Annotated in this window: 34 protein-coding genes and 1 other RNA gene (1 of these 35 only partly in view); 13 read left to right on the top strand and 22 right to left on the bottom strand. The window is 60.6% G+C overall.

The window, feature by feature from the left end; genetic code table 11:
* Positions 1-897: the 5' portion of a xanthine dehydrogenase small subunit gene (gene xdhA / locus HCU66_RS14900; protein WP_205889196.1), read on the bottom strand. The gene continues 558 nt to the left of window position 1, outside the view; 897 of the gene's 1455 nt are visible here — the first part of the coding sequence; the start codon lies at positions 895-897; its stop codon lies beyond the left edge, outside the window.
* 266 nt (positions 898-1163) lie between these two features.
* Between xdhA and HCU66_RS14905 the strand changes: the two genes are divergently transcribed.
* The 6 genes from HCU66_RS14905 to ffs all read left to right on the top strand — a co-directional run bounded on the left by HCU66_RS14905 (position 1164) and on the right by ffs (position 10606).
* The gene (locus tag HCU66_RS14905) at positions 1164-1823 is read left to right on the top strand and encodes a GntR family transcriptional regulator (protein WP_205889197.1); all 660 of its coding nucleotides are present in this window, start codon (positions 1164-1166) and stop codon (positions 1821-1823) included.
* A gap of 2 nt (positions 1824-1825) precedes the next feature.
* Complete coding sequence (gene smc, locus HCU66_RS14910; protein WP_205889198.1) at positions 1826-5314, top strand: chromosome segregation protein SMC; 3489 nt, start codon at positions 1826-1828, stop codon at positions 5312-5314.
* A 235-nt stretch (positions 5315-5549) separates the two neighbouring features.
* On the top strand, positions 5550-6401 hold the full coding sequence (zipA, locus tag HCU66_RS14915; RefSeq protein ID WP_205889199.1) for a cell division protein ZipA: 852 nt from the start codon (positions 5550-5552) through the stop codon (positions 6399-6401).
* Between the two features lie 105 nt (positions 6402-6506).
* The gene (gene ligA / locus HCU66_RS14920; protein WP_205889200.1) at positions 6507-8864 is read left to right on the top strand and encodes an NAD-dependent DNA ligase LigA; all 2358 of its coding nucleotides are present in this window, start codon (positions 6507-6509) and stop codon (positions 8862-8864) included.
* 204 nt (positions 8865-9068) lie between these two features.
* Positions 9069-10232 (top strand): zinc-binding metallopeptidase family protein, encoded by a 1164-nt coding sequence (locus HCU66_RS14925; RefSeq protein WP_205889201.1) that lies wholly within the window; start codon positions 9069-9071, stop codon positions 10230-10232.
* A gap of 277 nt (positions 10233-10509) precedes the next feature.
* Positions 10510-10606: signal recognition particle sRNA small type (gene ffs / locus HCU66_RS14930), an RNA gene on the top strand.
* A gap of 183 nt (positions 10607-10789) precedes the next feature.
* Here ffs and HCU66_RS14935 read toward each other — a convergent pair.
* Entirely contained in the window at positions 10790-11104 is a 315-nt protein-coding gene (locus HCU66_RS14935; protein ID WP_205889202.1) for a helix-turn-helix domain-containing protein, read from the bottom strand.
* Between the two features lie 410 nt (positions 11105-11514).
* Between HCU66_RS14935 and HCU66_RS14940 the strand changes: the two genes are divergently transcribed.
* Complete coding sequence (locus tag HCU66_RS14940) at positions 11515-13215, top strand: putative bifunctional diguanylate cyclase/phosphodiesterase (RefSeq protein ID WP_205889203.1); 1701 nt, start codon at positions 11515-11517, stop codon at positions 13213-13215.
* Positions 13216-13245: 30 nt separating this feature from the next.
* On the opposite strand, the gene HCU66_RS14945 is transcribed toward HCU66_RS14940, so the two are convergent.
* Positions 13246-13989 (bottom strand): substrate-binding periplasmic protein, encoded by a 744-nt coding sequence (locus tag HCU66_RS14945; protein WP_205889204.1) that lies wholly within the window; start codon positions 13987-13989, stop codon positions 13246-13248.
* Between the two features lie 144 nt (positions 13990-14133).
* Here HCU66_RS14945 and dnaX point away from each other — a divergent pair, with 144 nt between their 5' ends.
* From dnaX to recR, 3 genes are all read left to right on the top strand, one after another.
* Positions 14134-16209 carry a DNA polymerase III subunit gamma/tau gene (dnaX, locus tag HCU66_RS14950; RefSeq protein ID WP_205889205.1) on the top strand — a complete coding sequence of 692 codons (2076 nt, stop codon included), beginning with the start codon at positions 14134-14136 and terminating at the stop codon, positions 16207-16209.
* Positions 16210-16276: 67 nt separating this feature from the next.
* Entirely contained in the window at positions 16277-16615 is a 339-nt protein-coding gene (locus tag HCU66_RS14955; RefSeq protein ID WP_007933349.1) for a YbaB/EbfC family nucleoid-associated protein, read from the top strand.
* Positions 16616-16889: 274 nt separating this feature from the next.
* The gene (gene recR / locus HCU66_RS14960; protein ID WP_205889206.1) at positions 16890-17492 is read left to right on the top strand and encodes a recombination mediator RecR; all 603 of its coding nucleotides are present in this window, start codon (positions 16890-16892) and stop codon (positions 17490-17492) included.
* Positions 17493-17522: 30 nt separating this feature from the next.
* Here recR and HCU66_RS14965 read toward each other — a convergent pair whose 3' ends face one another.
* The 18 genes from HCU66_RS14965 to ccoN (HCU66_RS15050) all read right to left on the bottom strand — a co-directional run bounded on the left by HCU66_RS14965 (position 17523) and on the right by ccoN (HCU66_RS15050) (position 34032).
* Positions 17523-18071 (bottom strand): adenine phosphoribosyltransferase, encoded by a 549-nt coding sequence (locus tag HCU66_RS14965; protein ID WP_205889207.1) that lies wholly within the window; start codon positions 18069-18071, stop codon positions 17523-17525.
* Positions 18072-18150: 79 nt separating this feature from the next.
* Positions 18151-18885 carry a fumarate/nitrate reduction transcriptional regulator Fnr gene (fnr, locus tag HCU66_RS14970; RefSeq protein WP_205889208.1) on the bottom strand — a complete coding sequence of 245 codons (735 nt, stop codon included), beginning with the start codon at positions 18883-18885 and terminating at the stop codon, positions 18151-18153.
* Positions 18886-18970: 85 nt separating this feature from the next.
* Positions 18971-20353, bottom strand: a complete 1383-nt coding sequence (gene hemN, locus HCU66_RS14975) for an oxygen-independent coproporphyrinogen III oxidase (RefSeq protein ID WP_205889209.1) — start codon at positions 20351-20353, stop codon at positions 18971-18973.
* Positions 20354-20603: 250 nt separating this feature from the next.
* The gene (locus tag HCU66_RS14980) at positions 20604-21287 is read right to left on the bottom strand and encodes a sulfite exporter TauE/SafE family protein (RefSeq protein WP_205889210.1); all 684 of its coding nucleotides are present in this window, start codon (positions 21285-21287) and stop codon (positions 20604-20606) included.
* Positions 21280-21498 carry a cbb3-type cytochrome oxidase assembly protein CcoS gene (gene ccoS, locus HCU66_RS14985; RefSeq protein WP_205889211.1) on the bottom strand — a complete coding sequence of 73 codons (219 nt, stop codon included), beginning with the start codon at positions 21496-21498 and terminating at the stop codon, positions 21280-21282. Before ccoS ends, HCU66_RS14980 begins: the two co-directional genes overlap by 8 nt.
* A gap of 22 nt (positions 21499-21520) precedes the next feature.
* Positions 21521-23971 (bottom strand): heavy metal translocating P-type ATPase, encoded by a 2451-nt coding sequence (locus tag HCU66_RS14990; RefSeq protein WP_205889212.1) that lies wholly within the window; start codon positions 23969-23971, stop codon positions 21521-21523.
* A 119-nt stretch (positions 23972-24090) separates the two neighbouring features.
* Entirely contained in the window at positions 24091-24630 is a 540-nt protein-coding gene (locus HCU66_RS14995; protein WP_205889213.1) for a FixH family protein, read from the bottom strand.
* An 11-nt stretch (positions 24631-24641) separates the two neighbouring features.
* Complete coding sequence (gene ccoG / locus HCU66_RS15000; protein WP_205889214.1) at positions 24642-26057, bottom strand: cytochrome c oxidase accessory protein CcoG; 1416 nt, start codon at positions 26055-26057, stop codon at positions 24642-24644.
* 205 nt (positions 26058-26262) lie between these two features.
* Positions 26263-26673: a type II toxin-antitoxin system VapC family toxin gene (locus HCU66_RS15005; protein WP_205889215.1), complete on the bottom strand. Its 411-nt coding sequence runs from the start codon at positions 26671-26673 to the stop codon at positions 26263-26265.
* Positions 26673-26927: a type II toxin-antitoxin system Phd/YefM family antitoxin gene (locus HCU66_RS15010; RefSeq protein ID WP_205889225.1), complete on the bottom strand. Its 255-nt coding sequence runs from the start codon at positions 26925-26927 to the stop codon at positions 26673-26675. Before HCU66_RS15010 ends, HCU66_RS15005 begins: the two co-directional genes overlap by 1 nt.
* A 186-nt stretch (positions 26928-27113) precedes the next feature.
* Entirely contained in the window at positions 27114-28097 is a 984-nt protein-coding gene (ccoP, locus tag HCU66_RS15015; protein ID WP_205889216.1) for a cytochrome-c oxidase, cbb3-type subunit III, read from the bottom strand.
* A complete protein-coding gene (locus tag HCU66_RS15020) occupies positions 28094-28279 on the bottom strand; it encodes a CcoQ/FixQ family Cbb3-type cytochrome c oxidase assembly chaperone (RefSeq protein WP_003175465.1) in 186 nt (61 codons plus the stop codon). The genes ccoP (HCU66_RS15015) and HCU66_RS15020 overlap by 4 nt, the downstream gene beginning before the upstream one ends.
* Before the next feature lie 5 nt (positions 28280-28284).
* Positions 28285-28893 (bottom strand): cytochrome-c oxidase, cbb3-type subunit II, encoded by a 609-nt coding sequence (ccoO, locus tag HCU66_RS15025; protein WP_009042961.1) that lies wholly within the window; start codon positions 28891-28893, stop codon positions 28285-28287.
* Positions 28893-30335 (bottom strand): cytochrome-c oxidase, cbb3-type subunit I, encoded by a 1443-nt coding sequence (ccoN, locus tag HCU66_RS15030; RefSeq protein WP_205889217.1) that lies wholly within the window; start codon positions 30333-30335, stop codon positions 28893-28895. The genes ccoO (HCU66_RS15025) and ccoN (HCU66_RS15030) overlap by 1 nt, the downstream gene beginning before the upstream one ends.
* A gap of 484 nt (positions 30336-30819) precedes the next feature.
* Positions 30820-31773 carry a cytochrome-c oxidase, cbb3-type subunit III gene (gene ccoP / locus HCU66_RS15035; protein ID WP_205889218.1) on the bottom strand — a complete coding sequence of 318 codons (954 nt, stop codon included), beginning with the start codon at positions 31771-31773 and terminating at the stop codon, positions 30820-30822.
* Complete coding sequence (locus tag HCU66_RS15040) at positions 31770-31985, bottom strand: cbb3-type cytochrome oxidase subunit 3 (RefSeq protein ID WP_241015502.1); 216 nt, start codon at positions 31983-31985, stop codon at positions 31770-31772. The genes ccoP (HCU66_RS15035) and HCU66_RS15040 overlap by 4 nt, the downstream gene beginning before the upstream one ends.
* 3 nt (positions 31986-31988) lie before the next feature.
* The gene (ccoO, locus tag HCU66_RS15045; RefSeq protein ID WP_205889219.1) at positions 31989-32597 is read right to left on the bottom strand and encodes a cytochrome-c oxidase, cbb3-type subunit II; all 609 of its coding nucleotides are present in this window, start codon (positions 32595-32597) and stop codon (positions 31989-31991) included.
* A gap of 10 nt (positions 32598-32607) precedes the next feature.
* Positions 32608-34032 carry a cytochrome-c oxidase, cbb3-type subunit I gene (ccoN, locus tag HCU66_RS15050; RefSeq protein ID WP_205889220.1) on the bottom strand — a complete coding sequence of 475 codons (1425 nt, stop codon included), beginning with the start codon at positions 34030-34032 and terminating at the stop codon, positions 32608-32610.
* Between the two features lie 98 nt (positions 34033-34130).
* Here ccoN (HCU66_RS15050) and HCU66_RS15055 point away from each other — a divergent pair, with 98 nt between their 5' ends.
* Complete coding sequence (locus HCU66_RS15055; RefSeq protein WP_241015503.1) at positions 34131-34811, top strand: alpha/beta family hydrolase; 681 nt, start codon at positions 34131-34133, stop codon at positions 34809-34811.
* Between the two features lie 121 nt (positions 34812-34932).
* On the opposite strand, the gene HCU66_RS15060 is transcribed toward HCU66_RS15055, so the two are convergent.
* Entirely contained in the window at positions 34933-36498 is a 1566-nt protein-coding gene (locus tag HCU66_RS15060; RefSeq protein ID WP_205889221.1) for a methyl-accepting chemotaxis protein, read from the bottom strand.
* A 324-nt stretch (positions 36499-36822) separates the two neighbouring features.
* Between HCU66_RS15060 and HCU66_RS15065 the strand changes: the two genes are divergently transcribed.
* Positions 36823-44385, top strand: a complete 7563-nt coding sequence (locus HCU66_RS15065; protein WP_205889222.1) for a type I polyketide synthase — start codon at positions 36823-36825, stop codon at positions 44383-44385.
* A 2-nt stretch (positions 44386-44387) separates the two neighbouring features.
* On the top strand, positions 44388-45737 hold the full coding sequence (locus tag HCU66_RS15070; protein WP_205889223.1) for an aminotransferase class I/II-fold pyridoxal phosphate-dependent enzyme: 1350 nt from the start codon (positions 44388-44390) through the stop codon (positions 45735-45737).
* Positions 45738-45803: the final 66 nt, after the last annotated feature.

Consider the following 45803-nt stretch of genomic DNA (forward strand, 5'->3'; position numbering starts at 1 on the left):
GGTGCCCTGGTTGCGAATCTGCAAGGAGGCGAAGCGCTGCAGCAATTCGCCGAAGTCCGGGTACTCGGCCTTCAGGGCGTCGTAGCAGTCGGAGAGGGCGGTGGCGGCGCCGATTTCCAGACGATCGTCGAAGCGTTCGATGCGTTTCATTTCGGCGACGTTGCCGACGTAGATCATCACCGGCAAGGTGCGGTGGAACTGCGTGACTTCCAGCGCCAGGTCGGTGCCGCCGGCCAACAGGCGCGCCTGTGGATAAGCATCATAGAGGTCGGCCAGATCGGCCACGGTCAACGGCACCAGGCAGCGCTTGTCGCCACTGTTGAGTTCGCCGATGTCGGTGGGGGCGATGGCTTTCAGGCGAGCGATGGTGTCGGCCTCGCGGGCATCGAACTGGTCCGGTTGCTTGGCGCAGCAGGATTGCTCGGCGGCGGCCAGAATCGGCCGATAACCGGTGCAACGGCAGAGGTTGCCGGCCAGGGCTTCATGGGCCTTGTGGGCGTCCGGTTGATCGCTGTTCTTTTGCAGGGCGAACAGCGACATGACAAAGCCCGGCGTGCAGAAACCGCACTGCGAGCCATGGCACTCGACCATGGCTTTCTGCACGCTGTGCAGCTGGCCTTGGTGCTTGAGGTCTTCGACGCTGATCAATTGCTTGCCGTGCAGCGACGATACAAAGGTCAGGCACGAGTTGAGGCTGCGATAGCGAATGTGTTCGCGGCCATCGTCGTCCGTCTGCAGCTCGCCGACCACCACGGTGCAGGCGCCACAGTCACCGCTGGCGCAGCCTTCTTTGGTGCCGGGTTTGCCCACATGTTCGCGCAAGTAATTGAGCACGGTCAGGTTCGGGTCCAGGGCGTGCTCGCTACGGAGTTCCTGGTTTAATAAAAACTGGATCACGGATGGCCTCGTAAACTCATTATTGTTGTTAACCGACATGAGCCGAATTTATCAGGTCTGACTTTTCGGTCAATGATTTTCTGACTTAAGGGTCAGGAAATAGCATTTTGTCGATCAACGACTCGTTCCTTCATTATTGACCCTCACGGGTTAGCCTGCTTTTTGCTGGAATCGTGCCAAAAACCGCCGGGTGGGCACTCCGCCATGACCCCTCAATTGCGCTACACTGCGCCGCTTGTGCAGATCGAAGAGTTTGAAGGACAACCATGACGTTCAAGGCGCCGGACAGCCTCGCCGAGCAAATCGCTCACCACCTCGCCGAACGTATCATTCGCGGCGAAATGAAGCCGGGGGAGCGCATCCAGGAACAGAAGGTCACGCTGGCCCTCAATGTCAGCCGCGGTTCAGTCCGTGAAGCCTTGCTGATCCTCGAGCGCCGCCACTTGATCGCGATTTTGCCGCGACGGGGCGCCCACGTGACCGAACTGACCGCGCACAAGGTGCGCAGCCTGTGCGCGCTGATGAGCGAGCTGTACATCCTGCTCGGCAACGCCGTGGCCAACGGCTGGCAAACCCAGGCCGACATGGCGCCGTTCGTGGAGATCCAGCAGCGCTTGACCGCCAGCTACGAGCGCCAGGACATCCGCACCTTCGTCGACGACAGCTTCAGTGTGATGCGTGCCGCGTATCCGTTCGCCAACAATCCGTACTTGCAGGAAACCGTCGAGAATCTGCAGCCAGCCATGAGCCGCGCGTATTTCCTCGCGCTGGATCAGCGCAAGGCCTCGATGAGCGAGTTCCTGGAGCTGTTCGAACGCCTGCTGGCCGCGGTGCTGGCCCGTGATTTTGCGCAGATCCGCGTGGTGCTGACGGCGTATGCCCAGCGCAGTTGCGATCTGGTGGTTTCTGCCTTGACGGTCGCTTAAGCGTGCGGCTCAAGTGCATCAAACTGGCGGGGTTCAAATCCTTCGTCGACCCGACCACGGTGAACTTCCCCAGTAACATGGCGGCAGTGGTCGGGCCCAATGGTTGCGGCAAGTCGAACATCATCGATGCCGTGCGTTGGGTGATGGGCGAGAGCTCGGCCAAGAACTTGCGCGGCGAGTCGATGACCGACGTCATCTTCAACGGCTCCACCAGCCGCAAACCGGTGAGTCAGGCGAGCATCGAGCTGGTGTTCGATAACTCCGACGGTACTTTGATCGGCGAATATGCCGCCTACGCGGAAATCTCCATTCGCCGCAAAGTGACGCGCGACAGTCAGAACAGTTATTTCCTCAACGGCGCCAAATGCCGCCGTCGTGACATCACCGATATCTTCCTCGGCACCGGTCTCGGCCCGCGCAGCTATTCGATCATCGAGCAGGGGATGATTTCCAAGCTGATCGAAGCCAAGCCCGAAGACCTGCGTAACTTTATCGAAGAAGCGGCGGGCATCTCCAAGTACAAGGAGCGTCGGCGCGAGACCGAAAACCGCATCCGCCGCACCCACGAAAACCTGGCCCGCCTGACCGACCTGCGCGAAGAGCTCGAGCGTCAGCTTGAACGCTTGCACCGCCAGGCCGAGGCCGCCAAGAAGTATCAGGAATACAAGGGCGAAGAACGTCAGCTCAAGGCCCAACTGTCGGCTCTGCGCTGGCAGGCACTGAACGAGCAGGTCGGCCAGCGTGAGTCGATCATCGGCACCCAGGAAATCACCTTCGAAGCCCTGGTGGCCGAGCAACGCAATGCCGACGCGGCCATCGAGCGCCTGCGCGACGGTCATCACGATCTGTCCGAACGCTTCAATCTGGTGCAGGGGCGCTTCTATTCGGTCGGCGGTGACATCGCCCGGGTCGAGCAGAGCATCCAGCACGGTCAGCAGCGTTTGCGTCAGTTGCAGGACGACTTGAAAGAAGCCGAACGCGCGCGCCAGGAAACCGAATCGCACTTGGGCCACGACCGTACCTTGCTGCTGACCCTGGGCGAAGAGCTGGACATGCTCACCCCCGAGCAGGAAGTCACCAGCGCCGCCGCCGAAGAAGCCGCCGCCGCGCTGGAAGAGTCCGAAATCACCATGCACGGCTGGCAGGAGCAGTGGGACACCTTCAACCTCACCGCCGCCGAGCCCCGTCGCCAGGCTGAAGTTCAGCAGTCGCGGATCCAGCAGCTGGAAACCAGCCTGGAACGCCTGTCCGATCGCCAGAAGCGTCTGGCCGAAGAGCGCGCGTTGCTTTCGGCAGACCCGGAAGACGCGGCGATCATGGAACTCAGCGAGCAATTGGCCGCGTCCGAGGCCACGCTCGAAGACTTGCAGGCCAGCGAAGAAGCGCAAGTCGAACGCCTTGAGCAACTGCGTCAGCAACTGCAACAAGCGCTTTCGGCGCAGCAGCAGGCCCAAGGTGATTTGCAGCGCCTCAACGGTCGGCTGGCGTCTTTGGAAGCCTTGCAGCAAGCCGCCCTCGATCCGGGCACCGGCACCGCCGAATGGCTGCGCGAACAGCATCTGGCGGATCGTCCGCGCCTGGCCGAAGGCCTGAAAGTTGAAGCGGGTTGGGAGCTGGCGGTGGAAACCGTGCTCGGCGCCGACCTGCAAGCGGTGCTGGTGGACGACTTCGGTGATTTCGATCTGGCCGGGTTTGCCCAAGGCGATTTGCGTCTGCTCAGCCCGGCCAGCGATGGCGTGCGCATGCCGGGCAGTTTGCTCGACAAGGTCGAGGCACAGATCGATCTGTCGCCGTGGCTGGGGCAGGTCAAACCGGTCGACAGCCTTGAACAGGCGTTGGCCTTGCGCGGTCAATTGGCTGCCGGCCAAAGCCTGATCAGCCGCGACGGTTACTGGGTCGGTCGACACTTTTTGCGCGTGCGTCGGGCCAGCGAAGCGCAAAGCGGCGTACTCGCCCGGGGTCAGGAAATCCAGCGGTTGGGCCTAGAGCGCGAAGAGCGCGAGGCCACGGTCGAAACCCTGGAAACCGAACTTCAGAATCTCAGGGCGCAACAGCGTCAGCAGGAAAACGGCCGCGAACATTTGCGCCGTTTGCTGCAAGACGAAGCGCGTCAGCAGGGCGAATTGAAAGCCCAGCTGTCCGCCGGCAAAGCCAAGGTCGAGCAGTTGACTCTGCGCCGCACCCGTCTTGACGAAGAACTTACCGAGCTGAGCGAACAGCGCGCCCTGGAACACGAAAACATCGGCGAAGCGCGCCTGCAATTGCAGGAAGCCCTCGACAGCATGGCGCTGGACACCGAGCAGCGTGAGTTGCTGCTGGCCCAGCGCGACAGCTTGCGCGAACGCCTCGACCGGGTGCGCCAGGAAGCCCGGCAGCACAAGGACCATGCGCATCAATTGGCGGTGCGCCTCGGTTCGCTGAAGGCGCAACACGATTCCACTCGTCAGGCCCTTGAGCGGCTGGAAATGCAGTCAGAGCGCCTCACCGAGAAGCGCGAGCAGCTAAGCCTCAATCTCGAAGAGGGCGAAGCGCCGCTGGAAGAGCTGCGGCTGAAACTCGAAGAGTTGCTCGACAAACGCATGACCGTCGACGAAGAGCTCAAGACTGCACAAATCGCCATGGAAGACGCCGACCGCGAACTGCGCGACGCCGAGAAGCGCCGGACCCAGGCCGAGCAGCAATCCCAGTTGATTCGCAGCCAGCTCGAACAGCAGCGCATGGAATGGCAAGCGCTGACGGTGCGGCGCAAGACCTTGCAGGATCAATTGCTCGAAGACGGCTACGACCTCAATGGCGTGCTCGCCACCCTAGTGGCCGGGGCCAGCGAGAAAGACGCCGAAGAAGAACTCGAACGCATTGCCGCGCGGATTCAGCGCCTGGGCGCGATCAACCTCGCGGCCATCGACGAATACCAGCAACAATCCGAGCGTAAACGTTATCTGGATGCCCAGAACGACGATCTGGTGGAAGCACTGGACACCCTCGAGAACGTGATTCGCAAGATCGACAAGGAGACCAGAAACCGTTTCAAAGATACCTTTGATCAGATCAATGGCGGTTTACAGGCCCTTTTCCCAAAAGTTTTCGGTGGAGGCAGCGCCTATTTGGAACTGACGGGCGAAGATCTACTCGATACAGGGGTAACGATCATGGCGCGGCCGCCAGGAAAGAAGAACAGCACCATCCATTTGCTCTCCGGTGGCGAAAAAGCCCTGACTGCATTGGCCTTGGTATTTGCCATCTTCAAGTTGAATCCGGCGCCGTTCTGCATGCTCGATGAGGTTGACGCGCCATTGGATGACGCTAACGTTGGACGCTATGCACGACTGGTCAAAGAGATGTCGCAGACGGTGCAGTTCATCTACATCACCCACAACAAGATCGCCATGGAAATGGCTGATCAATTGATGGGGGTGACGATGCACGAACCGGGTTGCTCGCGTCTGGTGGCAGTGGATGTGGAGGAGGCGATGGCGATGGTGGACGCCTAGCAGCGAGCTACAAGCCTCAAGCTATAAGCTGCAAGCAAGGTTGGCTACGCTTGAAGCTTTGAGCTTGTGGCTTATAGCTGCTGTAAAGTCCCTTTGTTCGTGCTAGTTTAATGTCAATTTTTCGTATACGTGGCAAAAGGCCTGTCAGAACATAGAGTTGGCGCCACGTTTTAAAGCGGTTTACACCATGTAAACCCCTTATTTTTCAGCATTTTTTATAGAGGCACGGGATTACATGGAAATCGGTCTGCGCGAGTGGCTGATCGTCATCGGCATTATTGTCATTGCCGGTATTCTTTTCGATGGCTGGCGCCGCATGCGCGGCGGCAAGGGAAAACTGAAGTTCCGTCTTGATCGAAGTCTGTCCAACCTGCCGGACGAGGACACCAGCGCCGAGCTGTTGGGCCCGCCCCGGGTGCTGGACACTCAGAAAGAACCGCAACTGGACGAGCATGATCTGCCGTCGGTGAGCATGCCTGCCCGTGAGCCTCGCGAATCGGGTTCCAAGCGCGGCAAGCGTAGCCATGGCGAGCCGTCGCAAGGCGATATGAACCTCAGCCTGGACCTGGACGGCGGCCCGAGCTTCAGCAGCCGTGACAATGATTTCCCGGATGACGCCAAGTCCGCCCGCGTAGCCGAAAAAGATCAGCCACAAGCCGAAGAAGTGCTGGTGATCAGCGTGATCTGCCGCGACCCGGCCGGCTTCAAGGGCCCGGCGCTGTTGCAGAACATTCTGGAAAGCGGTCTGCGTTTCGGCGAGATGGACATTTTCCACCGCCACGAAAGCATGGCCGGTAACGGCGAAGTGCTGTTCTCCATGGCCAACGCGGTCAAGCCGGGCGTCTTCGATCTGGATGATATCGATCATTTCAGTACGCCGGCGGTGAGCTTCTTCCTTGGTCTGCCAGGCCCGCGTCATCCGAAGCAGGCCTTCGACGTGATGGTGGCGGCGGCGCGCAAGCTGTCCCAGGAGCTGAACGGCGAACTGAAAGACGACCAGCGCAGCGTGCTGACCGCTCAGACGATTGAGCACTACCGTCAGCGCATCGTCGAGTTCGAACGCCGTGCATTGACCCAGAAGCGCTGATCTGTAGGAGCCAGATTTGCCGTACCGCTGGCTCCTGCAATGATTTGTACAGCATCAACAGATTGAGCAGCCTCGGCTGCTCTTTTGCTTTATGAGAGAACACCCATGACTGCCGCCCAAACCCGCATTCTAGAGCTGCGCGCTGAGCTCGATCTGCACAACTATCGCTACCACGTGCTGGACGAGCCGAGCATTCCGGATGCCGAATACGATCGCTTGTTCCACGAACTCAAGGCCCTTGAAGCGGCCCATCCCGAGCTGATCACCAGCGACTCGCCGACCCAGCGTGTCGGCAGTGCGGCGCTGTCGGCGTTCACTCAGGTGCGTCACGAAGTGCCGATGCTCAGCCTGGGCAACGCCTTCGAAGAAACCGACATGCGCGAATTCGATCGCCGGGTGACGGAAGGTCTGGACCTGCCGGTCGGCGATCTGTTCGGTGGTGGCGCAGCGGTGGAGTACAGCTGCGAACCCAAACTCGATGGCCTGGCGGTCAGTCTGCTGTATCAGGACGGTATGCTGGTGCGCGGCGCTACTCGCGGCGATGGCACCACCGGCGAGGACATCAGCGTCAACGTGCGTACCGTGCGCAATATCCCTCTGAAGCTGCATGGCAGCGGCTGGCCGGCGACGCTGGAAGTGCGCGGCGAAGTGTTCATGTCCAAGGCCGGTTTCGAGCGGCTCAATGCCACGCAACTGGAAGTCGGCGGCAAGACCTTCGCCAACCCGCGTAACGCGGCGGCAGGCAGCTTGCGCCAGCTGGATTCGAAGATCACCGCCAACCGCCCGCTGGAATTCTGCTGCTACGGCATCGGCCAGATTTCCGCCGATATCGCTGACACGCACATTGGCATTTTGCTGCAGCTCAAAGCCTGGGGCATGCCGATCAGTCATGAACTGAAATCGGCCCATGGCATCGATGAATGCCTGGATTACTACCGCGACATCGGTTTACGCCGCAATACGCTGCCTTATGAAATCGATGGCGTGGTGTTCAAGGTCAACAGCATTGCCTCCCAGCGCGAGCTGGGTTTCCGCGCACGGGAGCCGCGCTGGGCGATTGCCCACAAATTCCCGGCGATGGAAGAGCTCACCGAGTTGCTTGATGTGGAGTTTCAGGTCGGCCGCACCGGTGCCGTGACGCCGGTGGCGCGCTTGAAACCGGTCAAGGTCGCCGGCGTTACCGTGGCCAATGCGACCTTGCACAACATGGATGAAGTTGCGCGGTTGGGCTTGATGATCGGCGATACGGTGATCATCCGTCGTGCTGGCGATGTGATTCCGCAAGTGGTGCAAGTGGTCATCGAGCGCCGTCCGGAGGATGCCCGGCCGGTGCAGATTCCCGAGCAGTGCCCGGTCTGCGGCTCCCATGTCGAACGCACGCAACTGGTCAAGCGCAGCAAGGGCCGTGAGACCATCAGCGAAGGTGCTGTGTATCGCTGCGTCGGCCGTCTGGCCTGTGGTGCGCAACTCAAGCAAGCGATCATTCACTTCGTTTCGCGCCGTGCCATGGACATCGAAGGGCTGGGCGAGAAGAGCGTCGAGCAGTTGGTGGACGAAGGTCTGGTGAGTTCGCCGGCCGACCTCTATGCCCTGACGTTCGAGCAGATCGTCGACCTCGAAGGCTTTGCCGAGCTCTCGAGCAAGAACCTGCTCGGTGCCATCGAAGACAGCAAGCGGCCGAGTCTGGCGCGGTTCATCTACGCCTTGGGCATTCCCGATGTCGGCGAAGAAACGGCCAAGGTACTCGCGCGTTCTCTGGGCTCGCTGGAGCGGGTTCAGCAGGCGTTGCCGCAAGTGCTCACGTACTTGCCGGATGTCGGGCTGGAAGTGGCCCACGAGATTCACAGCTTCTTCGAAGACGCGCATAACCGGCAGGTGATTGCCAATCTGTTGAAGCACGGCTTGCAGATTCAGGATCAGGGTGACTTGGGTGCCGAATTTGCTGCAAGCACCACGCTTGGCGGTTTTCTCGACAAGCTGAACATTCCTTCGGTCGGGCCGGGCGGGGCGCAGAAGCTCGCCGACAAATTCGGCTCGCTTGAAGCGGTGATGAATGCAGATTGGCTGGACATGCGTCAGGCACTGCCGGAGAAACAGGCGACCTCGGTTCGGGAGTTCTTTGCAGTGACGCAAAATCGTCAACTCGCCGAGGCCGCCGAAAAGCAGCTAAGCGATTTCGGCATGCATTGGCAGAGCGAGAAGAAAGTCGTGGAAGGTCTGCCGCTGGCCGGGCAGACCTGGGTGCTGACCGGTTCGCTGGAGTTGATGAGTCGTGATGTGGCCAAGGACAAGCTTGAAAGCCTCGGGGCCAAGGTGGCCGGTTCGGTGTCGGCCAAGACCCATTGCGTGGTCGCCGGTCCGGGCGCGGGTTCGAAATTGACCAAGGCCAATGAGCTGGGGTTGAAGGTGCTGGATGAAGAGGCGTTTGTGGCTCGTCTGAAGGAATACAACATCTCGATCTAACCCGGGACCTGTGGCGAGGGGGCTTGCCCCCGTTCGGCGGCGAAGCCGTCGCAAATCCTGCTTGCACGGTATGTCTGACAGATCGCGGTTGCTGGTTTTGGGGCCGCTACGCGACCCAACGGGGGCAAGCCCCCTCGCCACAATGTGGGAACGATCATGTCTGAGCAATGATCTAGTCTTGGCAGTCCCCAAAGAGAGATCGCCATGTACCACTTCTTCGAACAGCTCAGCTCACGTATCGCCGCGCCCTTCATGGGGGAGCGTTCGCGTAACAGCAAGGTCTGGCATTGTCGCTGCGGGCAGTCACTGTTCTTTCGCAACAGCCAGTGCCTGGCCTGTTCGGCGGCGCTGGGTTATCAGCCGCAGCAGAATCGCTTGTCGTCATTGCAGCCCGGCCCGCAAGCGGAGACCTGGGTGCTTGACGCCGATCCTGACGCCGGCGCATTCCGCCGCTGCACCCATCTCGATTCCCCGGCTGCGTGCAACTGGCTGCTGCCGGCCAATCATCACGATGCGCTGTGCGTCGCCTGTAGCCTGAATCGAACCATCCCCGATCTGTCGATCCCCGAAAACCATGAGCGCTGGCGCAAAGTGGAAACCGCCAAGCGTCGTCTGGTGGCGCAGTTGATCAGCCTGGGTTTACAGGTCATTCCCAAAACGGTGGACGAAGAGGCCGGCCTGGCCTTCGATTTCATCGGTACTGACCTCGAAGGCAAATCGCCAACCACCGGGCACGCCAACGGCCTGATCACCCTCGATATCAAAGAAGCCGACGATGCCCACCGTGAGCAGGTTCGCGTGCAGATGCACGAACCCTATCGCACGCTGCTCGGTCACTTTCGGCACGAGACAGGGCATTACTACTGGGACCGGCTGATCGCCAACAGTGCTTGGCTGGAGCCGTTCCGCGGCCTGTTCGGCGACGAGCGTGCCAGCTACGCCGAGGCCCTTGAGCGGCATTATCAGCAAGGCGCGCCGCTCGACTGGCAACAACATTACGTCAGCGCCTACGCCACCATGCATCCCTGGGAAGACTGGGCGGAAACCTGGGCTCACTACCTGCACATGATGGATGCAGTGGACACCGCCCTGGGTTTTGGCATGAGTGCGCGGGAAATGGATTTCGATTACCAGCCGTATGCGCCCGGCACGCTATTCGACCCGCAGCACCCCGGCGGTCCGGCGTTCCTGTCATTCGTCAATGCGTGGATCGAACTGGCCGGCATGCTCAATGAGTTGTCCCGCAGCATGGGCCAGCCGGATTTTTATCCGTTCGTGTTGCCGTCGGCGGTGATCGCCAAGTTGCACTTCATTCACCTGGTGATCCAGCAAGAGGGTGGCCGGGCGGATGAGGTGTTGGCGCAATAGGATCAAAAAAACGCAGCCTTGTAGCAGCTGCCAAAGGTTGCGTTCGGCTGCGCAGCAGTCGTAAACCCGGTGTTCGCGGTTTATCTGAAACCGGGTTGTCTGATTTCATGACTGCTTCGCAGCCGAACGCAGGCTGCTACAGGTCGCGATCTTTTCAAGGCCAGCGCATGTCCTTGAAGCGGCTCATATTTTTTAATCCATTCGAACGGTTGTAACTTCGTCTCAGATAGGTACAATGGCGCGGCTCGCCGTCAGGTGAGCATCGTTATGGTGACCCCATCGGTCCCCCCGCAACGATCAGCCGTGAACCCGGTCAGGCCTGGAAGGGAGCAGCCGCAGCGGTGACATTGTGTGCCGGGGTGTGGCTGGTGGGGTCGCCACCATAACGCAGCACGAATCCTCTATCGTGTATTTCTATCTACAAATACTGTCTTGTTTCTCTGCCATGGAGCTAATCCAGGGCGGTGTTTCGTCGTTTCCGAATTAACGGCGCGAATAAAGAAGGAGGCCGATCTGTCGCATTCGACAGGTCGGCCTCCTTTTTTCGTTTATTGGCATCAAGGCTTGGACAAGGCCTGGTCAACCGCTGCGATCAGCTTTCCCAGATCCTTCGGGGTGGCTTTGTGTATGACGCTGAACAGGTACGCCCGCTGTTCATCTTCGTCGCCCAGATCTGCGAAAAAGGCTTTCAGCTTCACACCCAGCACGTCGGCAAGCAGAAACAATGCTTCCACGCTGGGGGTATAGGTGCCGGTTTCGAAGCGGCTGATGGTTTTGGGGTCAAAACCGGTTTTTTCGCCGAGTTCAGCCTGAGTAAGCCCTGCGACCTTGCGGTGGCGTCGGATGGCTGGACCCAAACTTGAAATTTGCATCGCTCAATTCCCATTTAGAATCAAGAACTTAACGATAGTTTTTTGCATTAGGCAACCGCATGATCTATCACCTTGCTTTGCAAAATGTGATGCATTTCGTAGAATCTCCGCTTGGAAGGGGATTTTGATGATCTGCTTTCTGAAGTTTAGGCGATATGAAACAGCCAGTATTGCCTTCCTTTGCCGGGTATGCGAAGAGGCCGTTAGCGGCCTGAAATCCTTGCGAAATGTTTACCAGAGTCGGTGTTGCTACCTTGCCCGAGGCCTTTGAGCCTGGTTGGTCCGGGGAGGCCATAAAATGCTGTTCATGGAGTGATAACGTGTCTCTGCGCAGTACGTCTCAAAACATCTCTTCCGGGCATTCTGCGCTGGTCGAGCGGTACCTCCGCTAGCGACAGTGAGCCTCACTCATGGATGAGAAATACCGCAGGGCCGTGGATGCCGCCGCCATTTTTTCCGAGACCGACCTGAACGGGCGGATTACCTACGTCAACGATCAGTTCTGCGCCGTGTCCGGCTACAGTCGCGAGGAACTGCTGGGGCAGGATCATCGCCTGTTGAACTCCGGCCTGCACTCCGCCGATTTTTTTGCCGCCATGTGGCGCACCATTGCCCTGGGCGATATCTGGAAGGGCGAAATCTGTAATCGCGCCAAGGATGGCAGATTGTATTGGGTCGACAGCACCATGGTGCCGGTGCTCGACGATACCACCGGGCGCGTTGAACGATACCTGTCGATTCGTTTCGACATCAGCGAAAAACGCCAACTGCTGCAATCGCTGCAATGGCGGGTCGGGCATGACGTGCTGACCGGGCTGCCCAATCGTGCGTTCCTGTCGGATTTGCTGGATCAGGCGCTGGAGTTCTCCCGGCAGGAAAACATTCCGTTGGCAGTGTGCATGCTTGACCTCGACGGGTTCAAGGCGGTCAACGACGGCTACGGTCACGCCAGTGGTGATATGTTGCTGGTGGAAGTGGCCAAGCGTCTGCGCGACATCGTGCGCGGCGAAGACGTAGTGGCGCGGCTGGCCGGTGACGAGTTCGTGCTGGTGTTGCGTTATGTGCGGGATCTGCCGGAATTGCGCGCGGCGCTGAACCGCGTGTTGGGGGCGATCTCGGCGCCTTACACGCTGCACGGCAAGGATATCAAAGTGTTTGCCAGCATCGGCGTCACCCTGTTTCCCCATGACAACGAAGATGCCGAAACCCTGCTGCGTCATGCCGACCAGGCGATGTACGTGGCCAAACAGAGCGGACGAAACCGCTTTCATCTGTTCGATGTGTTCCGGGATAAGGAGGTCAAGGCCACTCACCAGACCGTCGAGCGGGTGCGTCAGGCGCTGGTCGCCGGTGAATTGCGCCTGCATTTTCAGCCCAAGGTGAACATGCGTCGTGGCGAAGTCGTTGGTTTCGAGGCGTTGTTGCGTTGGGAGCACCCGCAAAACGGCATGGTGCCACCTCGAGAGTTTTTGCCGCTGGTGGAGGAAACCGACCTTATCATCGATATCGGCGAATGGGTGATGGAGCAGGTTCTGTCGCAGTTGCACCGCTGGCAGCAAGCGGGGCAGGGCTGGCCGGTCAGTATCAATATCGCGGCGCGACATTTTCAGCGCGCCGATTTCGTCGACCGGCTCAGGCACGTGCTCGCTCGACATGCCCAGGTCTCGCCGCAGATGCTCGATCTGGAAATCGTCGAGTCGGTGGCCATCGAGAATATCCAGCATGTCAGTGCCTGTTTGCAGGCCTGTCAGGCATTGGGCGTGCAGTTTTCCCTGGGTGACTTTGGCACGGGTTACTCGTCTCTGAGTTACCTCAAGCGTCTGAAAACCCAGACCATCAAGATCGACAAGTCATTCGTGCGCGACATCCTGATTGATCGTGACGACCTGGCCTTGACCACGGCGGTGATTGGCCTGGCCCGGGCATTCGGTCGACAGGTGATCGCCGAGGGGCTGGAAAGCCTTGAGCACGGTGAGTTGCTGTTGCGGCTGGGGTGCGAAGTCGCTCAAGGCTATTTCATCGCTCGCCCCATGCCGTCCAATGAGGTGCCGAACTGGGTGGCGGGTTTTGTCGTCCCGTCGCAATGGCAGGCACTCGGCCAGACTGCCTGACTCGCTCCATGTAGCAGCTGCCGAAGGCTGCTACTGGTCCGGGTTGCCGGTATAGAGCCGGATGATGTCATTGATCTCCCCCGACGTTTTCATTTGCTGCAACGTGCGCAGAATGCGTTGCACGGGCACCTTGGGGTCGTTGCGCACGTAGCAGCCGATGGTTTGTTCGTGCACCAGCGCTACGCTTTGCAGTTGCTGGTCGGGCAGCAGGCGCTGGTTGAACCAGTCCAGGGTCCATTGATTGCTCACGGCGTATTGATAGCGTCCGGCCAGCAGTTTTTCCAGCACCTGTTCCTGATTGCGCGCGTCTTCACGCTGCAGCCGGTCGGCATCGAACAGCGGTTGCAGGGTCGGGTAGACATAGCCACGCACGGTACCGATCGCCTGTCGCGGCAGTTGTGTCGGGTTGACCGAAGTGGGTGAGTCTCGCCGGCCAATCAGCAAGTCGCGCTGGACCAGCAGCGGAACGCTCCAGATATAGTCCCCGGACAGGCTCGGCAACCAGGACGGTGAGACATGGCAGCGGATATCGACCTCGCCGTGGTCCATGGCGTTTTGCACCCGTGCCCGAGGCAGCACGTGAAATTCTGCTGGCACGCCGATCTGTGTCGCCAGGCTGACCATGAAGTCGTGCAGAATGCCCTGAGTCGGCCGGCCGCGCTCGATCTGCACCATCGGCATGGCCCAGCTGTCGGACACGACAAAGCGCAACGGCGCTTCGGCGGCCGCGACGCTCAGGCTGATTGATAGCAGTGCCCCCAAGGCAAAACGCATAAACACTCCGGTACGGCTCAAGCCCGAGCCGAAAAGCTCCTCTAATGTGCAGCTTAGCCAGAATAGACGAGCGCACCGGATGCAATTTTGGCCTTGCTCCGCTAGCATTAGCCGCTTCAGCTTCCTTCGTTGCGACGGTTTTCGATGAGTTATCAGGTTCTTGCACGTAAATGGCGTCCGCGCTCGTTCGGCGAAATGGTCGGCCAGACCCATGTGCTCAAGGCTCTGATCAATGCCTTGGACAGCCAGCGGCTGCACCACGCCTACCTGTTTACCGGCACCCGTGGGGTCGGCAAGACCACCATCGCGCGGATCATCGCCAAGTGCCTGAACTGTGAAACAGGTATCACGTCGACCCCCTGCGGCGAGTGTTCAGTGTGCCGCGAAATTGATGAGGGCCGCTTCGTCGACCTGATCGAGATCGACGCCGCAAGCCGGACCAAGGTCGAAGACACCCGCGAATTGCTCGATAACGTGCAGTACGCACCGAGTCGCGGGCGCTTCAAGGTCTACCTGATCGACGAAGTGCACATGCTCTCCAGCCATTCCTTCAATGCGCTGTTGAAAACCCTCGAAGAGCCGCCGCCCTACGTTAAGTTCATCCTGGCCACCACCGATCCGCAGAAACTTCCGGCAACGATTCTCTCGCGGTGCCTGCAGTTCTCCCTGAAGAACATGACCCCGGAGCGGGTGGTCGAGCATTTGTCCCACGTGCTGAGCATCGAGAACGTGCCGTTCGAAGACGACGCGCTGTGGCTGCTGGGGCGCGCCGCCGACGGTTCGATGCGCGATGCCATGAGCCTGACCGACCAGGCCATCGCCTTCGGTGAAGGCAAGGTCCTGGCCGCCGACGTGCGGGCGATGCTCGGTACCCTCGATCATGGCCAGGTCTACGATATCTTGCATGCGCTGATCGAAGGCGACGCCAAGGCGTTGCTCGAAGCGGTTCGTCATCTGGCCGAGCAAGGCCCGGACTGGAACGGCGTGCTCTCGGAAATTCTCAACGTGCTGCACCGTGTCGCCATCGCCCAGGCTCTGCCTGAAGGCGTCGACAACGGCCAGGGCGACCGTGATCGGGTGCTGGCACTGGCCCAGGCACTGCCGGCCGAAGACGTGCAGTTTTATTATCAGATGGGCCTGATCGGTCGCCGGGATTTGCCGCTGGCACCGGACCCGCGCGGCGGCTTCGAAATGGTCCTGCTGCGAATGCTCGCGTTCCGACCGGCAGACACCGAGGACGCTCCGAGGCAACCGCTAAAGCCAGTGGGGATCAGCCAGGCCACGGTTGATTCCGCAAACTCAGTGGCTGCCGCGCCGGTTATTGCACCGGCTCCAGTGGCGGCCGTTGCACCGGCTCCAGTGGCGCCTGTGGTTGCATCGGCCCCTGTCCCGGCCGCTGAGCCTGAGCCGGTCACGCCGGTGGTCGTGCCTGAGCCCGAGCCCGTAGCGATCGAGGAAGTCGTCGATCTGCCCTGGAACGACCCGATAGAGTCCCAAGTGGTCCAGCAGCCCGCCGTCGAGCCAGTGCTGGAGACGGCCGGCGAACAACCCGAATTGCCGCCGATGCCCATGCCGACGCCGGACAGCGTGGTGCCGGACGCTCCTGAATGGACCGCTGCGCCGATCCCGGAACCGTCCGTGGCCCAAGTCGATGCCGCCACCCCAGGCATGGACCCGGACGACGAACCGCCGCTGGACGAGGACTACATCGAGCCGGACATGGATTCGGCCTACAGCTACCTCGACGATCTGGCCAGCGAGCACACCGCCGAACCTGCGCCGGAGCCCGAGCCTGAACCGGCCGCGATGCCGGCCACCGGCCTGGCCCTGCAATGGCTGGAGCTGTTTCCGAAACTGCCGGTGTCCGGCATGACCGGCAGCATCGCCGCCAACTGCACGCTGATCGCCGTCGATGGCGACAACTGGCTGTTGCACCTGGACCCGGCCCACAGCGCCTTGTTCAACGCGACGCAACAACGTCGCCTCAACGATGCGCTGAACCAGCATTACGGGCGTACGCTGACCCTGAGCATCGAGTTGATCAAGCCCGAGCAGGAAACCCCGGCCCAGGCTGCGTCCCGGCGCCGGGCCGACCGTCAGCGCGAGGCCGAGGAGTCGATCCACGGCGATCCGTTCATCCAACAAATGATGCAGCAGTTCGGGGCGGTGGTCCGTCACGATACTATTGAACCTGTCGAAGCCCTGGTCAGTCAGGGCTAATAACTGAGGGCGCTTGGCCGTATTCGCCGGGCGCTGTTTTGATCCAAGTACTTTTGAGGTGATTCCCATGATGAAAGGTGGCATGGCCGGCCTGATGAAGCAGGCGCAGCAGATGCAGGAAAAAATGGCCAAGATGCAGGAAGAACTGGCCAACGCCGAAGTCACCGGTAAAGCCGGTGGCGATATGGTCACTGTGGTGATGACCGGTCGTCATGACGTCAAGCGCGTGACCATCGACCCAAGCCTGGTCGAAGGCCTGAGCGAAGACGACAAAGAGATGCTGGAGGCTGTATTCGCCGCCGCCGTCAACGATGCTGTACGCAAGATCGAAGCCAACAGCCAGGACAAAATGGGCAGCATGACCGCTGGCATGCAACTGCCGCCGGGTATGAAACTGCCATTCTGATTCGCCCGCGCGCGTTGGATGGATTACAAAAAAATGCCAGGCATCGCGCCTGGCATTTTTGTTTCTGTCTGCGGTTTACCCTGTGGCGAGGGGGCTTGCCCCCGTTCGGCTGCGCAGCAGTCGTAAATCAGTCAATACAGCTTTCGATGCTGGGCCCGCTTCGCGAGCCAACGGGGGCAAGCCCCCTCGCCACAGGGTAATTGATGCTGCTATTTGACGCTAAACAGAGGCGCGGGTATAAACCGCGTCTCGTTGTTATGTCGGACTTTTCCCCATGAGCTTCAGCCCTTTGATTCGCCAATTGATCGATGCCCTGCGAATTCTGCCGGGTGTGGGTCAGAAAACTGCCCAGCGCATGGCGTTGCAACTGCTTGAGCGTGATCGCAGCGGCGGCTCGCGACTGGCCCAGGCGCTGAGCCAGGCCATGGAAGGGGTGGGTCACTGTCGCTTGTGCCGCACGTTGACCGAAGACGATCTGTGCCCGCAATGCGCCGATCCGCGCCGTGACGACACCTTGCTGTGTGTGGTGGAAGGTCCGATGGATGTTTACGCGGTGGAGCAGACCGGTTTTCGCGGTCGCTACTTCGTGCTCAAGGGGCACTTGTCGCCCCTGGACGGGTTGGGGCCGGAAGCCATCGGCATTCCGCAACTGATGGCGCGGATCGAAGAGGCGGGCACGTTTACCGAAGTCATCCTCGCCACCAACCCGACGGTGGAAGGCGAGGCCACGGCGCATTACATCGCCCAGTTGCTCAGCAACAAAGGCCTGATCGCTTCGCGTATCGCCCACGGCGTGCCGTTGGGTGGCGAGCTGGAACTGGTGGACGGCGGGACATTGGCGCATTCGTTTGCCGGGCGTAAGCCTATTACTTTGTAGCGTCCGAACGGGCCCCTTCGCGGATGCCGCTTACTGATCGCTCAACGCAAACTGCGTCAGGCAAAACGTCGGAATCCCCATATCTTCCAGCCGCTGCGAACCACCCAGCTCCGGTAAGTCAATGATCGCCGCTGCTTCATGCACTCGCGCACCCATGCGCCGAATCAGGTTCGCCGCCGCGATCAGCGTGCCGCCGGTGGCGATCAGGTCATCGAACATCACCACCGAATCACCCTCGCACAGGCTGTCGGCATGGACTTCGAGGAAGGCTTCGCCGTATTCGGTCTGATACCCCTCGGCCAGCACGTCGGCCGGCAGTTTGCCCTGCTTGCGAAACAGCACCAGCGGTTTGTTCAATTGATAGGCCAGGATCGAGCCGATCAGAAAGCCACGGGCGTCCATGGCGCCGATGTGGGTGAAGTCGGCCTCGACGTAACGATGGGCAAAGCTGTCCATCACCAGGCGCAGGGCCGTGGGCGACTGGAACAGCGGAGTGATATCGCGAAAGATCACGCCCGGCTTGGGGAAGTCGATCACGGGGCGGATCAGGGATTTGATGTCGAAGGAGTCGAAGACCATCGTCGAAGTGTCCTGGCGGGTTGCAAACGTCGCAGTATAACGGCGGCTGAACCGTTTCGCTCAGCCGCCGTTGCCAGAATCAGCCCTCGATCGAACCGCCAGCCAGGGCGCAGAGCTGGATCGGGTCGAGGATTCGCACTTCCTTGCCCTCGGCGGCGATCAGTTCGTTTTGCTGGAAGCGGGTGAACACCCGGGACACGGTTTCTACCGCCAGGCCCAGGTAATTGCCGATTTCGTTGCGCGACATGCTTAACCGGAACTGGTTGGCCGAAAAGCCCCGGGCGCGGAAGCGGGCCGACAGGTTGACCAGGAAGGTCGCGATGCGCTCGTCGGCGGTTTTCTTCGACAGTAGCAACATCATTTGCTGATCGTCGCGAATCTCGCGGCTCATCACCCGCATCAACTGACGGCGCAGTTGGGGCAGTTGCAAGGCGAGTTCGTCGAGGCGTTCGAACGGGATTTCGCACACCGAGGTGGTTTCCAGGGCTTGTGCCGAGACCGGGTGCTTTTCGGTGTCCATGCCTGACAGACCGACCAGTTCACTTGGCAAATGGAAGCCGGTGAGCTGTTCTTCGCCGCCATCGCTCAGGCTGAAGGTCTTCAGGGCGCCGGAGCGTACTGCATAAACGGAATCGAACGTGTCGCCCTGGCGAAACAGGAACTCGCCTTTTTTCAGCGGGCGACCACGTTTGACTATTTCGTCCAGCGCATCCATGTCTTCCAGATTCAGAGAAAGTGGCAGGCAAAGAGGGGCCAGGCTGCAATCCTTGCAATGGGCCTGGTTATGAGCGCGCAGTTTTACTGGCTCGGACATTTCTTTAATCCTTGTGGGAAAACACACATAAGCCGTAAGGGTAACCCACGGAAGGACATTCGGGCCAGCCTGCGACGATTTAGCCCTAGATCACTCGTGAAAATCGTTGGCGATTGCTGTGTTCCAGGTACGCATCGAACACCATGCACACCGAACGCACCAGCAATCGGCCTGCCGGGAGTACGGTGATCCGCTCATTATCCAGTTCGATCAGCCCGTCCTTGGCCATGTCCTGCAGCTGTGGCCAGAGTTCGCCGAAGTAACCCCGGAAATCGATATTGAAGGCCTGCTCGATGTCCGCGAATTCCAGGCTGAAATGGCAGATCAGTTGCTGAATCACCGCCCTGCGCAACCGATCGTCGGCGTTGCACAGCAGGCCGCGGTTGGTGGCCAGTTGAGCGGACGCCAACGTGTTCTGATACTGGTTCAGGTCGCTACTGTTCTGACAATACAAGTCGCCGATCTGGCTGATGGCCGAGACCCCCAAACCGATCAGATCGCAATGACCGTGGGTGGTGTAGCCCTGGAAGTTGCGTTGTAGGGTCGATTCTTCCTGGGCAATCGCCAATTCATCGTCGGGCAGGGCGAAGTGGTCCATACCAATGTAGCGGTAACCGGCGGCCGTCAGCTGTTCGATGGTGCGCTGGAACATTTCCAGCTTCTGCGCCGGCGCCGGCAGATCGTTGGCGTTGATTCGCCGTTGCGGCATGAAGCGTTCCGGCAGATGGGCGTAGTTGAACACCGAAAGCCGGTCCGGTTGCAGGTTGATGACTTCGTCGACGGTGCGGGCGAAGTTCTCGGGCGTCTGCTTGGGCAGGCCGTAGATCAGATCAATGTTGATCGAGCGATATTGCAGCGTCCGGGCGGCGTCGATCACCGCTCGGGTTTCTTCCAGGCTTTGCAAGCGATTGACCGCCCGTTGCACCACCGGGTCGAGGTCTTGCAGGCCGATACTGACCCGGTTGAAGCCCAGTTCCCGAAGCAGGCCCATGGTCGACCAGTCGGCCTCGCGAGGATCGATTTCGATGCCGTAGTCGCCGGTATCGTCGTCCAGCAGGTTGAAATGCTTGCGCAGGCAAGTCATCAATTGCCGCAGTTCATCGTGGCTGAGAAAAGTCGGTGTGCCACCACCGAAATGCAGTTGCTCGACTTTTTGCGTCGGGTCGAGGTGGCAGGCAATCAGCTGGATTTCCTGTTCCAGGCGCTGCAAATAGGGCAGGGCGCGGCCACGGTCCTTGGTGATGACCTTGTTGCAGGCGCAGTAGTAGCAAATGTTCGCGCAGAACGGCACATGCACATACAGCGACAGCGGCCGCAGGGCCTTGCGGCTATCGCGCAGGGCGTGAAACAGGTCGAAGGTGCCGACCTGGCTGTCGAATTGCACAGCGGTCGGGTACGAGGTGTAGCGCGGTCCCGCCAGGTCGTAACGGCGGATCAGATCTGTGTCCCAACGAATGGCGTCGAGCATGCGGGCATTCCCCCGGATAGGCTGGCAGTGTGGGCGAGTCTAGGGGCTGCGGCGTTGGGGCATCTTGATTTGCATCAAGAGTGGTCGGATGTGCACCGCACTTTTGTAGCAGCTGCCGAAGGCTGCGTTCGAGGACGAAGTCCTCGCAAGAGCGGATACCCGGTATACCTGAAAAATTGAGGTGAATGGTTTACGACGGCTTCGCCGCCGAACGCAGCCTTCGGCAGCTGCTACAAGGGGGGGCGTTGATCTAATGCCCCATGAGCCAATGCTGATGCGGTCCCGGCAAGGTCCAGATGCCGAACAGCATCACCAGCAAACCGCCGGTCATGCGCACGCTGCGTTTGCGCAATAAGGCCGTGACCCGTTCGGCGGCCAGTCCCGTGGCGAGCAGCACCGGCCAGGTGCCCAGCCCGAAAGCCAGCATCAGCAATGCACTGTCCAGCGCATTACCCTGGCTCGCCGACCACAGCAATGTGCTGTAAACCAGCCCGCATGGCAGCCAGCCCCACAGCGCGCCGAGCAGCAGGGCGCGGGGCAGGTTCGATACCGGCAACAGTGTGTTGGCTACCGGCTGGATATGCCGCCACAGGCCCCGGCCGAGGCTTTCGATGCGGGTCAGGCCGCTCCACCAGCCGGCCAGGTACAAGCCCATGGCAATCAGCAGCAGCCCGGCGAGGATGCGCATGAACATTGCCGCCGGGCTATTGGCCACGGCCCAACCGGCCAGGCCGATCAGTAGGCCGGCAGCGGCGTAGCTGAGAATTCGCCCCAGGTTGTAGGCCAGCAACAATCGAAAGCGTCGGCTGCGTTGTTCCTGGGGAATTGCCAGGGTCAATGCGCCCATCAAACCGCCGCACATGCCCAGGCAATGCCCGCCGCCGAGCAGGCCGAGAATCACTGCGGACACTAGCAGTGGCGCCAACTCAAGCATGGGGCGGCGCCTTGTCGTCCGGTTTGGCCGGGTGGCTGCTGGCCTCGTCGACCGCTGCCTTGTGGCTCGGGTCCTGGTCGTCGAACAGGATGCTGTGGGCCGGGCCGTCGAGGTCGTCATACTGACCGCTGTCGACCGCCCAGAAGAAGATGTAGATAGCGATGGCCACGATCAGCAGCGCGGCCGGGATCATCACGTAGAGAGCTGGCATCTGGACTCCATGCCCGCGCGGCTCAGGCCGGCAGCGGGCGGGTTTCTGGCGTGGCGCTGGTGGATGGCGCGCTCGGCAGGCGAGTCAGGCGCAGGGCATTCAACACCACGGTCAACGAACTGATGGACATGCCGACCGCGGCCCATACCGGCGTGATCCAGCCGAGGGCGGCGAACGGCAACATGAGGCCATTGTACAGTGCTGCCCACAGCAAGTTCTCGATGATGACCCGACGGGTGCGCCGGGCCAGACTGAAGGCTTGCACCAGCGCGTCGAGGCGGTTCGACAGTAATACTGCGTCGGCGCTGGTCTTCGCCAGATCGGTGGCCGAACCCATCGCCACGCTGATGTCGGCGGCGGCCAGCACCGGCACGTCATTGACCCCGTCACCGAGCATCAACACCTTGCGACCTTCCTGGTGCAGCTGTTGCAGCACCTGCAATTTATCATCCGGACGCAAACCGCCACGGGCCTCGTCGATGCCCAATTCGGCAGCGACGCTGGCGACCATTGGCGAGCTGTCGCCGGACAGCAACAGCGTGCGCCAGCCCCGGGCCTTGCATGCCGCCAGCAGGGCGGGTGCGTCGGCGCGCAAGCGGTCGTCGAGGACGAACCATGCCAGCGGTCCCTGGCTGTCGCCGAGCAGCAGCCATTGACCGGGTTCATCGGGCATCAGCGGCACCTGGGTGCCACTGAGCTCGCAGACAAAACCCGGTTGGCCAATGCGCAGGCGTTGCGCGCCGACCAACCCTTCAAGCCCCAGGCCCGGCGTGCTGTGGACTTCTTCGGCGGCCAGCGGCGCACGGCCAAAAGCCCGGGCGATCGGGTGTTCGGAGCGGTTTTCCAGGGCGGCGGCGAGGCTCAGGCATTGATCGCTGGTGAGAGCCCCGAGAGGTCGGATCGAGCGCAACGCCAGGCGACCTTCGGTGAGGGTACCGGTCTTGTCGAAAATCACCGTGTCGATCTGATTAAGGCCTTCCAGTACATGGCCGCGCGTCAACAAAAGACCCAACTTATGCAGTGTGCCGGTAGCCGCAGTAAGGGCGGTTGGCGTGGCCAGGGACAAGGCGCAGGGGCACGTCGCAACCAGCATCGCCAGGACAATCCAGAACGCTCGCGACGAATCCAGTTCCCACCACAGCAGGCCGATGGCGGCCACTGCGATAAGCGACAACAGCAAAAACCATTGCGCGGCGCGGTCGGCGATTTCCGCCAGTCGCGGTTTCTCCGCCTGGGCGCGATCCAGCAGACGGACGATGGCCGACAGGCGCGTGTCCTGACCCAGCGCCAGGACTTCCACGGTCAGTGCACCTTCGACGTTCAAGGTGCCGGCGGTGACGGCATCGCCCGGGGTGCGTGGTTGGGGCAGGTATTCGCCGGTGAGCAGGGATTCGTCGATGCTCGACTGGCCGTCGAGGATCTTGCCATCGGCCGGCAGGATCGCGCCGGGATGCACCAGCACCTGATCGCCCACGCGCAACTCGCTGAGCAGGATCCGCTCGCTCTGGCCGTCGGCACTCAACCGCAGGCAGGAGGCGGGCAACAGATTGACCAGTTGCGCGGTCGCGGCGGCGGTGCGTTCCCGGGCGCGACGTTCCAGATAACGCCCGGCCAGCAGGAACAGCGCGAACATCCCCACCGCATCGAAATACAGTTCGCCGACTCCGGTGATCGAAGTCCAGATCCCGGCGAAATATGCACTGCCGATCGCCAGCGACACCGAGACGTCCATGGTCAGGTGGCGGGTGCGCAGGTCGCGCATCGCCCCTTTGAAGAACGGCGCGCAGCTGTAGAACACGATCGGCGTGGTCAGAAACAGCGCGACCCAGCGCAGGATGGTGTGCAGCTCGGGGCTGAGGTCGATGTTGAATTCCGGCCAGGTGGCCATGGTCGCCATCATCGCCTGGAACCACAGCAACCCGGCAACGCCGAGTTGGCGCAGGGCCAGGCGGTTTTCGCTGGCCAGTTGTTCGCTGGCGCGGTCGGCCTGGTACGGGTGGGCGGCGTAACCGATGTGGCGCAGTTCGCTGAGTACCTGGCTCAACGGCAATTGTGCGTCGGCCCAGCGCACGTGCAGGCGATGGTTGGACAGGTTCAGGCGTGCTTCGGCCACTGCCGGCAGGCTGCGAAGATGCTTTTCGATCAGCCAGCCGCAGGCGGCGCAACTGATGCCTTCCATCAATAGGGTGGTTTCGGCGAGTTCGCCTTCGTGGCGGACAAAGGGTTGCTGGACATCGGCGCGATCATAGAGCGCCAGCTCGTCCACCAGTTGCATCGGCAAGGTTTCGGGGTTGGCCGAGGCTTCGCTGCGATGCTGGTAATAACTTTCCAGCCCACCGGCCACGATGGCCTCGGCCACCGCCTGGCAACCCGGGCAGCAGAACTCGCGGGTATCCCCGAGGACGGCGGCGGTGAAGCGGCTGCCGGCCGGGACGGGCAGGGCGCAGTGGTAGCAGGGGGGGGGGGTGCTCATGAGGTTTTCACTAGTGCCGCTGAATCTCTGTCGTCGGGTAGGGCCTCTTCGCTGGCAAGCCAGCTCCTACAACGGTTCGCGTGATCCTGTAGGAGCTGGCTTGCCAGCGAAGCGCGACTTTATTTTTTCAGGTCTTCGGCGCCTTGCAGCGGCTCATCACCGAGCATCAGGTCCTTGGCATGGCTGACCTGTTCTTCCTCGAACATGCGCCAGATCCTGTCATCCTGCGCGCCCAGCAGTTCCACAAAGCGCCGGCCTTCGACCTTATCGCTCAACTGGCCAATGTAGCGGCCCTGTTCGGTTTCGCTGCGGGCCAGGGTGATCTTGCGATCTTTCTCCGGCTGGGTCGGCGAGATCAGGTTCAGCTCAAGGGTTTTGGGCTGGCTGTTGCCGCTCAGGCGCAGGTCGACTTCGCCGGTCACGTCATCCAGGTGTACGCTGGCGCGCAGCTGTAGGGTCTGGGCCAGCAGTTCACGGTCCAGGGAACGGTTGATACCTTTGCCGGCCTCGTAATAGTTGTCGTTGACCAGGTTGTCCGGGTTATTCACCGCGATGGTCACCATCGACAGGCTCAAGGTCACCGAGCAGGCCAGGATGGCGATGATGATCCACGGCCAAAGGTGCTTGTACCAGGGACTTGCGGCAGTTGCTGCGGGCATGATCACTTCTCTCAACGAATTTGTGGGCCGATGAATCGGCTCTTGGCTTCAACGTGGACGCTGGCGTCATCGGCATCCTTGAGGATGAATTTCACCTCGTTGGTGCTCGACGGCAGTTGTTCCGGTGCGCTGGACAACTCGACCGGCTGGCTGAAAATTTCCCCGGCGGCGACTTTAATCTCGCGCTGGCCTTGCAGCTTGAGGTCCGGCAGGCCGGTGGCCTCCAACACGTAGGTATGGTCGCGCTGGTCCTTGTTCATGATTTTCAGGCTGTAGACGTTTTCGATCCGGCCTTCGGCGTTCTCGCGGTACAGCACGCGGTCTTTACTGACATCGAAACCGACCAGCGAGCGCATGAAGAAAGCGGTCACCAGCAACGCAATCATCGCCAGCAACACCAGCGCGTAACCGATCAGGCGTGGGCGCAGTTTATGGGTTTTTTGCCCCGACAGGTTGTGCTCGGTGGTGTAGCTGATCAGGCCGCGCGGGTAATCCATCTTGTCCATGATGCTGTCGCAGGCGTCGATGCACGCGGCGCAGCCGATGCATTCGATTTGCAGGCCGTCGCGGATGTCGATGCCGGTCGGGCAGACCTGGACGCACATGGTGCAGTCGATGCAGTCGCCCAGGCCCTGAGCCTTGTAGTCGATGCCTTTCTTGCGCGGGCCACGGCTTTCGCCGCGACGCGGGTCGTAGGAGACGATCAGTGTGTCCTTGTCGAACATCACGCTCTGGAAGCGTGCGTAGGGGCACATGTAAATGCACACCTGCTCACGTAACCAGCCAGCATTGCCGTAGGTGGCGAGGGTGAAAAAACCGACCCAGAAATACGACCAGCCATCGGCTTCGCCGGTGAAGAAGTCGATCACCAGTTCTCGGATCGGCGAAAAGTAACCGACGAAGGTCATGCCGGTCACGAAGCCGATCAACAGCCACATCGTGTGTTTGCTGAATTTGCGCAGGAATTTGTTGGCGCTCATCGGCGCCTTGTCGAGCTTGATGCGCTGATTGCGGTCACCTTCGGTGACCTTCTCGCACCACATGAAGATCCAGGTCCAGACACTTTGCGGGCAGGTGTAGCCGCACCAGACCCGGCCGGCATACACGGTGATGAAGAACAGGCCGAAGGCACTGATGATCAGAATGCCCGAGAGCAGGATGAAATCCTGCGGCCAGAAGGTCGCGCCAAAAATAAAGAACTTACGCTCCGGCAGGTTCCACCAGACGGCCTGATGAGCGCCCCAGTTCAGCCACACCGTGCCGAAATACAGCAGAAACAGCACGGCACCGCCCGTCATCCGCAGGTTGCGGAACAGGCCGGTGAAGGCGCGGGTGTAGATCTTTTCTCGAGAGGCGTAGAGGTCGACGCTGTTGTTCGTGTTCTTGGCAGGTGGAGTGACGTCGTGTACCGGAATCTGATTGCTCATCATTGCATCCCACGGCAGTGGAAAAATGCCCCGGTCAGTACGTGCCGACCGCGGTCAAAAAGAGGTGTTGCAGTGGCGCAATGATACGCCTGTAGCTCTGGCACAAGGGTGCGACCTTTGGTCACGTTGGTGGAAATCAATTGACGGTGTAATGACTTGAATCAATTGACTTGTGAATTATGGACGATTACGCGAGTGTCGGTGCTCAGTCGGCCCATGGATTGATCAGGGCAACACCACTGGATTGAAAATCGCTGATGTTACGGGTGACCACCGTAAGGCCATGAACCAGCGCGGTCGCTGCGATCAGGGAATCGCTTTCGTTGGCGCGGTCCGGAACATGCAGGCTGGCACAGCGTAGTGCCACGGCGATATCGACCGGCAGGATTCTGGCATCGAAGGCTGGTATGACGTGGTGCTTCAGCCAACTGCGCAATACCTTCCCCTGGACGGGATCACGACGCTCCATTCGAAGCACTCCTGTCTCCAGTTCTTTCACGGTGATGGCCGAAATAAACAGGCGTGGCGCGATGACACTTTTGGCCCAGGCGACGACATTCGCGTCAGCCTGAGGTTTGCGCAGTTCAGAAATCACGTTGGTGTCGAGCAGAAACATCAGGACAGATCCACAGGTCGATGAATGATCACGGCACGCTCGGTTTCGAACTCGATGTCGGCTGCCTCTGGCATCACCAACAGATCGACGATGTTGGCGTTTATGCCAGTCAGTTTTTGGTACTCCTCAATGCTTAGCAGTACGTGAGCAGGCTTGCCACGGTCGGTGATGATAACCGGCCCATGACGAGTGGCTTTTTTGGCACTACTTGTGTCCTGGTTGAATTCACGGCTGGAAATGGTGGTGATGGCCATCATGGCTGACCCTCCTGAAAGTGCTTTGTAGAAACGTTACTACTCGGCAGGTCGTATCGCAATCTCATAGGGGGCCGGGTCGCTACCGCTGGTCGGTAGAGGGGGCGGACATGATTGTGTTGAAAACAAAACGGCCCCGCCAATTCTCATTGGCGGGGCCGCTTTTTGTAGCATCAAGCGTTAGCTTTACTGGGCGTTTGCCACCGGTGCTTTTTCACCGTGGGACAGGCTGTAAACATAAGCGGCCAGCAGGTGAACCTTGTCGTTGCCTTGCAGCTGTTCTTGCGCAGGCATCTGGCCCTGACGGCCGTAGCGGATGGTCTGCTGCAGTTGAGCGAAGCTCGAACCGTAGATGAACCCGGCCGGGTGGGTCAGGTCAGGTGCGCCCATCGCTGGGGTACCTTTGCCTGCCGGGCCGTGGCACGCCACGCAGTTGGCAGCGAAGAGCTTTTGACCGGCAACCGGGTCGGCCTTGGCGCCTTCCGGAAGCTTGCGGCCATGGAGGCTGGTCACCACGTAAGCGGCAACGTCTGCAACGCCTTGTTCGCCGATCACTTCGGCCCAGGCCGGCATCACGGCGTGACGACCGCCCATGATAGTGGTCTTGATGGTTGCCGCTTCACCGCCCCAGCGCCAGTCGGCGTCGGTCAGGTTAGGGAAGCCATAAGCGCCCTTGGCGTCGGAACCGTGGCAGACCGAGCAGTTGGAGGCGAACAGGCGGCCACCCATCTTCAGGGCTTGCGGGTCTTTGGCCACTTCTTCGATCGGCATGGAAGCGAACTTGGCGAAGATCGGGCCGAACTTGGCGTCCGACCTGGCCATTTCCTTTTCCCACTCGTGAACACCGGTCCAGCCGCTCTGGCCGTTGGCGAACGCGGTCTGCTTTTCATTATCCAGGTAGTTGTAACCTGGCAGCAGGCCTTTCCAGTTACCCAGGCCCGGGTACAGCACCAGGTAGCCGAGGGCGAAGATGATGGTGCCCACGAACAGCATGAACCACCATTTCGGCAGCGGGTTGTCGTACTCCTCGATCCCGTCGAAGGAGTGGCCGACCGTTTCTTCGGTGGCTTCGCTGCGCTGGCCCCTACGGGTGGACAGCAGCAGCCAGGTCAGGGCGAAGATGGTGCCGAGACTGAGGACTGTGACGTACAGACTCCAGAACGTAGTCATTCTTTGTTACTCCTAGAAGCTTGCTCGACGTGCTTGATGGCTTCGGGATCATCCGCAAAAGGCAGCAAGGTCGCGTCTTCAAACTCCGACTTGCGCTTGGGGCTGAACACCCACAACGCCAGACCGATGAAGGCCACCATCACAACAACGGTGCCCAGGCCACGAATCATCCCGATATCCATCTAAATCACCGTTTGCTTTTGATGATGGTGCCCAGGCCTTGCAGATAGGCCACCAGCGCGTCCATTTCGGTTTTGCCCTTCACAGCATCCTTGGCGCCGGCGATATCTTCGTCGGTGTAAGGGACGCCGAGCGTGCGCAAGACTTCCATTTTCTTGGCGGTGTCTTTGCCGTCGAGCTTGTTTTCCACGAGGAACGGGTAAGCCGGCATTTTCGACTCGGGCACTACGTTGCGCGGGTTGTACAGGTGCGCACGCTGCCAGTCATCGGAGTAACGACCGCCGACACGGGCCAGGTCCGGACCGGTACGCTTGGAACCCCACAGGAACGGGTGGTCCCAAACGCTTTCACCGGCGACCGAGTAGTGGCCGTAACGTTCGGTTTCAGCACGGAACGGACGGATCATCTGCGAGTGGCAGCCGACACAACCGTTGGCGATGTATACGTCGCGGCCTTCCAGTTCAAGGGCGGTGCGAGGCTTCATGCCCTCGACCGGCTTGTTGGTGACGTCCTGGAAAAACAGCGGAACGATTTGGGTCAGGCCGCCGATGCTGACGGCGATAACCATGAAGAAGGCCAGCAGGCCAATATTCTTCTCGACTGCTTCATGCTTCATCAGTGAGCTCCAACTACAGCAATCTTGGTAGCGGCTTCGGCTTCAACCGGGTTCGAGGCGCGAACGGTACGGAACACGTTGTAGGCCATCAGCAGCATGCCGCTGGCAAAGAACGCACCGCCCAGGGCGCGAACGATGAAACCGGGGTGGCTGGCTTGCAGCGCTTCGACGAACGAGTAGGTGAGGGTGCCGTCGTCGTTGATTGCACGCCACATCAGGCCCTGGGTGATGCCGTTGACCCACATCGAAGCGATGTACAGCACGGTACCGATGGTCGCGAGCCAGAAGTGCGCGTTGATCAGGCCGGTGCTGTGCATCTGCGCACGGCCGAACAGTTTCGGAATCATGTGGTAGATCGCGCCGATCGAGATCATCGCTACCCAGCCCAGGGCGCCGGCGTGTACGTGGCCGATGGTCCAGTCGGTGTAGTGCGACAGCGAGTTGACGGTCTTGATGGCCATCATCGGGCCTTCGAAGGTCGACATGCCGTAGAACGCCAGCGATACCACGAGGAAACGCAGGATCGGGTCGGTGCGCAGCTTATGCCAGGCGCCCGACAGGGTCATCATGCCGTTGATCATGCCGCCCCAGCTTGGCGCCAGCAGGATGATCGACATCGCCATGCCCAGGGACTGAGCCCAGTCCGGCAGTGCGGTGTAGTGCAGGTGGTGCGGACCGGCCCAGATGTACAGGGTGATCAACGCCCAGAAGTGCACGATCGACAGGCGATAGGAATAGATCGGACGCTCGGCCTGTTTCGGCACGAAGTAGTACATCATCCCCAGGAAACCGGTGGTCAGGAAGAAGCCCACGGCGTTGTGCCCGTACCACCACTGGATCATCGCGTCGGTCGCACCCGAGTAGGCGGAGTAGGACTTGAACAGGCTGACCGGCAGCGACATGTGGTTGACGATGTGCAGCATCGCGGTCACGACGATGAAGGCACCGTAGAACCAGTTACCGACATAGATGTGCTTGGTCTTGCGCTTAACGATGGTGCCGAAGAACACCAGACCGTAGGTGACCCAGACGATGGCCAGCAGAATAGCCAGGGGCCATTCCAGTTCCGCGTATTCCTTGGTGGTGGTGAAACCCATCGGCAAGGTAATGATCGCGCCGACGATCACCGCTTGCCATCCCCAGAAGGTGAAGGCCGCGAGGCTGTCGGAAATCAGTCGCGTTTGGCAGGTTCGCTGCACGACGTAATAGGAAGTGGCAAACAGTGCACATCCACCGAAGGCGAAAATCACCAGGTTGGTGTGCAACGGGCGCAGGCGTCCAAAGCTCGTCCATGCCAGACCGAAGTTCAACTCCGGCCAGACCAGTTGCGAGGCGATGAAGACACCAAGCCCCATGCCAAGGATCCCCCAGACCACCGTCATGATGGCGAACTGGCGGACTACCTTATAGTTATAAGCAGTCGGACTGATTGCTGTGCTCATTCTAAGGTTCCACGGTTTGGGTGTTTTATTAGGATTAAAAATCGGCCGCAAGTATGGAGAAAGCAGGGGGTCATTGCAACGCGCCATGACCTGGGTCAATGCTTTCAAAAGCTGATTCTGCGGCCTTTCCATGCGCCGTGTAAGGACAAAATTGCCCCCGGACAAAATGTCGCAGCGGATGAAAGAGGCGAGGGGGATCAGGTCGGTTGTAACGGGGTGTGTTCAAACACGAAGAACGGCTGATCGACGGCAATTGGCACGACAGCCGGTATCTACCAGCCTTTGCGGCCTGTCATCGAGCAGATTCGTCGAACACATCGGGTTGGGTCGACCTGGAACCGGCGCTGGCCAGTCCGCATCGCAGGGAAGCTTAGACCCGAATCGGATGAACCGAAAGGAGGACTAACGGAGGGTGCGACAATGCGTCGCAAAGGGGCAGGGAACTGCCGCATTCGCGAGAATGCGGCAGCAGAGCGGTCGAGAATTATTCGTTTTTGCCGTCAGCCTGCAAACGATCTGTATTCAGGCCATGGGACAGGCTGTACACATACGCAGCCAACAATTGCACCTTATCGTTGCCGAGCAGTTCATTCTGCGCCGGCATATGGCCCTGGCGACCATGACGAATCGTTTGTTCAAGCTGCGTCAGGCCTGTTCCATAGATAAATCCGGCCGGTTGCGTCAGATTCGGCGCCCCCATGGCTTCAGTGCCCTGGCCGTTTGCCCCATGACAGGCTACGCAGGTGGTGCTGAACAGTTGCTGTCCGGCTTGCACGTCGGCACCGCTGCCTTCGGGCAGTGGCAGGCCTGCCAGTTCATGACGCACATAAGCGGCGACGTTCTTCACGCCCGCATCACCGAGAATTTCACCCCAGGCCGGCATCGCGGCCATGCGACCGCCCAGGATGGTGGTCTTGATGGTCTCGGCGTCGCCGCCCCAGCGCCAGTGGCTGTCCGCAAGGTTGGGGAAGCCGAACGCGCCCTTGGCATCCGAGCCGTGGCACACCGAGCAATTGGACGCAAACAGCCGACCGCCCATTTTCAGCGCTTGCGGGTCTTTGGCCACTTCTTCCACCGGCATGGCGGCGAATTTGGCGAAGATCGGCCCGAACTTGGCGTCAGCCTTGTTCATCTCCTTTTCCCATTCGTGCACGCCGGTCCAGCCGTTTTCATAACCGGGCAAGATGCCTTTCCAGTTGCCCAGGCCCGGGTAAAGCACCAGGTAACCGACGGCAAACACCAGGGTTGCGGCGAACAGCATGAACCACCACTGCGGCAGCGGGTTGTCGTACTCCTCGATGCCGTCGAAGCTGTGGCCCATGGTCTGGTCGACGCTGCCTTTGGTTTCGCCCTTGCGGGTGCCGATCAGCAGCCAGGTCAGGCCGATCAGGCTGCCAATGGTCAGTACGCAGATCCACGTACTCCAGAAGGTGGTCATGACCGGGTACTCCTTGTTGTTGCAGATTCTTGGGTTGTGTCTTGTTGCGGCTCGTCAGCGAACGGCAGCAGGCGCGCTTCGGCAAATTGCGGATTGCGCTTGCCGTTGAACACCCACAGCGTCAGGCCGATGAAGGCCACGAACACCACGACCGTGCCCAGGCCTCGGATCATTCCAGTGCTCATCTCGCTCTCTATAAAAGACATGGGCATGATTCACCTCTTGCTCTTGATCGCAGTGCCGAGCACTTGCAGGTAGGCGACCAGCGCGTCCATTTCGGTCTTGCCCTTGAGGCTGGCCACCGCGCCGCTGATGTCGTCGTCGGTGTACGGCACGCCGAGGGTGCGCATGGTCTTGAGCTTGGTTTCGGTGTGGCTGCCGTCGACCGCTTGCGTGACCAGCCACGGGTAGGCCGGCATCTTCGATTCCGGCACCACGTTGCGCGGGTTGTACAGGTGCGCACGGTGCCAGTCATCCGAGTACCGGGCGCCGACCCGGGCCAGGTCCGGCCCGGTACGCTTGGAGCCCCAGAGGAACGGGTGATCCCAGACGCTTTCCCCGGCCACCGAATAGTGGCCATAGCGCTCGGTCTCGGCGCGGAATGGACGGATCATCTGCGAGTGGCAACCGACGCAGCCTTCGCGGATGTAAATGTCACGACCTTCCAGTTGCAGCGCGGTGTAGGGCTTCATGCCTTCCACCGGTTTGTTGGTCACGTCCTGAAAGAACAGCGGGACGATCTGGGTCAGGCCGCCGATGCTCACGGCCAGCACCATCAGCAACATCAGCAGGCCGACATTTTTCTCGATTGTTTCGTGTTTCATGGCGGACTCCTCAGGCGATCTGCGCGGCGGCGGTGGCTTCGGCAGGCTGCGAGGCCCGCACGGTGCGCCAGGTGTTGTAAGCCATCAGGAACATGCCGCTGAGGAAGATCGCGCCGCCCACCAGTCGCACGATGAAGCCCGGGTGGCTGGCCACCAGGGTTTCGACGAAGGAGTAGGTCAGCGTGCCGTCCTCGTTGACCGCGCGCCACATCAGGCCCTGGGCGATGCCGTTGACCCACATGGAGGCGATGTACAGCACGGTGCCGATGGTCGCGAGCCAGAAGTGCGCGTTGATCAGGCCGATGCTGTGCATCTGTGTGCGGCCGAAGACTTTCGGGATCATGTGGTACAGCGCGCCAATGGAAATCATCGCCACCCAGCCGAGCGCGCCGGCGTGAACGTGGCCGATGGTCCAATCGGTGTAGTGGGAGAGGGCGTTCACCGTCTTGATCGCCATCATCGGTCCTTCGAAGGTCGACATGCCGTAGAAGGCCAGTGACACCACGAGGAAACGCAGGATCGGGTCGCTGCGCAACTTATGCCAGGCCCCCGACAGGGTCATCATGCCGTTGATCATCCCGCCCCAGCTCGGCGCCAGCAGAATCAGCGACATCACCATGCCCAGCGACTGCGCCCAGTCCGGCAGCGCGGTGTAGTGCAAGTGGTGGGGACCCGCCCAGATGTACAGGGTGATCAGCGCCCAGAAGTGCACGATCGACAGGCGATAGGAATACACCGGACGTTCGGCCTGTTTTGGCACGAAGTAATACATCATCCCGAGAAAACCGGCGGTGAGGAAAAAGCCCACGGCGTTGTGGCCGTACCACCACTGCACCATGGCATCGGTCGCACCGGCGTACAGCGAGTAAGACTTGGTGAAACTCACCGGCAATTCCAGGTTGTTGACGATGTGCAGGATCGCCACGGTGATGATGAATCCACCGAAGAACCAGTTACCGACATAGATGTGTTTGGTTTTGCGCTGCATGATCGTGCCGAAGAACACAATCGCGTAGGCCACCCAGACGATGGTGATCAGGAGGTCGATCGGCCATTCCAGCTCGGCGTATTCCTTGGAACTGGTGTAACCCAGCGGCAGGCTGATGGCCGCCAGCAGGATCACCAGCTGCCAGCCCCAGAAGCAGAACGCGGCGATTTTCGGCGCAAACAGTCGGGTCTGGCAGGTGCGTTGCACCGAATAGAAAGAACTGGCGAACAGGGCGCAGCCGCCAAAAGCGAAGATCACCGCGTTGGTGTGCAGCGGGCGCAGGCGGCCGAAGCTGGTCCATGGCAAGTTGAAGTTGAGTTCGGGCCAGACCAATTGGGCGGCGAGAAAAACCCCGAGCCCCATGCCGACGATGCCCCACACCACCGTCATAATGGCGAATTGGCGGACCACCTTGTAGTTGTAGGCGGTACTGATAGAAGTGTTCATGGTTCCCCATCCACGGTTCAGCCGAAGTGAGCTCGCTTGCAACAAAAGGCAGCGCGCCCTTCGCCTGGAGTTATAGGCAGACTAAAAGCGAGGCAAGCATGGACAAACAGCACAAGGCCAGTATTGACGGGGATCAATGGGCGCAGTGCGTACGGGATCATGGATGGTTGTGGAATGCCGCCTCGGGCAAGGCATCGGCGACATTGATCCTGGCCCATGGCGCAGGCGCGCCGATGGACAGCGGCTGGATGAACGATATGGCTGCGCGCCTTGCCGCACAGGGGGGCAACGTGTTGCGCTTCGAGTTCCCCTACATGGCGCAACGGCGTATCGATGGCAGTAAACGCCCTCCGAACCCGGCACCCAAATTGTTGGAATGCTGGCGTGAGGTGTATGCCCTGGTGCGACGCCATGTCGCTGGGCGCCTGGCCATTGGCGGCAAGTCCATGGGCGGGCGGATGGCCAGTCTTTTGGCTGATGAGTTGGGTGCGGATGCGCTGGTGTGCCTGGGGTATCCGTTTTATGCGGTGGGCAAACCAGAGAAGCCGCGGGTTGAGCATTTGGCGGGATTGAAGACGCGAACGTTGATCGTGCAGGGCGAGCGGGATGCGCTGGGCAATCGGGAGGCGGTCGAGGGTTACACGCTATCGCCAAGCATCGAGGTGATGTGGCTGGTGGCCGGGGATCACGATTTGAAGCCGTTGAAGGCTTCGGGGTTTAGCCATGAGCAGCATTTGGACGCTGCGGCAGGCAGGGTGGCTACGTTTCTAGGTCAGTGATCGTTCCCACGCTCCGCGTGGGAATGCCTCAATGGACGCTCTGCGTCCGCTGTTGGGACGCGGAGCGTCCCGGGCTGCATTCCCACGCGGAGCGTGGGAACGATCAGGAGGGGCGCAACAATCAGCGGTTAAACCGCTCCACCAACGAATACTGGGTATTTGCAGTCCTGGTCAGTTCTTCACTCAACAGTGCCGAGTTCTGTGCCTGTTCCGAGGTCTGGTCAGCCAGTTGCGAGATGTTGCTGATGTTGTGGCTGATTTCTTCGGCCACGGCGCTTTGCTCTTCGGTGGCGGCGGCGATCTGGGTGGTCATGTCAGTGATGTGGGCCACCGCTTCGCTGATACCCACCAGCGCCTGGTCCGCTTCCAATACCCGCGCCACACCTTCTTCGGCCTGGCGATGGCCAGCCTCCATGGTTTGCACCGCCGAGCTGGCGGTCTGTTGCAGCTTGGCGATCAGGGCGTGGATCTGCCCGGTGGATTCACTGGTGCGTTGCGCCAGTTGCCGGACCTCGTCGGCCACCACCGCAAAACCACGGCCCATCTCGCCAGCGCGCGCGGCTTCAATCGCGGCGTTCAAGGCCAGCAGGTTGGTCTGGTCGGCAATGCCTTTGATCACATCGACCACACCGCCAATTTCCTCGCTGTCCTTGGCCAGTTGCGTAACCGTCAGACCAGTTTCACCAACCACCACCGACAGGCGCTGAATGGCCTCACGGGTTTCCCCGGCAATGTCGCGACCGCGACCGGTCAGGCGATTGGCTTCCTGAGTGGCGTCGGCGGTGCGCTGCACGTGGCTGGCGACTTCCTGGGTGGTGGCAGCCATCTGATTGACGGCGGTCGCCACTTGCTCGGTTTCGACGCGTTGACGTTCCAGGCCGGTGGAGCTGTTGTGCGCCAGGGTGTCGGACTGTTTCGCTTGCCCGGTCAGGTGCTCGGCGGTGTCCTGCAGACGGGTCAGGCAGGTTTTCAGGCGTGCTTCCTGGCTGAGGATCGACATCTCCAGACGCGCCTGGGCGCCACGGCTGTCGGTGTACATCTGCGCGATCAGCGGGTCGGACGTGGTTTGTTCGGCCAGACGCAGCAGACGCTTGATCCCGCGCTGTTGCCAGCCCAAACCGATCAGGCCCAATGGTACCGAGAGGCCGGCGGCGAGGGCGAAGCCCCATTGCGACGTCAGGGTGGCGCCAATCATGAAGCTCAGCTGGCTGACGAGAATGAACGGCAGCCAGTCCTGAAGCACCGGCAGCCACTTGTCCCGTTTCGGTACCGCCGACTTGCCCTGGTTGATGCGTTGGTAAAGCGCTTCGGCACGGCGGATCTGTTCGGCGGTGGGTTTGACCCGCACCGACTCGTAACCGATTACCTGATTGCCCTCGAACACCGGTGTGACATAGGCGTTAACCCAGTAGTGATCACCGTTCTTGCAGCGATTCTTGACGATGCCCATCCATGGCAAGCCTTGTTTGAGTGTATCCCACATATGCGCGAACACCGCCGCCGGGACGTCAGGGTGACGGACCAGGTTATGCGGCGCACGGATCAGTTCCTCACGAGAAAACCCGCTGATGTCGATGAATGCCTCGTTACAGTAGGTAATCATGCCCTTGGCATCGGTGGTGGAAATCAACCGTTGCTGAGCCGGAAAGGTCCGTTCGCGTTGTGTAATGGGTTGGTTGTTACGCATGGCTTTTTTCAATCCGCAAGGCTTTCAGGCGTTATCGGCTGCGTCGCGGATTTATTGAATGTTTTTTCAGGACCCTGCGAGTGTCTCAAATTCCCGACCTTCGTTGGAAGGTCCGACCTGCTCCAGGTGGAGCTTTTCAGGTTTCCCTTAGTGGACTCGGCGCGTATGATTCGCCGCTATTTTGCGTAGGGTGTTATCTACGGTCAGGGTTTTGTAAGTTACGTAACACGCAAGGTATCGCCGGGTTTCCAGCATTTACATTCATGGGATTTGATTGTTGTTCAGCCTTTGGAAAGGGGCTGGGGATGAAAAGGGTTAGTCGCAATGCGTAAGAAAGTTGCAATCATCGGGACGTCGTTCCGTTTTCCAGGCTCCACTTCTGCAACTTTTTGGCCGCACCTGCTGGACAGGCAGAGTTTTATCACCCAAGTGGATTTTTCTCGCTGGTCCAGGGACGAGTTTTTGCACCCGGACAAGGCTAACCCTGCAACGTCCTATACCTTTGCCGCCGGTTCCCTGGGCGATATTTCCACGTTCGACGCCGGCTTCTTCAATATTTCTCCTCGTGAAGCGGCGGTCATGGACCCTCAGCAGCGGCTGTTGCTGGAGCTTGGCTGGGAAGTGTTCGAGAACGCCGGGGTCAAACCGTCGAGCCTGCGTGGCAGCAATTGCGGTGTTTACCTTGGGATTGCCAGTGTCGACTACGGTTATCGCCTGACGCATGACCTGTCGACGGTTGATGCGGCAACCGCTACCGGCAATACCTTCAGTATCGCGGCCAACCGCTTATCTTTTTTTTATGACCTGCAAGGTCCGAGCATGGCCATCGACACGGCGTGCTCTTCTTCCCTGATTGCCTTTCACCAGGCTTGCCAGGCCATTCAGAACGGCGATATCGACCAGGCGATTACCGGCGGTGTCAGTCTGCATCTTCACCCTTTCGGCTTCCTGATTTTTTCCAAGGCCTCAATGTTGTCGCGCACGGGGCAATGCCATGTGTTCGATGAGTCTGCCGATGGTTATGTCCGCTCTGAAGGCGCGGGACTTTTCTATCTGAAGGATTACGACAAGGCGATCGAGGACGGTAACCAGATCCTCGCAGTCGTTGCCGGCAGTGCGGCCAATACCGATGGGCGCAAGTCGAGTCTGACCATCCCCAGTGCGGACGCGCAGATTGCCCTGATGAAGCAGGCCTACGACAGTGCCGGCATCAGTGCCACAGACATTGATTACCTGGAAGCTCATGGTACGGGCACGCCGGTCGGCGATCCTATCGAGAGCCGGGCCATCGGTGAGGCGCTGGGGCAGCAGCGCCCGGCGGATCAGCCACTGCTGATCGGTTCGATCAAAAGCAACATCGGGCATCTTGAGGCAGCCTCGGGCGTCGCCGGCTTGATGAAGGCGTTGTACTGCGTGATCGAACGCAAGGTGCCGGCCACCATCGGCATCAAGAAGCTCAACCCGAACATCCCTTTCGCTGACCTCAACCTGAGTGTGGTCACCGAAACCCAGGCGCTCAAACCCAGTGGAAAACTGGTGGTAGGGGTCAACTCTTTCGGTTTCGGCGGGGCCAACGCCCATGTCATTCTGGAAAGTCCGCCACAGACGCTACAAGCCCCGAGCCAGACGGGGCGGGCAGTGCCGCTGATGGTCTCTGCCAAGGACAGCGCAGCCCTGGCGACCCAGTCCGAACAGATCGCGCAATACGTTTGCAGGCCGGACGCGGCAAACCTCTACGACGTGGCCTACCAGTCGATGTTGCGCCGCGAGTTGCACCCGCAAAGGGTTGTGGTGTTTGGCTTCGATGCACAGTGCAGCGCTCAGGCACTACTGGATTTCGCCACGGAACCGGGCGTTCCGGCGTTGTCGACCGTGCTGGAAAGCGGTCGTGCCCTGGATCAGGCCAAAGGGCCGGTGTTCGTCTTTTCCGGTAATGGATCGCAGTGGCAGGGCATGGGCAAGTCATTGCTGGCCGACCCGGTTTTCCATCAGGCGCTTGTCGAGCTGGACGCTATTTTTCAACCGCTGTCGGGTTATTCGTTGATCGCCGAACTGGCGGGCGAGTTGGGCGATGAGCGTTATCAGTTGACCGAGTTTGCGCAACCGGCGCTGTTTGCATTGCAAGTGGGTGTCACCCGCATGCTGGCCGAAAAAGGTGTCATACCGGTGGCTGTCATTGGCCACAGCGTGGGTGAAGTCGCTGCTGCCTGGGCCTGCGGTGCGCTGACACTGAACGACGCCACGCGTGTGATCTTTCATCGCAGTCGCCTGCAAGGCTTGACCAAGGGCTACGGCAAGATGTCGGCGGTAGGCTTGTCCGGTGCAGACACGGCGAGTTTGTTGCAGGCGCTTGGCCTGGACAGCGAACTGGTGGTCGCCGGCGAGAACAGCTTCAAAGGCGCGACCGTTGCAGGTCCTGTGGCTGCGCTGGAGATTCTGGAGCAGGCGCTGACCGAGCGGCAGGTATTCGTTCGCCGCCTGGGTCTCGATTATGCGTTCCACTCGCCGGCCATGGAGGTGATTGCCGATCAGGTCATCGACGTGTTGAGTGACATCGTCCCGGGTCCCGCCGCTATCCCGATGTACTCGACCGTGACCGGCGACGTGCTGGTCGGCGAAGACCTGGACGCCGGGTACTGGTGGAAAAACATTCGTTATCCGGTGCTGTTTGAGTCCGCCAGTGTGGCGCTGGTCGGGCAGGGCTACAACGTATTCGTGGAGATCGGGCCGCACCCGATCCTGCGTGCCTATGTGGCCGATGCAATGGCCAGCCAGCCACTGCAAGGTGTGGTGATCCCGACGCTGCTGCGAGGTGAAGAAACCCCGCAGTTGATCGATCGAACGTTGGCGAAGCTGCTGATTGCCGGCGTCGACATTGACCTGCAGTGCCTGTTTCCTCACACCGGCCGTTTCGTGCAGCTGCCTAATTACGCCTGGCAGCGCGAACGTCACTGGCACGCAGACACCCCCGAGTCTTCCGGCAACCTGCGCCGGGAGCGCGTCCATCCGCTGTTGGGTTATCCGCTGCCCGAGCATGAGTTCACCTGGGACAATCGCCTGGATACGCAACTGTTCCCGTCCTTGGGCGACCACAGGGTGGGCGACTCTGTGTTGTTTCCGGGTGCAGGTTTCACCGAGCTCGCGCTGGCCGCTGCATTGCAGTATCAACCCGGTGCGTATGTGGAAATCGAAGAGCTGGAAATTCACAGCCCGCTCTTGCTGCATGCCGATTTCAGCAAAAAAGTCCGGGTGACGATCGACAGCGCCGACGGTGCCATTTCCGTTGTGTCGCGTAGCACGGCCCAGGCTGAACCGTGGGTGCAGCATATGGTTGCGAGGATTCCCGGTGAAGCGCGCGGCGGATCGCTGGCCTCTATCGCTCCGGTTTTGCCGGCGCGCGCGCCTGACTTCACCATGGCGGAGCACCTGACGTTGACCCGTGCGGTGGGCCTCAATTATGGCCCGTCTTATCAAGCGGTCGAGGCCGGCTGGATCGATGGCAACCAGGTATTGGCGCGGTTGACGGTTCCGGCGCCGATCGAGGCTGAACTGGCCACGCTGAATCTGCACCCGGCGCTGCTGGACAGTGCTTTTCAGCTGATTACCCAACTGCTGCGCCAGGATGCCGACAATCACATGGGGCTGGCCTTTATCCCGGTGAAACTGGGGCGCATCAGCTTCGCTGTCGACAGCCTGCCGCCGTGTCTGGCCCAGGTCACACTGGTGCGACGCTCAGCGCATTCTCTGCTGGCAGACTTCACGTTGTACGACGTCCATGGCCGCGCGGTCATCTGCATCAAGGATGCCCGTTTCCGTGGCGTCCGGTTGCACAAGGATCGCAGTGGCGACATCAAACTGGTGGACTTTGTCGGAGTGGCCAAACCCTATCCCGCCAATGAACGCGCATTGCCACGGGTGGGTTCGCCATTGCAGACCCAGTTGCGGCAGCGCCTTGACGCTATCGCCGATGACCCCGGGCTGGCCCGTTATGCCGATGAAATCGACCCTTTGCTTGACGGTCTGTGTGGCAGCTTCCTGTTGGAAGCCATTGAGAAACTGGGCGGTGAGCTGACGCTGCAGCAGCGCTCCACCTGGGAAACGGGCAGTTATCTTGAGCATCTGCTTGAGCAAGCGGTGGAGGATGGCAACCTGGTCACGAGCGCCAGTGGCGGTTGGCAGCTTGCCGATCAAGGCGAGCGAGCCAGTGCGCAAGCCATCTGGCAGGAACTGTTCAGCAGTTATCCCGAGCACTTCCAGATCATCCATTCGGTCGGTCGGATCGGCATGCACCTGCTGGAGCTGATCAGCGGCCAGGCAAGCCTTGCGCAACTGTTGCCACGGGAAACCACGCCTGCCGGATTGACCCGCCTGGTGCTCGGTGCGTCCGGTCAGCAGGCGTTGCTGGGTGGCCTGCGCGAACACATCGGCCAACGCCTGAGCGCGCTGCCTGAGGGGCAGCGCCTGCGTATTCTCGAGCTGGGTTTCGAGGGGGCACCGCTGGCAGCAGACCTGTGTGTGGGCCTGAATTTCGACCGGGTCGATTATCAATACTCGGCGCGGAACATTGAAACGGCATCGATGCTCCAGGCTGACTTCCCGGATCTTCAGGTCCTGACCCTGGAAGCGTCGGAAAAAGTCGCTCGGGTGCCGGCCAACAGCTTCGATCTGATCCTCGTCGCCACCGACTTGGCACCGCTGGAAGCCGTCAGTCAAGGCCTGCTCCATGGCGCTGCAAGGTTGGCTGCCAACGGTGAAGTGCTGCTGCTGGCGCAACACCCTGCGCGTTGGGCTGATTTCACTTTTGGTGCCGAGCCTTGCTGGTGGCTGGCCCGGCCGGGGCTACAGGCGTTATCGGTGCAACAGACCCCGGGATTCTGGCAGCAGGAACTGCGGCGTCATGGTCTGAAGGTGTCCGAGCCTCTGGAGTTCATGCCTGGCCTGGCGTGCGGCGGTTACCTGTTGCTGGCCACCGAAGAGAGCGCCAAGGCGCTCACGGTTGCCTCTGAGTATCCGCGTCAGCGTTGGTGGCTGATCGCCGACGGACAAGGTCCTGAAGCACCCTTTGCCAAGGCACTGGCGTCGATGTTGAGCGAGCAAGGTCAAGACGCCGCACTGCTTGCACCTGACTCGGCAGGGGTTCTGGCGCAACAGTTACATCAATATCCGGTGGTGCCGCAACACGTGGTCATGCTGGCCGGCCTGTTCGCACCCCAGGGGCTTGATGCGCAGGCAGATCGCTGCATGCTCGCCGCCGCCATCACCCAAGCCTGTGAATCGGCCGGCGTCGCTGCGGATTGCTGGTTGCTGACCTCTGGCGCCGCCGCACATTTGTTACCCCAGGGCACCCACCAGGAAACAACGGTGCAAGCCATCGCCGATGCTGCCTTGTGGGGTTTCGGTCGAACCTTGACTAACGAAGCGGTCGGCTGTCGTGTCCGTCTGCTCGATCTGGCGCCTGGCGCCGGCGTCGAGGCCCTGGTGCCAGCGCTGCTCAATGTTGATGACGAAACCGAACTGGCGGTCAGCGCGGCGGGCGATCGTTACGTCGCACGGCTGCGAGTCCAGCCTGATGCGTTGCCGGATCATGCGGGGCCGCAGGCGCAGGCCCGGATCAAACTCGGTTTCGATCTTCCGGGGCAATTGCGCAATTTGCGCTGGGAAGCACGCGCGCCGCGGGTGCCGGCCGACGATGAGCTGGATATCGAGGTTCAGGCCACCGGTTTGAACTTCCGCGATGTCATGTACGCGTTGGGTCTGCTGTCCGATGAAGCGATCGAAAATGGCTTCTCGGGACCGACGCTGGGCTTCGAGTTTGCCGGTGTGGTGCGCGGAAAAGGGGCGTTGGTCGAGGGTGACTTCCAGCCGGGCGACCGAGTCGTCGGCTTCGGCCCGTCGAGTTTCGCCAATCGCCTGACCACTAACGCCAACGCGGTGGCGCGCATTCCTGAAGGCATGTCCTTCGAAGCGGCGGCGACCATCCCCAGTACGTTCTTCACCGTGTATTACGCCGTGCATCACCTGGCGCGTCTGGAACCGGGAGAGAAGATCCTGATTCACGGTGCAGCGGGCGGCGTCGGCATTGCCGCGATCCAGATTGCAAAATGGTGCGGCGCCGAAATCTACGCCACGGCGGGCAGCGACGAGAAGCGCGATTTCCTGCGGCTGATGGGCGTCGAGCATATCTTCGACTCGCGTTCGCTGGCGTTCGCCGATGACATCCTGAGTATCACCGATGGCCGCGGCGTGGATGTGGTGCTCAACTCCCTGGCGGGCGAGGCGATCAATCGCAACCTGCGGGTACTTAAGCCCTTTGGTCGTTTCCTCGAACTGGGCAAGCGCGACTTTTACCAGAACACCAGGATCGGCCTGCGACCGTTCCGCAATAACATCAGCTACTTTGGCATTGATGCCGACCAGTTGATGAGCGAGCGTCCGCAGCTGACCCGTCGGCTGTTTGGCGAAATGATGGCGCTGTTCCGCGACGGGATTCTGAGCCCATTGCCGTATCGCGCCTTCGACGCCAATGAAGTCGTCGAAGCGTTCCGTTACATGCAGCAGGCAAGACAGATCGGTAAGATCGTCGTGACTTATCGCACGCCGATCCAGGGTGTTGTCACCGCGCCGGTTTCGCAACCGCCGGCATTGACATTGGCCGCGGACGCCAGCTATCTGGTCACCGGCGGGCTCAGCGGTTTTGGCCTGCGCAGTGCGCAATGGCTGGTGGAAAAAGGTGCGCGTCACCTGGTCCTGCTGGGCCGTCGCGGTGCCGCGACAGAAGAAGCGCAGCCTTCGCTGGCACTGTGGCGCGAACAAGGCATCGAGGTCCAGGCGCTGGCCTGCGATATCACCGACGCCGCGCAACTGGCGTCTGTCATGGCACACATTGAAGCCAGCGCCCGGCCATTGCGTGGCGTGGTGCATGCGGCGACGGTGTTCGATGACGGCTTGATCCGCAACCTGACCCGTGAGCAACTGCAGCGCGTTCTCGAGCCCAAGGCCAAGGGCGCGCAGTACCTGCATGAGCTGACGGCCCATCTGTCACTGGACTTCTTCGTGCTGTTCTCCTCGGCCACGACCTTGTTCGGTAACCCGGGGCAGGCCAACTACGTCGCCGCCAACCATTGGCTCGAAGCGCTGGCGCGTCATCGCCTGGCGCTGGGGCTGCCGGCCACCAGCGTACTCTGGGGGGCCATCGATGATGCGGGTTTCCTGGCGCGCAACCAGGACATCAAAGACGCCCTGCAAAGCCGCATGGGCGGTGCTGCCTTGCAGTCGCAAGCGGCACTGCAAACCCTGGAACGCTTGCTGTTGCAGCGACGTTCGGGGCTGGGCGTGCTTGAGCTGGACTGGAAAGCGCTGTCGCGATTCCTGCCCGCCGCCGGCTCGCCCAAGTTCAATGAGCTGGCCAGGTTGCACGGTGGTGAGCAGGACGAAGAAAGCGATGTTGACGATATTCAGCGGCTGTTGGCGGAAATGGACGACCCCGAGCTGATCGAGCTGTTCGGTGAAATGCTCAAGCAGGAAATCAGTGAGATTCTGCGTTTGCCGACCAGCAAACTGGACGCCTCGCGGCCGCTGCAAGAGTTGGGGCTGGACTCGCTGATGAGTGTCGAGCTGGTGGTGGCCGTCGAGGAGCGATTTGGTGTGCGTCTGCCAGTGATGGAGCTGAGCGAAGCGTCAAGCATCGGCAAGATCACCGTTCGAATCCTCGAGCTGCTGCGCGGCAATCAGGAGGGCGATGGGCAATCGGAGAGTGGAAATAGCTTGCAGTCACTGGCGAGCGATACGTTCTCTCGCCACGGAATCGACCTTTCCCGGGACGACATCGCGCAGTTGAGCGACGGGCTCGACGCCCCGGCTTCGAAACCTTCACGTTTGATTAATTGACCATGACCCATAAAACCACGCCCGGGCTTGCCACTTCGATGAAGGACAAGCTGATTCAGCAAGCCCTGGAAAGGCGCATGCGCAAGCTCGACGATGGCGCTCCAAGCCCTTCGCTCAAGGACGTCAAAGGCGCCTCGCGCGGGGGGTTCGAGCAGTTCTGCCGATTCGATCAGCACCCGGGCTATCAGCAGTTGCGCCTTATGCTCGACGGCGCCGCGCGCTTCGGCCTGGCCAATCCGTTTTTCAAGTTGCACGAAGGCCTGGCAGGGGCCGAAACCGTCATGGGCGGTAGTCGCTACGTGAACTACGCAAGCTACAACTACCTGGGCTACTCAGGGCACCCGGTTGTCGCTGAAGCCGCCAAAGCGGCCATTGATCGTTATGGGACCTCGGTATCGGCCAGCCGTCCGGTGTCGGGAGACCGTCCGATCCATCGCGAACTGGAACAGGAACTGGCCCGGCTCTATGAGGTGGACGACGCCATTACCTTCGTCAGTGGTCATGCGACGAATGTGACCACCATCGGTTATCTGTTCGGTCCGCGGGATTTGATCCTGCATGACGAACTGATCCATAACAGCGTTCTGCAGGGAATTCAGTTGTCCGGTGCCCGGCGCCTCGGCTTTGCCCATAACGATTGGGAAGCGGTTGATCGGGTGCTGAGCGATCAGCGTCAGCATTTCGAACGTGTGTTGGTGGTGGTCGAAGGCATCTACAGCATGGATGGTGATTTCCCGGATTTGCCACGCTTCGTTGAACTCAGGAGCAAACACCAGGTGCTGCTGATGGTCGATGAAGCGCATTCTCTGGGCGTCATGGGGCAGACTGGCAAGGGCATCCGCGAGCATTTCGGCCTGGCCGGCAGTGACGTGGATATCTGGATGGGGACCTTGAGTAAAAGCCTGGCCAGTTGCGGTGGCTACATCGCCGGTGAATCTGCACTGGTCGAACACCTCAAGTTCCTGGCGCCGGGCTTTCTCTACAGCGTCGGCATGCCGGCACCGGTGGCGGCGGCAGCGTTGGCAGCCTTGCGTTGTCTACCCGAGGATGGCGAGCGCGTTGCCACCTTGCAGGTCCGTGGCAGGCAATTCCTCGAGTTGGCCAGGGACGCGGGGCTGGACACCGGCACCAGCACGGGTCTGGCAGTGGTGCCGATCATCACCGGCAGTTCGCTCAAGGCCGCCCAGCTGTCCAGCGCGTTGTCCCATCGAGGTATCAACGCCCAACCGATTCTTCATCCGGCGGTGCCCGAGAAATCGGCGCGTGTGCGCTTTTTCATGTCGTGCCTGCACACCTCGGAGCAAATTGCCGAAACCGTCGCCATTGTTGCGCAGGAATTGCAAAAGCTATAAGCGAAGACGGCCTCGAGCCTTGCAGTGGCCATGAAAACGCCTTCGCCGGCAAGCCGGCTCCTACAG

The organism is Pseudomonas frederiksbergensis (assembly GCF_017114915.1).
Taxonomy (GTDB): domain Bacteria; phylum Pseudomonadota; class Gammaproteobacteria; order Pseudomonadales; family Pseudomonadaceae; genus Aquipseudomonas; species Aquipseudomonas frederiksbergensis_I.

What these genes read in the sequence shown, in the direction of transcription:
- HCU66_RS14905 (WP_205889197.1), top strand. Translation starts at nt 1,164, where the DNA reads ATGACGTTCAAGGCGCCGGACAGCCTCGCCGAGCAAATCGCTCACCAC.
- zipA (WP_205889199.1), top strand. Translation starts at nt 5,550, where the DNA reads ATGGAAATCGGTCTGCGCGAGTGGCTGATCGTCATCGGCATTATTGTC.
- ligA (WP_205889200.1), top strand. Translation starts at nt 6,507, where the DNA reads ATGACTGCCGCCCAAACCCGCATTCTAGAGCTGCGCGCTGAGCTCGAT.
- HCU66_RS14925 (WP_205889201.1), top strand. Translation starts at nt 9,069, where the DNA reads ATGTACCACTTCTTCGAACAGCTCAGCTCACGTATCGCCGCGCCCTTC.
- HCU66_RS14935 (WP_205889202.1), bottom strand. Translation starts at nt 11,104, where the DNA reads ATGCAAATTTCAAGTTTGGGTCCAGCCATCCGACGCCACCGCAAGGTC.
- HCU66_RS14940 (WP_205889203.1), top strand. Translation starts at nt 11,515, where the DNA reads ATGGATGAGAAATACCGCAGGGCCGTGGATGCCGCCGCCATTTTTTCC.
- HCU66_RS14945 (WP_205889204.1), bottom strand. Translation starts at nt 13,989, where the DNA reads ATGCGTTTTGCCTTGGGGGCACTGCTATCAATCAGCCTGAGCGTCGCG.
- dnaX (WP_205889205.1), top strand. Translation starts at nt 14,134, where the DNA reads ATGAGTTATCAGGTTCTTGCACGTAAATGGCGTCCGCGCTCGTTCGGC.
- HCU66_RS14955 (WP_007933349.1), top strand. Translation starts at nt 16,277, where the DNA reads ATGATGAAAGGTGGCATGGCCGGCCTGATGAAGCAGGCGCAGCAGATG.
- recR (WP_205889206.1), top strand. Translation starts at nt 16,890, where the DNA reads ATGAGCTTCAGCCCTTTGATTCGCCAATTGATCGATGCCCTGCGAATT.
- HCU66_RS14965 (WP_205889207.1), bottom strand. Translation starts at nt 18,071, where the DNA reads ATGGTCTTCGACTCCTTCGACATCAAATCCCTGATCCGCCCCGTGATC.
- fnr (WP_205889208.1), bottom strand. Translation starts at nt 18,885, where the DNA reads ATGTCCGAGCCAGTAAAACTGCGCGCTCATAACCAGGCCCATTGCAAG.
- hemN (WP_205889209.1), bottom strand. Translation starts at nt 20,353, where the DNA reads ATGCTCGACGCCATTCGTTGGGACACAGATCTGATCCGCCGTTACGAC.
- HCU66_RS14980 (WP_205889210.1), bottom strand. Translation starts at nt 21,287, where the DNA reads ATGCTTGAGTTGGCGCCACTGCTAGTGTCCGCAGTGATTCTCGGCCTG.
- ccoS (WP_205889211.1), bottom strand. Translation starts at nt 21,498, where the DNA reads ATGCCAGCTCTCTACGTGATGATCCCGGCCGCGCTGCTGATCGTGGCC.
- HCU66_RS14990 (WP_205889212.1), bottom strand. Translation starts at nt 23,971, where the DNA reads ATGAGCACCCCCCCCCCCTGCTACCACTGCGCCCTGCCCGTCCCGGCC.
- HCU66_RS14995 (WP_205889213.1), bottom strand. Translation starts at nt 24,630, where the DNA reads ATGCCCGCAGCAACTGCCGCAAGTCCCTGGTACAAGCACCTTTGGCCG.
- ccoG (WP_205889214.1), bottom strand. Translation starts at nt 26,057, where the DNA reads ATGAGCAATCAGATTCCGGTACACGACGTCACTCCACCTGCCAAGAAC.
- HCU66_RS15005 (WP_205889215.1), bottom strand. Translation starts at nt 26,673, where the DNA reads ATGTTTCTGCTCGACACCAACGTGATTTCTGAACTGCGCAAACCTCAG.
- HCU66_RS15010 (WP_205889225.1), bottom strand. Translation starts at nt 26,927, where the DNA reads ATGGCCATCACCACCATTTCCAGCCGTGAATTCAACCAGGACACAAGT.
- ccoP (WP_205889216.1), bottom strand. Translation starts at nt 28,097, where the DNA reads ATGACTACGTTCTGGAGTCTGTACGTCACAGTCCTCAGTCTCGGCACC.
- HCU66_RS15020 (WP_003175465.1), bottom strand. Translation starts at nt 28,279, where the DNA reads ATGGATATCGGGATGATTCGTGGCCTGGGCACCGTTGTTGTGATGGTG.
- ccoO (WP_009042961.1), bottom strand. Translation starts at nt 28,893, where the DNA reads ATGAAGCATGAAGCAGTCGAGAAGAATATTGGCCTGCTGGCCTTCTTC.
- ccoN (WP_205889217.1), bottom strand. Translation starts at nt 30,335, where the DNA reads ATGAGCACAGCAATCAGTCCGACTGCTTATAACTATAAGGTAGTCCGC.
- ccoP (WP_205889218.1), bottom strand. Translation starts at nt 31,773, where the DNA reads ATGACCACCTTCTGGAGTACGTGGATCTGCGTACTGACCATTGGCAGC.
- HCU66_RS15040 (WP_241015502.1), bottom strand. Translation starts at nt 31,985, where the DNA reads ATGCCCATGTCTTTTATAGAGAGCGAGATGAGCACTGGAATGATCCGA.
- ccoO (WP_205889219.1), bottom strand. Translation starts at nt 32,597, where the DNA reads ATGAAACACGAAACAATCGAGAAAAATGTCGGCCTGCTGATGTTGCTG.
- ccoN (WP_205889220.1), bottom strand. Translation starts at nt 34,032, where the DNA reads ATGAACACTTCTATCAGTACCGCCTACAACTACAAGGTGGTCCGCCAA.
- HCU66_RS15055 (WP_241015503.1), top strand. Translation starts at nt 34,131, where the DNA reads ATGGACAAACAGCACAAGGCCAGTATTGACGGGGATCAATGGGCGCAG.
- HCU66_RS15060 (WP_205889221.1), bottom strand. Translation starts at nt 36,498, where the DNA reads ATGCGTAACAACCAACCCATTACACAACGCGAACGGACCTTTCCGGCT.
- HCU66_RS15065 (WP_205889222.1), top strand. Translation starts at nt 36,823, where the DNA reads ATGCGTAAGAAAGTTGCAATCATCGGGACGTCGTTCCGTTTTCCAGGC.
- HCU66_RS15070 (WP_205889223.1), top strand. Translation starts at nt 44,388, where the DNA reads ATGACCCATAAAACCACGCCCGGGCTTGCCACTTCGATGAAGGACAAG.